This window comes from Mycolicibacterium rutilum, from assembly GCF_900108565.1.
GTDB classification, from domain to species: domain Bacteria; phylum Actinomycetota; class Actinomycetes; order Mycobacteriales; family Mycobacteriaceae; genus Mycobacterium; species Mycobacterium rutilum.
Genome location: NZ_LT629971.1, coordinates 5,167,523 through 5,223,343 on the forward strand (window position 1 = coordinate 5,167,523; position 55,821 = coordinate 5,223,343).

Annotated in this window: 57 protein-coding genes (2 of these 57 only partly in view); 19 read left to right on the forward strand and 38 right to left on the reverse strand. The window is 69.2% G+C overall.

Features of this window, described 5'->3' with window-relative positions:
- The 4 genes from gatB to gatC form a co-directional block, all read right to left on the reverse strand.
- Nucleotides 1-1,174: the 5' portion of an Asp-tRNA(Asn)/Glu-tRNA(Gln) amidotransferase subunit GatB gene (gene gatB, locus BLW81_RS25190; RefSeq protein ID WP_083409554.1), read on the reverse strand. The gene continues 329 nt to the left of window position 1, outside the view; only the first 1,174 of its 1,503 coding nucleotides appear in the window; its start codon is at nt 1,172-1,174; the stop codon falls past the left edge of the window.
- An 87-nt stretch (nt 1,175-1,261) separates the two neighbouring features.
- Nucleotides 1,262-2,293, reverse strand: a complete 1,032-nt coding sequence (locus tag BLW81_RS25195) for an ATP-dependent 6-phosphofructokinase (protein ID WP_083409555.1) — start codon at nt 2,291-2,293, stop codon at nt 1,262-1,264.
- Nucleotides 2,294-2,371: 78 nt separating this feature from the next.
- Nucleotides 2,372-3,859: an Asp-tRNA(Asn)/Glu-tRNA(Gln) amidotransferase subunit GatA gene (gene gatA, locus BLW81_RS25200; RefSeq protein ID WP_083409556.1), complete on the reverse strand. Its 1,488-nt coding sequence runs from the start codon at nt 3,857-3,859 to the stop codon at nt 2,372-2,374.
- Nucleotides 3,856-4,155 (reverse strand): Asp-tRNA(Asn)/Glu-tRNA(Gln) amidotransferase subunit GatC, encoded by a 300-nt coding sequence (gene gatC, locus BLW81_RS25205; RefSeq protein ID WP_083409557.1) that lies wholly within the window; start codon nt 4,153-4,155, stop codon nt 3,856-3,858. Before gatC ends, gatA begins: the two co-directional genes overlap by 4 nt.
- Before the next feature lie 70 nt (nt 4,156-4,225).
- On the opposite strand from gatC, the gene BLW81_RS25210 reads away from it, so the two are divergent.
- From BLW81_RS25210 to BLW81_RS25235, 6 genes are all read left to right on the forward strand, one after another.
- Nucleotides 4,226-4,891 carry an ACT domain-containing protein gene (locus BLW81_RS25210; RefSeq protein WP_197680341.1) on the forward strand — a complete coding sequence of 222 codons (666 nt, stop codon included), beginning with the start codon at nt 4,226-4,228 and terminating at the stop codon, nt 4,889-4,891.
- Nucleotides 4,892-4,972: 81 nt separating this feature from the next.
- A complete protein-coding gene (locus BLW81_RS25215) occupies nt 4,973-5,584 on the forward strand; it encodes a DUF4178 domain-containing protein (RefSeq protein WP_083409558.1) in 612 nt (203 codons plus the stop codon).
- A gap of 9 nt (nt 5,585-5,593) precedes the next feature.
- Entirely contained in the window at nt 5,594-6,094 is a 501-nt protein-coding gene (locus tag BLW81_RS25220; RefSeq protein ID WP_083409559.1) for a DUF2617 family protein, read from the forward strand.
- Nucleotides 6,091-6,525, forward strand: coding sequence for a DUF4247 domain-containing protein (locus tag BLW81_RS25225; protein ID WP_083410807.1), 435 nt, complete (start codon nt 6,091-6,093; stop codon nt 6,523-6,525). Before BLW81_RS25220 ends, BLW81_RS25225 begins: the two co-directional genes overlap by 4 nt.
- A 34-nt stretch (nt 6,526-6,559) precedes the next feature.
- Nucleotides 6,560-7,018 carry a DUF350 domain-containing protein gene (locus tag BLW81_RS25230; protein ID WP_083409560.1) on the forward strand — a complete coding sequence of 153 codons (459 nt, stop codon included), beginning with the start codon at nt 6,560-6,562 and terminating at the stop codon, nt 7,016-7,018.
- Nucleotides 7,015-8,595, forward strand: coding sequence for a polyamine aminopropyltransferase (locus BLW81_RS25235; protein ID WP_083409561.1), 1,581 nt, complete (start codon nt 7,015-7,017; stop codon nt 8,593-8,595). The genes BLW81_RS25230 and BLW81_RS25235 overlap by 4 nt, the downstream gene beginning before the upstream one ends.
- Nucleotides 8,596-8,598: 3 nt before the next feature.
- Here the strand turns inward: BLW81_RS25235 and BLW81_RS25240 are convergent, their stop codons facing one another.
- A complete protein-coding gene (locus BLW81_RS25240) occupies nt 8,599-8,853 on the reverse strand; it encodes a metallothionein (protein WP_083410808.1) in 255 nt (84 codons plus the stop codon).
- Between the two features lie 63 nt (nt 8,854-8,916).
- Nucleotides 8,917-11,025 (reverse strand): NAD-dependent DNA ligase LigA, encoded by a 2,109-nt coding sequence (ligA, locus tag BLW81_RS25245; RefSeq protein ID WP_083409562.1) that lies wholly within the window; start codon nt 11,023-11,025, stop codon nt 8,917-8,919.
- A 198-nt stretch (nt 11,026-11,223) separates the two neighbouring features.
- Between ligA and BLW81_RS25250 the strand changes: the two genes are divergently transcribed.
- Both BLW81_RS25250 and BLW81_RS25255 read left to right on the forward strand, forming a co-directional pair.
- Complete coding sequence (locus BLW81_RS25250; RefSeq protein ID WP_157897833.1) at nt 11,224-12,777, forward strand: cadherin-like domain-containing protein; 1,554 nt, start codon at nt 11,224-11,226, stop codon at nt 12,775-12,777.
- Complete coding sequence (locus tag BLW81_RS25255) at nt 12,771-14,792, forward strand: cadherin-like domain-containing protein (protein WP_083409564.1); 2,022 nt, start codon at nt 12,771-12,773, stop codon at nt 14,790-14,792. The genes BLW81_RS25250 and BLW81_RS25255 overlap by 7 nt, the downstream gene beginning before the upstream one ends.
- 244 nt (nt 14,793-15,036) lie before the next feature.
- Here BLW81_RS25255 and BLW81_RS25260 read toward each other — a convergent pair whose 3' ends face one another.
- The 3 genes from BLW81_RS25260 to BLW81_RS30190 are packed head-to-tail and all read right to left on the reverse strand — an operon-like array spanning nt 15,037 to nt 16,786.
- Complete coding sequence (locus tag BLW81_RS25260; protein WP_083409565.1) at nt 15,037-15,645, reverse strand: DedA family protein; 609 nt, start codon at nt 15,643-15,645, stop codon at nt 15,037-15,039.
- Nucleotides 15,642-16,556, reverse strand: a complete 915-nt coding sequence (locus tag BLW81_RS25265; RefSeq protein ID WP_197680342.1) for an FAD-dependent monooxygenase — start codon at nt 16,554-16,556, stop codon at nt 15,642-15,644. The genes BLW81_RS25260 and BLW81_RS25265 overlap by 4 nt, the downstream gene beginning before the upstream one ends.
- A complete protein-coding gene (locus BLW81_RS30190) occupies nt 16,523-16,786 on the reverse strand; it encodes an FAD-dependent oxidoreductase (RefSeq protein WP_197680343.1) in 264 nt (87 codons plus the stop codon). The genes BLW81_RS25265 and BLW81_RS30190 overlap by 34 nt, the downstream gene beginning before the upstream one ends.
- A 106-nt stretch (nt 16,787-16,892) precedes the next feature.
- Here BLW81_RS30190 and BLW81_RS25270 point away from each other — a divergent pair, with 106 nt between their 5' ends.
- From BLW81_RS25270 to BLW81_RS25280, 3 genes are read left to right on the forward strand one after another with little or no spacing between them, the layout of a single operon-like run.
- The gene (locus BLW81_RS25270) at nt 16,893-17,807 is read left to right on the forward strand and encodes a LysR family transcriptional regulator (RefSeq protein ID WP_083409566.1); all 915 of its coding nucleotides are present in this window, start codon (nt 16,893-16,895) and stop codon (nt 17,805-17,807) included.
- Nucleotides 17,808-17,846: 39 nt separating this feature from the next.
- Nucleotides 17,847-18,251: an MmcQ/YjbR family DNA-binding protein gene (locus BLW81_RS25275; protein ID WP_083409567.1), complete on the forward strand. Its 405-nt coding sequence runs from the start codon at nt 17,847-17,849 to the stop codon at nt 18,249-18,251.
- A gap of 34 nt (nt 18,252-18,285) precedes the next feature.
- Entirely contained in the window at nt 18,286-19,890 is a 1,605-nt protein-coding gene (locus tag BLW81_RS25280) for a 4-coumarate--CoA ligase family protein (RefSeq protein WP_083409568.1), read from the forward strand.
- On the opposite strand, the gene BLW81_RS25285 is transcribed toward BLW81_RS25280, so the two are convergent.
- The 4 genes from BLW81_RS25285 to BLW81_RS25300 form a co-directional block, all read right to left on the reverse strand.
- A complete protein-coding gene (locus tag BLW81_RS25285) occupies nt 19,891-20,715 on the reverse strand; it encodes a hypothetical protein (RefSeq protein WP_083409569.1) in 825 nt (274 codons plus the stop codon). It abuts the gene before it with no gap.
- A 152-nt stretch (nt 20,716-20,867) separates the two neighbouring features.
- The gene (locus BLW81_RS25290) at nt 20,868-21,200 is read right to left on the reverse strand and encodes an ArsR/SmtB family transcription factor (protein ID WP_083409570.1); all 333 of its coding nucleotides are present in this window, start codon (nt 21,198-21,200) and stop codon (nt 20,868-20,870) included.
- Entirely contained in the window at nt 21,197-21,691 is a 495-nt protein-coding gene (locus BLW81_RS25295; RefSeq protein ID WP_083409571.1) for an SRPBCC family protein, read from the reverse strand. The genes BLW81_RS25290 and BLW81_RS25295 overlap by 4 nt, the downstream gene beginning before the upstream one ends.
- Before the next feature lie 225 nt (nt 21,692-21,916).
- Complete coding sequence (locus tag BLW81_RS25300; protein WP_083409572.1) at nt 21,917-22,927, reverse strand: uroporphyrinogen decarboxylase/cobalamine-independent methonine synthase family protein; 1,011 nt, start codon at nt 22,925-22,927, stop codon at nt 21,917-21,919.
- Between the two features lie 59 nt (nt 22,928-22,986).
- On the opposite strand from BLW81_RS25300, the gene BLW81_RS25305 reads away from it, so the two are divergent.
- Nucleotides 22,987-23,631, forward strand: coding sequence for a sensor domain-containing protein (locus BLW81_RS25305; protein ID WP_083409573.1), 645 nt, complete (start codon nt 22,987-22,989; stop codon nt 23,629-23,631).
- On the opposite strand, the gene mnmA is transcribed toward BLW81_RS25305, so the two are convergent.
- The 8 genes from mnmA to BLW81_RS25345 form a co-directional block, all read right to left on the reverse strand.
- Nucleotides 23,628-24,695 (reverse strand): tRNA 2-thiouridine(34) synthase MnmA, encoded by a 1,068-nt coding sequence (gene mnmA, locus BLW81_RS25310; protein ID WP_083409574.1) that lies wholly within the window; start codon nt 24,693-24,695, stop codon nt 23,628-23,630. The genes BLW81_RS25305 and mnmA overlap by 4 nt on opposite strands.
- Nucleotides 24,695-25,891 (reverse strand): cysteine desulfurase family protein, encoded by a 1,197-nt coding sequence (locus BLW81_RS25315; protein WP_083409575.1) that lies wholly within the window; start codon nt 25,889-25,891, stop codon nt 24,695-24,697. Before BLW81_RS25315 ends, mnmA begins: the two co-directional genes overlap by 1 nt.
- A 44-nt stretch (nt 25,892-25,935) precedes the next feature.
- Complete coding sequence (locus BLW81_RS25320) at nt 25,936-26,757, reverse strand: lysophospholipid acyltransferase family protein (RefSeq protein WP_083410809.1); 822 nt, start codon at nt 26,755-26,757, stop codon at nt 25,936-25,938.
- Entirely contained in the window at nt 26,757-27,590 is an 834-nt protein-coding gene (locus tag BLW81_RS25325; protein ID WP_083409576.1) for a GNAT family N-acetyltransferase, read from the reverse strand. Before BLW81_RS25325 ends, BLW81_RS25320 begins: the two co-directional genes overlap by 1 nt.
- A gap of 89 nt (nt 27,591-27,679) precedes the next feature.
- Nucleotides 27,680-28,354, reverse strand: coding sequence for a nitroreductase (locus BLW81_RS25330; protein ID WP_173839677.1), 675 nt, complete (start codon nt 28,352-28,354; stop codon nt 27,680-27,682).
- Nucleotides 28,351-29,094 (reverse strand): SDR family oxidoreductase, encoded by a 744-nt coding sequence (locus BLW81_RS25335; protein ID WP_083409577.1) that lies wholly within the window; start codon nt 29,092-29,094, stop codon nt 28,351-28,353. The genes BLW81_RS25330 and BLW81_RS25335 overlap by 4 nt, the downstream gene beginning before the upstream one ends.
- 179 nt (nt 29,095-29,273) lie before the next feature.
- A complete protein-coding gene (locus BLW81_RS25340; RefSeq protein ID WP_083409578.1) occupies nt 29,274-30,230 on the reverse strand; it encodes an electron transfer flavoprotein subunit alpha/FixB family protein in 957 nt (318 codons plus the stop codon).
- Nucleotides 30,231-30,261: 31 nt separating this feature from the next.
- Nucleotides 30,262-31,053, reverse strand: a complete 792-nt coding sequence (locus tag BLW81_RS25345) for an electron transfer flavoprotein subunit beta/FixA family protein (RefSeq protein WP_083409579.1) — start codon at nt 31,051-31,053, stop codon at nt 30,262-30,264.
- A 194-nt stretch (nt 31,054-31,247) separates the two neighbouring features.
- Between BLW81_RS25345 and BLW81_RS25350 the strand changes: the two genes are divergently transcribed.
- Genes BLW81_RS25350 through BLW81_RS25360 form a run of 3 tightly spaced genes read left to right on the forward strand, consistent with a single transcriptional unit; the run spans nt 31,248 to nt 34,794 of the window.
- On the forward strand, nt 31,248-32,030 hold the full coding sequence (locus BLW81_RS25350; protein WP_083409580.1) for a class I SAM-dependent methyltransferase: 783 nt from the start codon (nt 31,248-31,250) through the stop codon (nt 32,028-32,030).
- Complete coding sequence (locus BLW81_RS25355) at nt 32,027-33,556, forward strand: 1,4-alpha-glucan branching protein domain-containing protein (protein WP_083409581.1); 1,530 nt, start codon at nt 32,027-32,029, stop codon at nt 33,554-33,556. Before BLW81_RS25350 ends, BLW81_RS25355 begins: the two co-directional genes overlap by 4 nt.
- Nucleotides 33,553-34,794: a glycosyltransferase family 4 protein gene (locus BLW81_RS25360; RefSeq protein WP_083409582.1), complete on the forward strand. Its 1,242-nt coding sequence runs from the start codon at nt 33,553-33,555 to the stop codon at nt 34,792-34,794. The genes BLW81_RS25355 and BLW81_RS25360 overlap by 4 nt, the downstream gene beginning before the upstream one ends.
- A 10-nt stretch (nt 34,795-34,804) precedes the next feature.
- Here the strand turns inward: BLW81_RS25360 and BLW81_RS25365 are convergent, their stop codons facing one another.
- Entirely contained in the window at nt 34,805-35,542 is a 738-nt protein-coding gene (locus BLW81_RS25365; protein WP_083409583.1) for an acyltransferase, read from the reverse strand.
- A gap of 81 nt (nt 35,543-35,623) precedes the next feature.
- On the opposite strand from BLW81_RS25365, the gene BLW81_RS25370 reads away from it, so the two are divergent.
- Nucleotides 35,624-36,919 carry a BamB-related PQQ repeat family beta-propellar protein gene (locus tag BLW81_RS25370; RefSeq protein ID WP_083409584.1) on the forward strand — a complete coding sequence of 432 codons (1,296 nt, stop codon included), beginning with the start codon at nt 35,624-35,626 and terminating at the stop codon, nt 36,917-36,919.
- A 144-nt stretch (nt 36,920-37,063) separates the two neighbouring features.
- The gene (locus BLW81_RS25375; protein WP_083409585.1) at nt 37,064-38,608 is read left to right on the forward strand and encodes an alanine/glycine:cation symporter family protein; all 1,545 of its coding nucleotides are present in this window, start codon (nt 37,064-37,066) and stop codon (nt 38,606-38,608) included.
- Nucleotides 38,609-38,614: 6 nt separating this feature from the next.
- Here BLW81_RS25375 and BLW81_RS25380 read toward each other — a convergent pair whose 3' ends face one another.
- The 8 genes from BLW81_RS25380 to BLW81_RS29665 form a co-directional block, all read right to left on the reverse strand.
- Nucleotides 38,615-39,307, reverse strand: a complete 693-nt coding sequence (locus BLW81_RS25380) for an esterase (protein WP_083409586.1) — start codon at nt 39,305-39,307, stop codon at nt 38,615-38,617.
- Nucleotides 39,308-39,374: 67 nt separating this feature from the next.
- A complete protein-coding gene (locus tag BLW81_RS25385; RefSeq protein WP_235632355.1) occupies nt 39,375-40,544 on the reverse strand; it encodes a THUMP-like domain-containing protein in 1,170 nt (389 codons plus the stop codon).
- Nucleotides 40,541-41,575: a class I SAM-dependent methyltransferase gene (locus BLW81_RS25390; RefSeq protein WP_083409588.1), complete on the reverse strand. Its 1,035-nt coding sequence runs from the start codon at nt 41,573-41,575 to the stop codon at nt 40,541-40,543. The genes BLW81_RS25385 and BLW81_RS25390 overlap by 4 nt, the downstream gene beginning before the upstream one ends.
- Before the next feature lie 11 nt (nt 41,576-41,586).
- Entirely contained in the window at nt 41,587-42,234 is a 648-nt protein-coding gene (locus BLW81_RS25395) for an enoyl-CoA hydratase (protein WP_083409589.1), read from the reverse strand.
- A complete protein-coding gene (locus BLW81_RS25400) occupies nt 42,231-43,022 on the reverse strand; it encodes an NUDIX hydrolase (RefSeq protein WP_083410811.1) in 792 nt (263 codons plus the stop codon). The genes BLW81_RS25395 and BLW81_RS25400 overlap by 4 nt, the downstream gene beginning before the upstream one ends.
- A gap of 38 nt (nt 43,023-43,060) precedes the next feature.
- Nucleotides 43,061-43,903, reverse strand: coding sequence for an ABC transporter ATP-binding protein (locus BLW81_RS25405; protein ID WP_083409590.1), 843 nt, complete (start codon nt 43,901-43,903; stop codon nt 43,061-43,063).
- Complete coding sequence (gene yczE, locus BLW81_RS25410) at nt 43,861-44,619, reverse strand: membrane protein YczE (RefSeq protein WP_083409591.1); 759 nt, start codon at nt 44,617-44,619, stop codon at nt 43,861-43,863. Before yczE ends, BLW81_RS25405 begins: the two co-directional genes overlap by 43 nt.
- Entirely contained in the window at nt 44,612-44,767 is a 156-nt protein-coding gene (locus BLW81_RS29665; RefSeq protein WP_173839678.1) for a hypothetical protein, read from the reverse strand. The genes yczE and BLW81_RS29665 overlap by 8 nt, the downstream gene beginning before the upstream one ends.
- A 63-nt stretch (nt 44,768-44,830) precedes the next feature.
- Between BLW81_RS29665 and yczR the strand changes: the two genes are divergently transcribed.
- Entirely contained in the window at nt 44,831-46,273 is a 1,443-nt protein-coding gene (yczR, locus tag BLW81_RS25415; protein ID WP_083409592.1) for a MocR-like transcription factor YczR, read from the forward strand.
- A gap of 105 nt (nt 46,274-46,378) precedes the next feature.
- Here the strand turns inward: yczR and serB are convergent, their stop codons facing one another.
- Both serB and ctaD read right to left on the reverse strand, forming a co-directional pair.
- Complete coding sequence (gene serB, locus BLW81_RS25420) at nt 46,379-47,620, reverse strand: phosphoserine phosphatase SerB (RefSeq protein ID WP_083409593.1); 1,242 nt, start codon at nt 47,618-47,620, stop codon at nt 46,379-46,381.
- Nucleotides 47,621-47,630: 10 nt separating this feature from the next.
- Complete coding sequence (gene ctaD, locus BLW81_RS25425; protein ID WP_083410812.1) at nt 47,631-49,376, reverse strand: aa3-type cytochrome oxidase subunit I; 1,746 nt, start codon at nt 49,374-49,376, stop codon at nt 47,631-47,633.
- A gap of 159 nt (nt 49,377-49,535) precedes the next feature.
- Here ctaD and BLW81_RS25430 point away from each other — a divergent pair, with 159 nt between their 5' ends.
- Entirely contained in the window at nt 49,536-50,651 is a 1,116-nt protein-coding gene (locus BLW81_RS25430) for an iron-siderophore ABC transporter substrate-binding protein (protein WP_083409594.1), read from the forward strand.
- Here the strand turns inward: BLW81_RS25430 and BLW81_RS25435 are convergent.
- The 6 genes in view from BLW81_RS25435 to BLW81_RS25460 are tightly spaced (each overlapping or abutting the next) and all read right to left on the reverse strand, a layout consistent with a single transcriptional unit that may run on beyond the window.
- Nucleotides 50,644-51,684 (reverse strand): isopenicillin N synthase family dioxygenase, encoded by a 1,041-nt coding sequence (locus BLW81_RS25435; RefSeq protein WP_083409595.1) that lies wholly within the window; start codon nt 51,682-51,684, stop codon nt 50,644-50,646. The two genes, BLW81_RS25430 and BLW81_RS25435, sit on opposite strands and share 8 nt — an antisense overlap.
- Entirely contained in the window at nt 51,681-52,211 is a 531-nt protein-coding gene (locus tag BLW81_RS25440; protein WP_083409596.1) for a hypothetical protein, read from the reverse strand. The genes BLW81_RS25435 and BLW81_RS25440 overlap by 4 nt, the downstream gene beginning before the upstream one ends.
- On the reverse strand, nt 52,208-53,035 hold the full coding sequence (locus BLW81_RS25445) for an N-acyl homoserine lactonase family protein (protein ID WP_083409597.1): 828 nt from the start codon (nt 53,033-53,035) through the stop codon (nt 52,208-52,210). The genes BLW81_RS25440 and BLW81_RS25445 overlap by 4 nt, the downstream gene beginning before the upstream one ends.
- Complete coding sequence (locus tag BLW81_RS25450) at nt 53,035-54,615, reverse strand: ABC transporter substrate-binding protein (RefSeq protein WP_083409598.1); 1,581 nt, start codon at nt 54,613-54,615, stop codon at nt 53,035-53,037. The genes BLW81_RS25445 and BLW81_RS25450 overlap by 1 nt, the downstream gene beginning before the upstream one ends.
- Nucleotides 54,612-55,247 carry a cysteine hydrolase family protein gene (locus BLW81_RS25455; RefSeq protein ID WP_083409599.1) on the reverse strand — a complete coding sequence of 212 codons (636 nt, stop codon included), beginning with the start codon at nt 55,245-55,247 and terminating at the stop codon, nt 54,612-54,614. The genes BLW81_RS25450 and BLW81_RS25455 overlap by 4 nt, the downstream gene beginning before the upstream one ends.
- A protein-coding gene (locus BLW81_RS25460) for an ABC transporter permease (RefSeq protein WP_083409600.1) crosses the window boundary here: on the reverse strand, nt 55,248-55,821 show its 3' portion. The gene runs 431 nt beyond the window's last position; the window shows 574 of its 1,005 coding nt (coding positions 432-1,005); its start codon lies off the right edge, out of view; it ends in the stop codon at nt 55,248-55,250.

Here is a 55,821-nt window from a genome sequence, read left to right on the forward strand (position 1 = left end):
TGATCGGCAGCGCGTCGAGTTCCACCCCGGCCTCATTCGCCTTCTGCACCAGGAAGTTTCCCCACCACGCGCGGGCCGCATCGCTGGACGCGCCCTGCTCGACGGTGGCGGCGATCAGGTCGAGCGCGCCGATGTTGACCAGGTCGCGCATCACCTCGTCGGAGATGCCCCACTCCTCCTGGATCCGATTGCGCAGCACCCACGGCAATTCCGGGATGGTGGCGCGCAGCCGCTCGACCCATTCGGCGTCGGGCGCGACCGGCTCCAGGTCCGGTTCGGGGAAATACCGGTAGTCCTCGGCGGTTTCCTTGCTGCGGCCGGGCGATGTGTACCCGTCCTCGTGAAAGTGCCGGGTTTCCTGGGTGACTCGGCCACCGGCGTCCAGAACCGCCGCCTGCCGCCGCATCTCGTAGCGGACGGCGACCTCCACGCTCTTGAGCGAGTTGACGTTCTTGGTCTCGGTGCGGGTGCCGAACTCTTTCTGCCCGACCGGTTTCAGCGACACGTTGGAGTCACAGCGCATCGAGCCCTGATCCATCCGGACGTCGGATACGCCCAACCCCCGCAACAGGTCTCGCAACGCGGTCACATACGCCCGGGCGATCTCGGGTGCGCGCGACCCGGTGCCCTCGATCGGCTTGGTGACGATCTCGATCAGCGGAACGCCGGAGCGGTTGTAGTCGATCAGCGACGTCGTGGCGCCCTCGATGCGACCGGTGTCGCTGCCGAGGTGGGTCAGCTTGCCGGTGTCCTCCTCCATGTGCGCGCGCTCGATCTCGACGCGCCAGGTGCTGCCGTCGTCGAGCGGCACCTCCAGGTAGCCGTTGATCGCGATCGGCTCGTCGTACTGGCTGATCTGGTAGTTCTTCGGCATGTCCGGATAGAAGTAGTTCTTCCGGGCGAACCGGCACCACGGCACGATCTCGCAATTGAGCGCCAACCCGATCCGGATCGCCGACTCGACCGCCTGCTGGTTGAGCACCGGCAGCGACCCGGGCAACCCCAGGCACACCGGGCACACCTGGGTGTTGGGTTCGGCGCCGAACTGGTTGGCGCACCCGCAGAACATCTTGGTCGCGGTGGACAGTTCGACGTGTACTTCCAGACCCAGCACCGGCTCGTAGCGCGCAACGACGTCGTCGTAGTCGAGCAGTTCGGCGGTCACAGCAGTCATGGTGGCGAGTCTAATGCCGTCGACTCTGCGCTTACGGCGGTGGCCACTCGCAGTTTTGCGCCCTGCACGCAGAGTGAACCACCGAAATCAGCCGAAGAACTCGGCGGCGTCGTCGTAGCGGCTCTGCGGCACCAGCTTCAGCTGGCGCACCGCGTCGGCCAGCGGCACCCGGCCGATCTCCTGGCCGCGCAGCGAGACCATCATCCCGTACTCCCCCGCGTGCGCGGCGTCGGCGGCGTTGACCCCGAAGCGGGTGGCCAGCACGCGGTCGAACGGCGTCGGCGTGCCGCCGCGCTGTACGTGGCCGAGCACGGTGACCCGCACCTCTTTGTTGATCCGCTTTTCCACCTCGAGCGCCAACTGCTGCGCGACACCGGTGAACCGCTCGTGGCCGAATTCGTCGATGCCGCCCTGGCGCAGCTGCATCGACCCCTCGGCGGGCTTGGCGCCTTCGGCGACCACGCAGATGAAGTGCGAATCACCGCGCACGAAGCGCTGTTTGATCAGCCGGCAGACCTCTTCGACGTCGAACGGTTGCTCGGGGATCAGCGTCATGTGCGCGCCCGACGCCAGCCCGGCGTTGAGCGCGATCCAGCCGGCGTGCCGTCCCATCACCTCGACGAGCATCACCCGCTGATGCGATTCGGCGGTGCTGTGCAGCCGGTCGATCGCCTCGCTGGCCACCCCCAGCGCGGTGTCGTGGCCGAACGTGACGTCGGTGCAGTCGATGTCGTTGTCGATGGTCTTGGGTACGCCGACGACCGGCACGTTCTCCTCGGACAGCCAGTGCGCGGCGGTCAGCGTGCCCTCGCCGCCGATCGGGATCAGCACGTCGATGCCGTTGTCGTCGAGGGTCTGCTTGATCTGGTCCAGCCCGGCGCGCAGCTTCTCGGGATGCACCCGCGCGGTGCCGAGCATGGTGCCGCCCTTGGCCAGCAGCCGGTCGTTGCGGTCGTCGTTGGCCAGCTGGATGCGCCGGTTCTCCAGCAGCCCGCGCCAGCCGTCGAGGAATCCGACAACCGACGAGCCGTACCGCACGTCGCAGGTGCGCACCACGGCTCTGATCACCGCGTTCAGTCCAGGACAGTCACCGCCGCCGGTCAGCACTCCGATCCGCATGTCTTCATCCTCCCCGAGCGCACGGTTGTTCGCGCCCTCTGTCGGCGTTTGCGTTCAACTACCGTGCGCTCGGCGGGTCTAGAGCGCGGTGGGCAACTCTCCGCGCGCGGCCTCGTAGGCGGCGCCGACGCGGTACAGCCGGTCGTCGGCCAGCGCGGGCGCCATGATCTGCAGCCCGACCGGCAGGTTGTCGTCCGACGACAGCCCAGACGGCACCGACATCCCGCAGTGGCCCGCGAGGTTCAGCGGCAGCGTGCACAGGTCGAACAGGTACATCGCCAGCGGGTCGTCGACCTTCTCCCCCAGCGGGAACGCCGTGGTCGGAGTCGCCGGCGAGATCAGCACGTCGACCTTCTTGTAGGCCTCGTCGAGGTCGCGCGCGATCAGCGTGCGCACCTTCTGCGCCTGGTTGTAATACGCGTCGTAATAACCCGCCGACAGCGCGTAGGTGCCGATCATGATGCGCCGCTTGACTTCCGCGCCGAACCCGGCGGCGCGGGTCATCGCCATGACCTCCTCGGCGCTGTGCGTTCCGTCATCGCCGACCCGCAGCCCGTAGCGCATCGCGTCGAAACGGGCGAGGTTCGATGACACCTCCGAGGGCAGGATCAGGTAGTAGGCGGGCAGCGAGTAGTCGAAGTGCGGGCAGTCGACCTCGCTGACCTCCGCGCCCAGCGCGGTGAGCTGTTCGACGGCGGCGCTGAACGACGCCAGCACACCGGCCTGGTAGCCGTCGCCACGCAGCTGTTTGACCACACCGATTCGGACGCCCGTCAGATCGCCCGACGCCCCCGCCCTGGCCGCGGCCACCACGTCGGGCACCGCGGCGTCGACGGAGGTGGAGTCGCGGGGGTCGTGGCCGGCGATCACCTGGTGCAGCAGCGCGGTGTCGAGCACCGTGCGCGCGCACGGCCCACCCTGGTCCAGCGACGACGCGCACGCGATCAGCCCGTACCGCGACACCGTGCCGTAGGTCGGTTTGACGCCGACCGTCGCGGTCAGCGCCGCCGGCTGACGGATCGAGCCGCCGGTGTCGGTGCCGATGGCCAGCGGCGCCTGGAACGCCGCGAGCGCGGCCGCACTGCCGCCACCCGAACCGCCCGGGACGCGGTCGACGTTCCACGGGTTGCGGGTCGGGCCGTAGGCAGAGTTCTCCGTGGACGAACCCATCGCGAACTCGTCCATATTCGTCTTGCCGAGGATCGGGATCCCGGCGGCGCGCAACCGGATCGTCACCGTCGCGTCGTACGGCGACGTCCACCCCTCCAGGATCTTGGAACCGCACGTGGTCGGCATGTCGGTGGTGGTGAACACGTCCTTGAGCGCCAGCGGCACCCCGCTCAGCGGTGACGGCAGCGTCTCGCCGGCGGCCACCGCGGCGTCGACGGTGGCGGCCGCTGCGAGCGCGTGCTCCTCTGCGACATGCAGGAACGCGTGGTACTGATCGTCGGTCGCCGCGATCTGGTCCAGGCACGCGCGGGTGACCTCGGTCGACGACACCTCCTTGGCGGCGATCCGGGTCGCCAGCGTCGCCGCGTCCAGCCGGATCAGCTCGGAGTCGCTCATTCGGCCTCCCCGAGGATCCGCGGCACCGCGAACCGGCCCTCGGCCGCTTTGGGCGCCTGGTCGAGCGCCTCCTCCTGCGACAGGCAGGGGGTGACGACGTCGGGGCGGAACACGTTGACGTCGGTGAGCGGGTTGTCGGTGGGGTCGACGCCGGCGACGTCGACGGCCTGGATCTGGCTGACATGGCCGATGATGGCGTCCAACTGCCCGGCGTAGCTGTCCAGCTCGTCCTCGGTCAGAGCGAGGCGGGCCAGCCGCGCCAGATGGGCGACCTCGTCTCGGGAGATTTGCGACACGACACGCAGCCTAGTCATCGCCGTTCGGCCGGCTGAGGCCGGAATGCTCGGCGTCTGGTGCTGTGAAACAGTGTTGCGCGTGCGTTCGTACCTACTGCGGGTCCAGCTCGAGGATCGACCAGGCAGCCTCGGCTCACTGGCCGTGGCGCTGGGATCCGTCGGCGCCGACATCTTGTCGCTGGACGTCGTCGAGCGGGCTGCCGGGTACGCCGTCGACGACATCGTCGTCGAACTGCCCGCGGGCGCGATGCCCGACATGCTGATCACCGCCGCCGAGCAGATCAAGGGCGTCTACGTCGACAGCATCCGGCCGCACACCGGGCTGCTGGAGGCGCACCGCGAACTCGAGCTGATCGACCACATCGCGGCCGCACCCCGCGACGGCAAACTGCAGGTGCTCGTCGACGAGGCACCGCGGGTGCTGCGCGTGGGGTGGACCAGCGTGATCCGGCTGACCGATGCGGGCCCCGAACGGGTCGTCGGCAGCCCGGGCGCCCCCGAGACACAGGCCGCGCAGACGCCGTGGCTGCCGCTCGACCACGCCGAGGCCCTCGACGCCGACGCCGACTGGGTGCCAAAGTGGTGGCGCGACATGGACACCACGCTGGCCGCCGCCCCGCTCGGCGACCCCGCGACCGCGGTGGTACTCGGCCGCCCCGGCGGCCCGCTGTTTCGGCCCTCCGAGGTCGCGCGGCTGGGGTATCTGGCGGGTATTGTCGCGACCATCCTGCGCTGACTTCCGGCGCCCTGAACGGCTGTTACCGTTGGCAGCGATCGCCACTGACCGCACCGCTCAACGTCGAACGGAAGGTTCCGCGTGGACACGCTGCTGATCCTGCTCGCCGCCGTGCTCCTCATCGCGGCCATCATCGTTCTGGTCAAGGCGCTGCAGCGGCCCAAGAAGCCCGCCCGCTCGTCCGGACGCGAAGACCCGCTGAAGTTCGCGGCCACGATGCCGCAGTTCGGGCCGCGCCAACTCGGGCCCGGCGCCATCGTCGCGCACGGCGGCATCGACTACGTCGTGCGCGGCAGCGTCACCCTGCGGCAGGGCCCGTTCGTCTGGTGGGAGCACCTGCTCGAGGGCGGGCCGGAGCCGGTGTGGTTCAGCGTCGAGGAGGACGAGGGCCGCCTCGAGCTGATGATGTGGACGCGTCGCAAGGATCTCGCGCTGCAGCCCGACGGTGAACTCGTCGTCGACGGCCAGCAGTGTCGGGAAACCGAGCGCGGCCACGCATCTTTCACCACCGAAGGCACCACGGGGCTGCCCGCGGGCGGCGAGATGGACTTCGTCGACTACGCCAACGCCGACGAGACGCTCCTGCTCGGATTCGAGCGGTGGGCGCCCGACATGCCCTGGGAGATCTCGACCGGCACGCCGGTGCGGCCCGGCGAGCTCACGGTCTACCCCGCGCCGCCGCCGACAAGCTAGGGCATCCGGGTGCCGCTTCATCGACTCGCCGTGAGCCCGGCCGACGTGTCCGGGTCCACGCTGCGCCTCGCGCTCAACGCCCCCGCCCCTACCCCACTGGCCACGCGGGTGCTGCACCACCCCGACGGCACCACCCTGACCCTCGGTGTGCTCGGCGCGTCGCACCTCGTCACCGTCGACGCCGCCGATCACGCGTTCTCCGAAGAGGTTTCGTGCACCGCGCAGTCCGACGCGGCACTGCCCGGCCACGCCACCGCCCCCGGGTACCGCATCCGGTCGCGCACCGAGATCCGCGGCGCCGCCGACTTCCACCGGCTGGCGCACACGCTGCGCGACAACTGTGAGCGGCACGGCGGCTGGCTCGGCGGGGTCTTCCCCGGCGACGACGCGGCGCTGACCGCCCTGTGCGCCGAACCGGGCCCCGCCGGATGGCGGTGGCAGACCTGGCATCTGTATCCGAGTGAGGCCGGCGGCACCGTCGTCCACACCACCAGCCGGTGGCAGCGGTGAGCCGCACCGCGCTGTTCCTGCTCGCCGCCGGCCTCGCGGCCGCCGGGATCGCGTGCCTGGTCCTGGGAATCTCGTTGCAGAACCGCGACATTCGCACCCACATCGAGGAGAACTACGCCGCCTACTCGCGCACCACCGAAGCCGACAGCTACGAGTGCACCGGGTCCCCCAGCGAGGTCGCCGACCGGCTCGCCGAGTACCAGAGCCCCGAGGCGCGAGCCAGCGACCGGGGCACCGAGTACCTGCGCTACGAGGACGACATCGTGATCGTCGGGCCCGCCGGCGACCGGCCGTGCACCATCCGCGTCGAAGACGTGCGCGGCGGCAGATACATGGGCGGCGGCTTCATCTTCCTCGGGCCGGGCTTCTTTCCCGGCGCACCGGCGGGCGGTTCAGGCGGCAGCCCCGGCGGACCGGGCGGGACGAAATGACAAGCGCGTCAGGCCGATCAGCTAAGGAGAACCCATGATTGTGGCCATGGTCGAGTTCGGCACCATCAGCGGCGAGAACCTCGTCCAGAACGTGGTCGCCGCGGTCTTGTACTTCATCATCGGCGTCGCGGTCCTCGCCGCGGGGTTCGCGATGGCCGACGCATTGACCCCGGGCAACCTGCGCCGGCTGGTGTTCGTCGAGCGGCGACCCAACGCGGTCGCCGTCGCGTCGGGGATGTACGCCGCCCTGGCGATCGTGGTGATCTCGGCGATCGTGGCCAGTTCCAACGACCTGGGCCAGGGACTCGTCGACGCCGCCGTGTACGGCCTCGTCGGTGTCGTGCTGCAGGGGGTCGCGCTGGTAGTGCTCGAAGCCGTCGTGCCCGGCCGGTTCCGCGACCTGATCGGCGAGGAGCGGCTGCATCCGGCTGCCATCGCCACCGCGGTGATGCTGCTGGCCGTGGGAGGGGTGAACGCCGCGGCGCTGTCATGACGGTGACCGGGGACGTCTCGACACCAACCCCGCGGCTGGGCGGGTCGGCCACGCGCTGGCGCGCGGTGCTGTTCGCGGCCGTCGCGACGTGCGCGGCGTGCGGCATCGTCTACGAGCTGGCGCTGTTGACGCTGTCGACCAGCCTGCACGGTGGCGGGGTGACCGCGATGTCGCTGATCGTCGCCGGTTACGTCGCGGCACTCGGCGTGGGCGCCCTGCTGGTCAAACCGGTGCTGCACCGCGCAGGGCCGGTCTTCATCGCCGTGGAGATCGCGCTGGCGATTGTCGGCGGACTGTCGGCGGCCGCCCTGTACGTGGCGTTCGCGTTCATCGGCGGCTCGCTGTGGGTGCTGGCGATCGGCACCGCGCTGATCGGAGGCCTGGTCGGCGCCGAGGTGCCGCTGCTGATGACGCTGCTGCAGCGCGGGCGGGTCGCGGCCGACACCGACACCGGACGGGTGCTGGCGAACCTCAACGCCGCCGATTACCTGGGTGCGCTGATCGGCGGTCTGTTGTGGCCGTTCCTGTTGCTCCCGCAGCTGGGCATGATCCGCGGCGCGGCGGCCACCGGGATCATCAACGTGGTCGCGGCGGCGGTGGTCGCGTTGTTTCTGCTGCGCCGCATCGTCAGTGGACGCGAACTGGCCGCCGCGCTCATCGCGCTGGCGGCGGCGCTGGCGCTGCTGGTGACGCTGCTGGCCGGCGCCGACGGCATCCAGACCTCGACACGCCAACGGCTCTACGGCGATCCGATCGTGGCGTACCGGCAGTCGGCCTACCAGGAGATCGTCGTCACCCGGCGCGGGGCCGACACCCGGCTCTATCTCGATGGCGGACTGCAGTTCTCGACGCGTGACGAGTACCGCTATACCGAGAGCCTGGTCTACCCCGCGCTGGCGGACGGTCCGCGTTCGGTGCTCGTACTCGGCGGCGGCGACGGCCTGGCGGCTCGAGAGCTGTTACGGCACAACGCGATCGAGAACATCGTGCAGGTCGAGCTGGATCCCGCCGTGATCGACGTGGCCCGCTCGACGCTGCGTGACGCCAACGCAGGCGCGCTGGACGACCCCCGCGTGCACGTCGTCATCCACGACGCGATGACGTGGCTGCGCGACCGTCCCGACGGTGTGCCCGTCGGGGGTTTCGACGCGGTGATCGTCGACCTGCCCGATCCGGACACCCCGGCGCTGGGGCGGCTGTACTCCGTGGAGTTCTACGCGTTGATCAGCGGCGTCCTGGCACCCGACGGCCTGGTCTCGGTGCAGGCGGGCAGCCCGTTCTCCACGCCGGACGCGTACTGGCGCACGGTGTCGTCGATTCGGGCGGCCGGTTACGCGGTGACCCCGTACCACGTGCACGTGCCGACGTTCGGGGACTGGGGTTTCGTGCTGGCGCGTCGCGGCGCGACGGCCCCGACACCGACGGTTCCGGCCGGCGCCCCGCCGCTGCGGTATCTCGACCAGCGAGCGTTGGACGCCGCCACTGTGTTCGGCGGCGACACCGCGTCGCGCGAGCTGGAGCCGTCGACGCTGGATCACCCGCGCGTCGTCGACGATGTGCGGCGCGGGTACCGCTGACCGTCAGCCGCCCGCCGGGACCGGCCAGCGGTCGTTGACGTCGGCGTTGGTGTCCTTGCGGGCGCAGTGCGCACAGCAGAAGATCGCTTCTTCGGTCTCGATTCCGTGTCCCAGGATGCGACATCCGCAGTGCGCGCACTCCGGAGCCAGCTGCACCGCCGCGCATTCCACGCTGTCGAACGTCGCGTTGCGGCCGTCGGGCCACGTCACCGTGAACGCCTTGTCGTAGTCGTTGCCGCAGGTATCGCAGATCGCCATCACCACTCCTTGTCGGTTCGCCCCTTCGGGTGCCCGGTGGATGCGGCGAACAAACGCGCGGGCTCAGCCGCTCTGCGGGCCGTTCTGCAACAGCTCGACGAAGCCGTCCTCGTCGAGAACGGGCACGCCGAGCTCGATCGCCTTGTCGTACTTCGACCCGGGTGAGTCTCCGGCGACGAGGTAGGCGGTCTTCTTCGACACCGACCCGGCGGCCTTGCCGCCGCGCGCGACGATGGCCTCCTTCGCGTCGTCGCGCGAGAAGCCGGTCAGTGAGCCGGTGACGACGATCGAGAGGCCTTCGAGGGTGCGCTCGATGCTGGCGTCGCGCTCGTCGGCCATACGCACCCCGGCGGCGCGCCACTTGTCGACGATGGCGCGGTGCCAGTCGACGGTGAACCATTCGGTCACCGCGGCGGCGATCGTCGGGCCCACCCCCTCGACGACCGAGAGCTCGGCTTCGGAGGCCGCCATGATCGCGTCCAGGCTGCCGTACTCGGTGGCCAGTGCACGCGCGGCCGTCGGACCGACATGGCGGATCGACAACGCGACCAGCACCCGCCACAACGGCTGCGCCTTGGCCTTGTACAGGTTGGCCAACAACCGCTTCCCGTTCGCCGACAGGTCGCCGTTCTTCGTGGTGAACAGCTCGGTGCGCAGCAGATCGTCTTCGGTGAGGGTGAACAGGTCGCCCTCGTCGGAGATGACGCCGGCCTGCAATAGCGCGATGCCCGCCTCGTAGCCGAGCCCTTCGATGTCGAACGCCCCGCGGCCGGCGACGTGAAACACGCGCTCCCGCAACTGCGCCGGGCAACTGCGGGTGTTGGGGCAGCGGATGTCGGCGTCGCCCTCCTTGGCGGGTGCGAGTTGGGTGCCGCACTCCGGGCAGTGCGTCGGCATCTCGAATTCGCGTTCGGAGCCGTCGCGCAGGTCCACCACCGGGCCCAGCACCTCGGGGATGACGTCACCGGCCTTGCGGATGACGACGGTGTCGCCGATGAGCACGCCTTTGCGTTTGACCTCCGAGGCGTTGTGCAGCGTGGCCTGGCTGACGGTCGACCCGGCCACCTTCACCGGCTCCATCCACGCGAACGGGGTGACCCGCCCGGTGCGCCCGACGTTGACCCGGATGTCGAGCAGCTTGGTCTGCGCCTCCTCGGGCGGGTACTTGTAGGCGATGGCCCACCGCGGCGCCCGCGACGTCGAGCCGAGCCGCCGCTGCAGCGCGACATCGTCGACTTTGACGACCACACCGTCGATTTCGTGTTCGACATCGTGGCGGTGTTCACCCCAGTAGGCGATGCGTTCGCTGACCGCGTCAAGCCCGTGCACCTGCGCGGTGTGCGCGCTGACCGGCAAACCCCACGCCTTGAGCGCGCGGTAGGCGTCGTGCAACGTCTTGGGTTTGAAGCCCTCGGTGTGGCCGAGGCCGTGGCAGATCATCCGGAGCTTGCGGCGCGCGGTGACCGCGGGGTTCTTCTGCCGCAACGAACCGGCGGCGCTGTTGCGCGGATTGGCGAACGGGGGCTTGCCCTCGGCGACGAGGCCGGCGTTGAGTTCTTCGAAGTCGGCGACCCGGAAGAACACCTCGCCGCGGACCTCGAGAACCTTCGGTATCGGGAATTCGTCGTTCTCGGAGAGCTTTTGGGGCACATCGGCGATGGTGCGGGCATTGAGCGTGACGTCCTCGCCGGTGCGGCCGTCGCCGCGGGTGGCGCCGCGTTCGAGCCGGCCGTCGCGGTACACCAGCGAGAGCGCCACCCCGTCGATCTTGAGCTCGCAGAGGAACTTCGCGTCGTCGCCGATCTCTCCTTTGAGCCGGCCCGCCCAGGCGGCGAGCTCGTCGGGAGTGAACACGTTGTCCAGGCTCAGCATCCGCTCGAGGTGGTCGGCGGGGGTGAAGTCGGTGGCGAAGCCGGCGCCGCCGACCAGCTGTGTCGGCGAGTCGGGGCTGCGCAGCTCCGGGTGCTCGTCCTCGAGTGCCTGCAGTTCGCGCAGCAGCGTGTCGAACTCGGCGTCGGTGATGATCGGAGCGTCTCGCACGTAGTACCGGAACTGGTGCTCGCGGACCTGTTCGGCGAGTTCCTGCCACTGCCGACGCAGATCGGCGTCGGGGCCGTCTTCGGCCTGCTGAGCCAGCGTCGTCTCGGGATCCGGAGTTGCCTTGGCGCTCACTCTCGAAGGCTAACCGAGCGCGCCGACAGCGACGACGAGCCCTCACACCGCGGAACCGGCGTCCGCGCAGCGACGTTCTTGATCCAGCAAATACCCCGCGGTATGCCCCTACTCGTTCACTTGCGATGACGCTGAAAATACAAAAACGTAGGGAAACACCCGATTCCTTACTGACGCTGTCGCCAATAACGTCGCGCGGTGAACCAGTTGCGTGTCACCGGGCACGCAGCGCGCACGGGGGGCTTTCACATGGGGTATGCGAACTACATCGGTCGGGTCGGGGCTCTGGCCGTAGCGCTGGGCGTGGGTGCTGCGGTTGCATCCCAGCCGGGGATAGCGTGGGCCGAGGACACGACGACCGAGTCGCTCTCCGACGCGACCGGCGCGCAACAGTCGACCCAACCGCAGGAGCCGCAATCTCCCGCGGACCCGCCTGCCGGCGATCTCGCCTCCCCTGCTGAACAATCGCCGGTTTCCGGCACCACCACGACGATCGACAACGGCTCGGCGCCAACGGTCGTCGTCAGCAGTTCCGGCGGTGCGCTCACGTCGGGCGATCCGGAGCCAGAAGAGGTAGAACCCCCGACCACCGACGTCCCGACGGCACCGACCCCCACTGCCCCGCCGCCACCGGCTCCCGTCAGCCAGCCGGACAACGGCCCGGTCACACCGTCCGGCGCGGCACCGACCACCTCTCCGGAGCCCGCGAAGGGGGGCAGCACCGCACCGCTCACGCCGGCAGATCCGCCCGGCTCGAGTCAGCGCACGGCCGGCGGGGTCGACGAGGACGGCACTGTCAGCGGAACTCGAACGGCAGCGATGAATGTCGATCTGCCTGCAGCAGAGACGTTCTCGATGGCGGCCGCCGAGGTGGCCGACGTCGCGCCGGTGACCACGCCGCCGCCGTCGCTCGTCGAAACGCTGCTTTCCGTGCCGGCGGCGCTCATCGCGGGCGCGGTCAACGTCGTCCTCAATTTCATCGAGCCGTTCGTGGCACCGGGCGGGCCGTTCGAGAACGCGATGCTGTTCGGCCTGCTGGCGTGGACGCGGCGTCAGTTCAATCAGACCTTGGTCAACAGGAGCCCCGAGATCGGCCAAGACATCAGCCTGACCGTCGACGAGGACAGCGCGGCAACAGTGATCGGGTCGCTCCCGGCGACCGACGAGGATGGCGACACGATCGTCTACTCGGTTCACCCCGACCATGGCCCGAGCAACGGCACGGTGACCATCGTCGGCAACCAGGTCAGCTACACACCGGATGCGGGCTATGCCGGTGCAGACGGGTTCGCGCTCACCGGCACGGACGCCGCCGCCGGTTTCCACGTCCACGCCGCGGGCGAGTCGCACGCCGACACGCTGACGGTAACGGTCACGATCCGCCCCGACGGTGAGAACGACGCGCCGGTTGCCAACGCGGACAGTGGAACCGTCGCCGAGGGCGGCACCGTCATCGTCGACGTGATCGACAACGACACCGACACCGACGGCACCATCGACCCCGCCACCGTCGTCATCGGAACAACGGTCAACGGCACCGCGACCGCCAACCCCGACGGCACCGTCAGCTTCACCCACAACGGCACCGAAACCACCACCGCCAGCTTCACCTACACCGTCAAAGACAACAACGGCGCCACCAGCAACAGCACCACCGTCACCCTGGCCGTCACCCCCGTCGACGACGCCCCGACCGCAGTCAACGACTCCGCCACACCACCGCGGGCGCCCCGGTCACCGTCAACGTGCTGACCAACGACACCGACGTCGACGGCGGACCCAAAACCGTCACCACCATCACCCAACCCACCGCCGGCGGCACCGCCGCGATCACCAACGCCGGCAACACCATCCAATTCACACCCACCCCCGGTTACACCGGCACCACCAACTTCACCTACACCCTCAACGGCGGCTCGACGGCCACCGTCACCGTCACCGTCAACGCCGGACCACCCAACACCGCGCCGGTTGCCAACGCGGACAACGGAACCGTCGCCGAGGGCGGCACCGTCATCGTCGACGTGATCGACAACGACACCGACACCGACGGCACCATCGACCCCGCCACCGTCGTCATCGGAACAACGGTCAACGGCACCGCGACCGCCAACCCCGACGGCACCGTCAGCTTCACCCACAACGGCACCGAAACCACCACCGCCAGCTTCACCTACACCGTCAAAGACAACAACGGCGCCACCAGCAACAGCACCACCGTCACCCTGGCCGTCACCCCCGTCGACGACGCCCCGACCGCAGTCAACGACTCCGCCACCACCACCGCGGGCGCCCCGGTCACCGTCAACGTGCTGACCAACGACACCGACGTCGACGGCGGACCCAAAACCGTCACCACCATCACCCAACCCACCGCCGGCGGCACCGCCGCGATCACCAACGCCGGCAACACCATCCAATTCACACCCACCCCCGGTTACACCGGCACCACCAACTTCACCTACACCCTCAACGGCGGCTCGACGGCCACCGTCACCGTCACCGTCAACGCCGCACCACCGACCAACACTCCGCCGACGGTGGATCCCACGTTCGGCGATCCCGCCCCGGCGACCGGTCTGGTCATCGGAAACCTGAACGCGGTAGACGATCTCAAAGATGCCGACGAGCTCACCTACTCCGTGATCAGCGGCCCCACCGGGCTCGTCGTCAACGACGACGGGAGCTTCACTTACACACCGACAACCATCGAGCGGATCCGGGCCGCGCTCTCCGACGAAACCGAAACCGTCAGCTTCACAGTGTCAGTGAGCGACGGCGTCAACGATCCGGTGTCGGTCACGGTGACCGACGTTGAGGTCGGCGGCGGCATGTACGTGAATACAAAGACCGTCAACACGCCTGGCGGTCTGCCGCCGTTCGACATGGTGTTCGCCGGTGATCGACTGTTCGCCGCGAACCCGGGTAACGCCGGCATCCTGGTCTACAACACCAAAACCGGACTGCTGGAAAATCCCATCCCCACCGGAGGCGCACCCGTCGGCATGTATGTCTCGAACAACACGTTGTACGTGACTGTGCAGGGCGGTGACTCCGCCACGGAGTTCGACCTCACGACCGGAGCGCAGGGACAGGCGTGGCCCGCCGGAGATACACCTGGCCTCGCCGCCGAAAAGGACGGCGTGCTCTACGTCGTCAACCAAGGCACGAACACCGTCACCTTGATCGACGTTCTCGCTCCGCCCGCTGCCGAGCTGAATCAGATCGAGCTTCCCGGCAGGGGTGCGGGGCTGACGCTGGTGGGCGATCAGCTCTATGTGACGAGCTTCGGAGGAGAGTCATCGGCGAACGGCTTCCTCACGATCATCGATACCACGACCGGACAGGCCGGCGACCCCATCGACGTGGGCGTTCGACCGGGCGCGGTGGTCGCGGCCAACGGCAAGGTGTACGTCGTGAACACGGGCGACTCGTCGATCAGCGTGCTCGAGGACGGAGTCGTCGTCGACACGATCGTTACCGACATCGACGCGGCCGCTGCTCCGCTCTACTCCGTGACGGCCGGCCCCGACGGGACCACGCTCGTGATCGGCACCCTCGGACTGTTGGGCTCGCCGGACGCCACCTACCCTGTGTTGATCATCGACACCGCCACCGACGAGGTCGTCCACACAGTCCTCGATGGTCCGCGCCTGTTCTGGATCGAATACGCGCCGGACGGAACGCTTTACGCCAGCGGGGTGGATGAGAACTCCGCGGCGGCATTGTTCCTCTTCGAGTTGCTGTCCCCGGACATCACCCTGTAGCGCGGTTGCTGGGCCCGCCCCGCCTCCGGAACTCCACGTGCAAGGCGGCGCAAGGTCTGGCCGTCTTGCGGCGCTCCTTCGGCGACAGTGACGCCGGGTTCGAGGAAGACGAACCGCACCGTGATGCGTCCACATCGCATAACCGCCGAAGTACAGCGCGCGGAGGTGGTCCCACAATGTGCGGACATCGTGATCGGCGAAGGAGGCGACGGGATCGCGACGAGCTCGCCGTCCGAACGGGCGGTCAACGAACCCGCGCCCGACGCCGCCGCTGGAGGTACCGTGTCCCCTCGATCGCGGCACTGGTGAACACCGCCAGCCCGATGCCGACGCCGATCGCGACGAACGTGTTGTCCTGGAACAACCGGCCACCGGCATAACCGGTGAGAACGGTGTACGTGCTCCATGCCGCACACGAAATCGCGGTGAACGCAGCGAATTTCGCCCAACGAAGCCGAGTGATCCCTGCGGTGAGCGTGACCAGATAGCGACCGACCGGGATGAAGCGCGAGGTGATGAGCACGTAGCCGGCGCGGCTGTCGAGTTCGCTACTCAACCAGTCATGGGTGCTACGCCGCCTGCTCCCTTGTGGCAGCCGCCTTCTCACGCCGTCGGCCAGCAGATAACCGAGCCCGTAGGGAATCATGTCGCCGAGGAAGGCACCGACCGACGTGGCGGTGACCACGGCCAGAAGTTGCGCCTGGCCGCCGGCCGCGGACACGCCCGCCATGACGATGACCGGCTCGCTCGGAATGGCGGGGAGCACCGAGTCGAGCAGTGAGACCCCGAGCAGAATGCAGTACAGCCAGGGCGAGGACATCATGGCCTCGGCGAGGCCTAGCCAATCGATCATGGCGCGGCGTTCTGGCGCGCCAGGCGCACAAGTGGCGCGTTGAGCATCCAATGGTGGAATGCGGCGTAGTTCCGCGCGAATTGTGCGGGGGTGGCGGCATGTTCGACCGCGGCGGACAGTTCCGCGACGTGGGCGTACCGCGGCATGCGATCCGTCTCGTAGGCGTCCAGTGCGGCGGGCACGTCGGCGGGTGAGGTGAGCAGTCGACCGAGCAGCGCGGCATCCTCCACCCCCAGCGTCGCCCCGGCGGTGATGTGTGGCGACATGGCGTGGGCCGCGTCGCCGGCCAGCGCGACGCGTGCGGACGCCCAGCGCGCCAGTGGTGGCACGATCATGATCTGGTTGTGCAATATCGCTTCCTCGGGCGTCGCAGTGATCAACTGGTGCAGGATGCTGTTTTCGCCATCGGCCCCGAGGTGTGCGGCTCGCTGCAGGGCCTGGTGTTTGAGGGTGCCGGCCAATGCTGGTGTGTTGAACTGGTTCACCAACCAGTAGACGAATCCGTCGTGTGTCCGTACGTAGCCTCCGCGGCATCCGTGGGTCCCGAGAATCAGCCGGTCTTCGGGCATCGACAGGCCAGGGTTGGGAATGACTGCCCGCCAGACGTCATGGCCGGGGTGTTCCTGCGCCGTAACGCCGGGCAGCAACTGTTCGCGCACCGTCGAGTAGACCCCGTCAGCACCGATCAGCACGTCGACCGTGTCCGCGCTGCCGTCGGCGAACCGGACGTCGACGTGGTCGGGATGCTCGACGTAGCACTCGAACCCCGCTCCCACGCGGATGTTCTCACGCCCGACCGCGTCGGCGAGCAGGTCGCTCAGCATGCGCCGATGCACCAACAGGAACCGGTGGTCCTCGACACCGAATTCCGGCGTGGTCAGCAGGCGTCCGTCTGCGTCGTGGAAGTACATCTCGCCGGGCTTACGTTGGCTCGTATCTGCTCTCCGACGCCGAGGGTGTCGAAGACCGCCATGGCGTTGACCCATAGCCCCAGAGTTGTCCCGGTGGAACGGATTTCGGGAGCGCGTTCGTAGACCGTGACTTGGACGCCGGCGCGTTGCAGCGCCAATCCGGTGGTCAGCCCGACGATTCCGGCGCCAATCACCGCCGCGCGCATCATCGGTTGTGGGTGAGTGTTCATGCAGGTTCCTCCCGGCTCGCTGTTCTGCCATCGACGCTAACGACGCGCACCGATTGACTCCAGTGCAACGTTGATATGTAGTCCTTCCATATCTGATAATCGGCGGATGGACTACGACCTGAACCTCATCGAGGCGCTGGACGCGCTGCTCGCGGAGAACAGCGTGACCAAGGCGGCCGCACGCCTGCACACCTCGACTCCGGCCATGAGCCGCACCCTCGCCCGTCTGCGTCGCGCCCTCGACGACCCCCTCTTCGTGCGCGCAGGCCGTGACCTCGTCCCCACCCCTCGCGCGCTGGAACTCCGCCCGGAGGTTCAGGCGATCGCGGCGAGAGCGCGCGCAGTGTTCCAGCCGTCGGGCGCCGCCGATCCCCGCACCGCCGTGCGCATGGTCAATCTGCAAGTCGCCGACATGTTGTCGGCGACATTCATTCCGTCGCTCATCGACGATCTGCGCGTACAGGCGCCCGGCATCTCACTGCGGGTGCGTCCGGAAGGACTCGAGGATGCTCACGCGCTGCGGGACGGAGTCGTCGATCTGGAAATCGGCATCATTCGAACGGTTGAACCTGAAATCCGTTCGGAGACTCTGCTCACCGAGACGCTGGTCGGCGTGATACGACCGGACCATCCGCTCGCCGCGGTGAAGACCGTTACGCCCCGCCGCTTCGCTGCCGCCGAACATGTCGTGGTGTCGCGGCGGGGACGTGCCCGCGGCCCCATCGACGAACAACTCGCGGAGCTGGGCTTGCACCGGCACGTGGCGGCCGTACTGCCCAACTTCGCCAGCGCGCTGCATCTGACCCGGTCGACCGATGTCGTCTGCGTCGCCCCCGCACGACTCGGGCGCACGATGTTCGACACCCTCGGTCTGCGGACGTTCCCCATCCCCTTGACCCTGCCGCACATCGCGATCGGTATGGCGTGGCATCCGCGGAATCACCACGACCGCACCCACGACTTGCTGCGCGACCGCACGCGTCGACTGATGCACTCCGCGGGGAAAACGCCGCAGCGTTGACGGGGACGGGTGTCGGTTCATGCGGCTACCCTGACCGGCATGCCGCATCCGATCATGTTCCGCGACGACGACTTCGGGCTGGCCGAGGTGCGCGAGATCGCCCTCGGCTTCCCCGAGGCGTTCGAGAAAGTCTCCTGGGGCCGGCCGGTGTTCTGCGCACCGAAGATGTTCGTGATGTACGGCGGCAGCGTGAAACCTCAAGGCAAGGGCGAGTACCTCCAGTACCCGCACTCGATCCTGGTGAAGGTCGACGAGTCCGACCGCCAGGCCCTCGAGCAGGATGACCGGTTCTTCTTCCCCGCCTACATGGGCCCGTTCGGCTGGCTGGGTCTGGATCTGACGGCCCGTAAGAAACCCGACTGGGACGAGGTCCGCGAACTGATCGACGCGTCGTTCCGGTTGACCGCACCCAAGAAACTCGTCAGGTTGCTGGACCAACGTTGACCGGCGAACGCGCCGCCATGGTTCGATCGGAGCCATGAGCTTCGCGAGCCCCTTCCCTGAGGTCGAGATCCCGTCCACCAGCGTCTACGACTATCTGTTCGGCACGATCAGCGATGGTGACCTCGACCGGGTCGCGCTCGTCGACGCGAAATCCGGCCGCGAGACCACCTACCGCGAGCTCATCGGCCGTGTCGACGCGTTCGCGGGTGCGCTGGCCGGCCGCGGCATCGGGGTCGGCGACGTCGTCGGGCTGCTGTCGCCCAACAGCTCGGGTTTCGCCGTCGCCTTCCACGGCATCCTGCGCTCCGGCGCAACCGCCACCACCATCAACGCGCTGTTCACCGCCTCCGACATCGCCAAGCAGCTGACCGATTCGAAGGCCACCATGCTCGTGACGGTCACCCCGCTGCTGGCGCAGGCCAAGGAAGCCGCTGCGGCCGCCGGCATCGCCGACGACGACCTCGTGGTGCTCGACGGCGCCGGCCGTGATGCCGACGGCCACCCCAACGCGGCGGACCTGATGGGTCCCGGACAGCCGGCGCCGGAGGTGAGCTTCGCACCGTCGTCGCACCTGGCGGTGCTGCCCTACAGCTCCGGGACCACCGGCAACCCCAAGGGCGTCATGCTCACCCATCGCAACCTGGTCGCCAACGTCGCGCAGATCCGGCCGCTGCACGGGATGACCCCCGACGACGTCGTGCTGGCGGTGCTGCCGTTCTTCCATATCTACGGAATGACGGTGTTGCTCAACGCCGCACTGCACGCCCGCGCCCGGTTGGTGATCATGCCGAGTTTCGACCTCGGCGACTTCCTGGGCAACATCCAGAACCACAAGTGCACAATCGCGTTCATCGCCCCGCCGGTGGCCGTCGCGCTGGCCAAGCACCCCTTGATCGACGACTACGACCTGTCCTCGCTCAATGTCGTCATGTCGGGCGCGGCTCCCCTGGACGCCGACCTCGGTCACGCCGTCGCCGAGCGGCTGGGCTGCCGCGTCGTGCAGGGCTACGGCATGAGCGAGCTGAGCCCGGTCAGCCACATCACCCCGTTCGACGGCGGCCGGCTCAACATGAAGGCCGAGGCGCCGCTCAGTTCCGTCGGCTGGACGGTGTCCAACGCCGCGTCCAAGATCGTCGACTCGGAGACCGGTGACGAAATCAACCCGCCGGCAGAGGGTTTGAGCGAAACCGGCGAACTGTGGTTCAAGGGCCCCAACGTGATGGCGGGCTACCTCAACAACGAGAAAGCCACCAAAGAGACCATCGACGACGACGGGTGGCTGCACACCGGTGACCTCGCCCAGGTCGACGCCGACGGCTGCGTGTACATCGTCGACCGGCTCAAGGAGCTGATCAAATATAAGGGCTACCAGGTCCCGCCAGCCGAACTCGAGGCGGTGCTGCTGAGCCACCCGAACATCGCCGACGCCGCGGTGATCGGTGTCAACGACGCCGACGGTGAGGAGATCCCAAAGGCGTTCGTGGTCAAGCAGTCTGGCGCGGAGTTGACCGAGGACGAGGTGATCGAGTTCGTCGCCGGGCAGGTGGCGCCCTACAAGAAGGTGCGCCAGGTGGCGTTCATCGACGCGGTGCCGAAGTCGGCGTCGGGCAAGATCCTGCGCAAGGATCTGCGCGGCTGATCAGACCCGGCGCAACCGCTCGGCGGCCTGTGCGGCCCGCGCCTGGCGGTAGCCGAGCGCAGCACCCGCGGCGGGAATCAGCAGCAGGCCGGCGATGCCCCACAGCGGGCCGCCGGGTTCGGCGGCGGGCGGGCCGACGAACTGCCGGGCGATCGCCGACGACGTGGCCAGCCGGTCTCCCAGTGATGGCGCAGCGGGCAGTGGCGGCGCCGGCGGGGGCGGCGCGGGCTCGGCGACCGCCGCCGGGGCGGACGGCTGCCACGGGGCTCGAGGCGCGTCGCCGCCGCCGTAGACAGGGGTGCGCCCGTTGCCGAAAGTCACCTGCGGGGCCTGAAACGCCGACGCCGGCGCACCGGGCTGATCCGACCCGGCGGTCGAGACGGCGCCCCCGTCACTCGCCGACACCGATCCGCTGCCGATCACCGACTCGCTGCCGACCGCCGAACGGTTGGCAGCGCTGTTGTCCGACGCGCTCGCCGCCGACCGACTGGCCGGCGCCGGGCTGGAGGCGGCGGCCGATCGGTTGCTCGACGGCGGTTGCGGCTCGCTGCGCCCGGAGCCGACCCGCGACGAGGGGCTGGCGCCGGACTTGCCGGTCGTGGCGCTGCGATTGTTGTTGTCGTTGTCGCGGCCCCCGCCGCGGTTGTCATTGCGCCCGGACTGGAAGTCGCGACGGTCGCTGTTGCCCTTGCCGCTGTTGGACCCACGGCCGTTGTTGCTGCCGCGATCCGAGCTGTTGCCGCGGTCGCTGCCGTGCGAATTCCCTGGATGGGCGAACGCGACTGCCGCGCCCGATCCGCTCAGCAGCAGAAATGCTGACAACACTCCGGCACCTGCCGCGAGACGCGGATTCACTCCGGGCACCATTCCTTGATCGGGGGCAAAGACAACGGACGTCCTGTGCAAGCATTCTTACACGTCCGGTGACCTCGCAGCCGCCGCTCTTCCAAACGCGCGCAAATCGGGCAGCGAACGCCTCACTCGTCCTCGACGTAGGCGCGCAACCGGTCGATGGCACGGTCCCACCGCTGCGACAGCCGGATCAGGAACTCGCTGGCGTCGGCCAGCGGAGCCGGCTCCATCCGCCAGATCCGCTCCCGGCCGCTGCGTTGGCTCTGCACCAGCCCCGCCGACTCCAGCAGCAGCAGGTGTTTGGTGGCCGCTTGCCGGCTCACCGGCACGACCTCGGTGAGGTCGGTGGTCGAGCACGGGCCGCCGTCGCACAACCGGGTGACGATGCGCAGCCGGTTGGGGTCGCCGAGCGCGTTGAAGAACGACGACAGCGGAGCCTCTGCCGCCGGGGCGCTCACACTCTCTCGCTGATCTCGAGGTATTTGCGGATCAGGTCGGTCTGCGCGGCCCAGCCCTGGCTGTTGCCCTCGAAGGCCGAGGCTCGGCGCGCCGCGGGCAGCGCGGCGAACCCGGATTCGACGATGCACAGCAGCACTCCCTCGGCGGTCTCTTCGAGGATGAACTCGACCAGCGTGGTGGGCTCGTCGGTGAGATCGAGCCCTTCTTCCGCCCCGTACGGATGCCAGCGGTAGGCGAACCGCCGTTGCGGTTCGACGGCCTCGATGTGCCAGACGTCGGCCAGCCCGGCGTACGGTTCCTGGTCCTTGGCAATCTCGGCGTCGACCGTGGTCGGCGTCATCACGCCGGTCACCGGCACGCCCGCTTCGAAGGGCCCGTCGAACCGGACCCCGAACCAGCGGCCGAACTCCTCGGCATTGCTGATCGCCCGCCAGACGCGCTCCAGCGGCGCCTTCAGCAGGACTTCCTTCTCGATACGATCGGTATTCATATGCAACCTCCTGGTTGCGTCTGAACATACAACCCCCGCACCGCATGCGCAACCCTTTGGTTGCACGTTGTGGGATTTCGTCATCGCGTCGTGGATGCGATGGGAAGATCGGGCGCACCGGGCAGCTACGCGCCTGAGCGCTGCCGCCTCCTCCGTACCCCTGCGCTCAGTATGTTCCTCGGCACCGGCCGGTGTGCGCGTTTTTCGGCGACTTGATTCGATCCACTAAACCGCGTCGGGATCGTCGGCGAAGGCGTCAGCCGCCTTCTGTGCCAACCCGATCGCGCGCCGTGCCCAGCCGGCGCCGGCGCCGGCGAGACCGCAGGCCGGGGTGATGCCGATGCGGTCGGTGAGCACCGCGCGGGCGAACCCGAGGCGGTCGGTGACCGCGGCTGCGGCCTTGGCGATCTCCTCGGCCGACGGCAGGGAGTCGGGAGCGGTCGCCGGGACGACGCCGAGCAGCACGGTGCGCCCGGCCTCGACGAACTCGCCGATGCCATCGAGATCCGCCGCGACGAGCGTGGACGCGTCGACCGACAGCGCTTGAACAGCGCTGCCCTGCAACGCTTTCCACGGCAATCCGGACGCACAGCTGTGCACCGCGACCTCACCACCGGCAGCGGCGACGCAATCGTCGAGCAGGCTCATCGCCACCGGTTCGTCCACCGGATGCACCGGCGTCAGGCTGGTCACCCCGGTGAGCCTGCCGGCCAGCGCCGCGGGCAACAGCGGTTCGTCGAACTGCACGACGACCGAGGCGTCGAGCCGGCGGGCCAGCTGGGCGCGGTGCGCCGCGACGCCTTCGGCCAGCGAGGCCGCCAGGTCGCGCAGCGCGCCGGAGTCGGTGATCGCGCGGTGGCCGCCGGGCAGCTCCAGTTGGGCGGCCAGCGTGACGGGGCCGGGTGCCTGCACCTTGACGGTGCGACCGCCGCCACGCAGCCCGGCCTTCTCCCACGCTTCCTCGAACGCGTCGAGGTCCTCGTCGAGCAGGCTGGCCGCTCGCCTGGCCACCGCCGTGCGCCCCGCCACGATGCGGTAGCCCCGCGGCACGGTGTCGATGTTGATGTCGACCAGCAGCGCACCGCCGCGCCCGATGATGTCGGCGCCGACGCCGCGGTCGGGCAGTTCGACCAGGTGCGGCAGCGTGTGCAGTTCGCCGACGATCACCTCGGCGGCCTCGCGCGCCGACGTTCCCGGCCACGAACCGATACCGGTCGCTGCGGCGAATGCACTCACTCGTTTGACGATATTCGATCGGGCTAGTCTCGGTCGGGAAGGGTTGGGAAGGACGCACCATGCCCGTGGAGCCGCGACAGCTGACCCTGTGGTGTGCGGTCGCGGCGCTGACGGCGAGCTGTTCCCTGGCCGTCGAGGGGCACGCGCTGCGTGCCGTTCCCGGTATCGACGACGACTCGCTGTCGCCGGTCGATGTGGAGACGATCATGCTCGACCAGGCCCAGATGCGCGCGATCACCGGGGCGGGCGAGCACCTGACGATCATCCCGAGCATGGACGGCAAGTTTCCCGTCGACATCGACGCGCTCGCCGAAACCACTCCCCCGCAATGTCAGTGGGTGTTCGCCGAGACCCAGACCTTCGGTTCCGAGGTGGAGGAATTCCACAAGACGACGTTCCAGAACCCGCCGAAGGGCGGGCTGATCTCCGAGGGTGCGGCCGCCTATCGCGACGCCCCGACGGCGCGGCGCGCGTTCGACGACCTCGTTGCGCGCGTCGACGGTTGTGCGGCAACAGCTCTGGGACCGATGTTCGTCGGCGACTGGGTGGTCGGCGACGAGGAGCTGCAAACGCGCCAGGCCAACGGGTGCGGCCGCGACTACCGGGTGAAATCGGTTGTGCTCGTTGAGGTCACCGCGTGCCAGTTTCCCGACTCGGTGCCCGGGATGATCATGGTGAACATCCTCGCGAAGGTCCCGGGCTAGCGCGCGATCGTCGCGCTGCCGAGCACCTCGTCGCCCGCGGGGTCCGGGCGGTAGAGCACCAGGGTCTGGCCCGGCGCCACCCCGCGCAGCGGGGTCCGCAACTCGACCACCACCCGGCCGTCGCGCAATTCGGCCACACCGTCGCCGATCCCGCCGTGTGCACGCACCTGGACCTGGCATTCGATCGGTCCGGTCGGCGCCGCACCGGAGGTGAAGACCGGGCGTTCGCCGACCAGTGTCCAGACGTCGAGATCGTCGGCGGCGCCCACCCGCACCGTCGCGGTGTCGGGGTCGATTCCGGTCACGTACCGGGGCCGACCGTCGGGGCCGGGCCCGGCGATGCCGAGGCCCTTGCGCTGTCCGATGGTGAACCCGTGCACGCCGTCGTGGTCGGCGAGTTTGGTTCCGGCCGCGTCGACGACGGCGCCGCGCCGGACTCCGATCCGGGCGCCGAGGAACGCGCGGGTGTCGCCCGACGGGATGAAGCAGATGTCGTGGCTGTCGGGTTTGTCGGCCACCGCCAGGCCGCGCCGGGCGGCCTCGTCGCGGATCTGCGGCTTGGGGGTGTCGCCGATCGGGAACACCGCGTGCCGCAGCTGTTCTGCGGTCAGCACGGCCAGCACGTAGGACTGGTCCTTGTCAGCGTCGACCGCGCGGCGCAGCCTGCCGTCGGAGAGTCGGGCGTAGTGACCGGTCGCCACCGCGTCGAATCCGAGTGCCATGGCGCGGGCGGCCAACGCGGAGAACTTGATTCGCTCGTTGCAGCGCACGCACGGGTTCGGCGTCTCACCGCGGGCGTAGGACGTCACGAAGTCGTCGATGACGTCCTCTTTGAACCGGTCGGCGAAATCCCAGACGTAGAACGGGATGCCGAGCACGTCGGCGACCCGGCGCGCGTCGCCGGCGTCTTCCTTCGAGCAGCATCCGCGCGACCCCGTCCGCAGGGTGCCCGGCGCGCTGGACAGCGCGAGGTGCACACCGACCACGTCGTGGCCGGCGTCGACCATCCGGGCGGCGGCCACCGAGGAGTCGACACCGCCGCTCATCGCGACCAGGACCCGCATTACTCGACGACCCCCGAACTGGCCAGCGCGGCCTGCCGGGCGCGTTCCACCGCGGCGGGCAGCACCTCGAGCGCGGCGTCGACGTCGGCTTCGGTGCTGGTGTGCCCCAGCGACAGCCGCAGCGAACCGCGGGCGTTCGCCGGGTCGGCGCCCATCGCGATGAGCACGTGCGAGGGCCGCGCGACTCCGGCCGTGCACGCCGACCCCGTGGAGCATTCGATGCCCTTGGCGTCCAGCAGCATCAACAGCGAATCACCCTCGCAACCTCGGAAGGTGAAGTGCGAGTTTCCGGGAAGCCGTGCGGCGCCGGACGCGCCGTTGAGGTCGACATCGTCGATGGCCGCCAGCACGCCGTCGATGAGACGGTCACGCAGCGCCGCCACGCGGGTGCTGTGGACGTCGAGGTTCTCGACGGCAACCTCGGCGGCCGCGGCCATGGCCACCGCTCCCGCGACATTCGGTGTGCCCGAACGCACGTCGCGTTCCTGTCCGCCACCGTGCAACAGCGACACGCACGCGGTGTCGCGCCGCAGCAGCAGCGCGCCGATTCCGGTGGGGCCGCCGAACTTGTGGGCGGTGACGCTCATCGCCGACAGTCCGCTCGCGGCGAAGTCGACGGCGACCTGGCCGACGGCCTGAACGGCGTCACTGTGCATCGGCACGTCGAATTCCGCTGCGACCGCGGCCATCTCGGCGATCGGCATGATCGTGCCGACCTCGTTGTTGGCCCACATGACCGTGACGAGCGCGACGTCGTCGTGCGCGCGCAGCGCGTCGCGCAGCGCGGCGGCCGATACCGACCCGTCCGCTGCGACCGGCAGCCAGGTGACCTCGGCGCCCTCGTGTTCGACGAGCCACTCGACCGCGTCGAGCACCGCGTGATGCTCGACGGGCGTAGTGATGATGCGGGTACGGCGCGCGTCGGCGTCACGGCGCGCCCAGTAGATGCCCTTGACCGCGAGGTTGTCGCTCTCGGTGCCGCCCGCGGTGAAGATCACTTCCGACGGGCGCGCACCCAGCAGGCGGGCCAGCGTCTCGCGCGACTCCTCCATCCGCCGGCGCGCGGTGCGGCCGGTGCCGTGCAGCGACGAGGCGTTGCCGACGGTCGCCAGCGCAGCCGTCATCGCCTCGATCGCAGCGGGATGCATCGGGGTGGTGGCGGCATGGTCCAGGTAGACCGGCCTGTGCGAGGTCATAACCAGTCCAGAATAGCCGCCGGACCGGTGGGGCCCCGATCCGCTCAGGCCGCGAGCAGGTGGCCGCTCGGCGCCGGTGCGCTCTGGCCCTGCACAGCGTTCTCGCAGCGGGCGGCGAGCTCGCGGCGGTCGGTCCCGGGCAGCTGCAGCGATTCGACCTGCACCCGGACCTGCGTCCGCCGCGTGCACACCAGCCGCCGGATGGACGCCGCCAGCGTGTCGTCGCCGACGTAGGCCGCCACCGTCGACGGCCTGCCGTCGCGGCGGTGATAGCTCAGCCGCAGCGGCTGGACCGGCCTGCCCGCCTCGACGGCCGCCTGGAACATCGCCGGCCGGAACCGACCGTAGGCCAGCCCGCAGTACGTGGTGCCCTCGGGGAACGCGACGATCGTCTGCCCGGCCCGCAGACCGCGCGCGACGTCGGCCACCACGGCGGGGAGTCGGCGCAGGTTGTTCCGTTCGATCGGGATCACCTTCATCAACCGGGCGAGCAGGCCGAATCCGGGCCAGCTGATCAGGTCGGACTTGGCGACAAACCGGCCGGGCAGCACCGCGCCGATGACGAAGATGTCCACCCATGAGACGTGCCTGCTGACCACCAGGACTCCGCTCAGGTTGCGGACCGGGCCGCCGCTGACCGTCATGCGAATCCCCAGGCAGCGCAGCATGAGCCGGCAGTAGCCGCGTTGCAGGCGGCCGCGGCCCGGCGCGGGGACGGCCAGCACGGGCGCCATCGCCAGCAGCACCAGCGCGGCGCTCACGCGGACCGCGGCGCGCAGCGTGACGGCCAGCCGTCGGCCGACGTCCTCGGCGGCGGCTGTGACGCAACTCTCGTCGCACCCGGCCTGCGGCACCCAGGGGGTGATCACGAGGCCGCCATCGTGGTGGCCGCGCCGACCGACCGCAGCCGGCGCAGGTACCGGATGTCGGCGCGGCGCTTGTCCAGCAGCGCCGGGAAGTCACCGACGCCGAAGTCCGGGTCGTGCGCCGGGTCGCCGCACACCTGGGCGCCCAGCCGCAGATACCCCCGCATCAGCGGCGGCACGGTGATGCGGGTCGGCGGGTCGATGTCGTCGAGGCTCTTGCCGTCCACGGTCACGGGGCGATACGGGTGCACGGTGTACTGCGCGGGCGCGGGGTGGCGGCGGCGGACGAAGTCGCGCACGCCGCGTATCTGGGTTCCGGCGGCGGGGTCGCCGGGGGCCTGCACCGGCACCGAGACGCAGCCGGTCACGTAGTCGTAGCCGCAGCGGTCGAGGTAGGCCAGGATGCCGGCCCACATCAGCAGCACGACGGCGCCGTTGCGGTGGTCAGCACGCACCACGGCTCTGCCCATCTCGACCAGCCCGGGCCGCAGCGGATCGAGTCCGCGGACATCGAATTCGGTTGCGGTGTAAAGCCCGCCGGCCGCGATGGCGCCGGGCGGGGGCAGCATCCGGTAGCAGCCGACGAGTTCGCCGGAGGTGTCCTCGCGCACCAGCAGGTGGTCGCAGTGCTCGTCGAACCGGTCGGCGTCGAGTCCGTCGGCGGTGCCCGGCAGGGCGTAGCCCGGTTCGGAGGTGAACGCGTCGTGGCGGAGCCGTTGGGCGGACTCGATGAGGGCGGCGTCGCTGGACAGCAGCAGCGTGTAGCGCGGCGTCGTGTCCGGACGTCGCGGGTCGATCTCGTCGGGGGCGATGAGGACAGAAGCTCTGCTCATGGCGCCACCGTCGCCCAGTCGCCTCTCCGGACGGCATCGGGTGCGTGACGTGTCCGTGAGCGCCAGGTGACGAGTTGCCCCCGGCGTGCTCAGTCGTCGAGGAAAACGACGTTGGCGGAGACCGGGTTGCGCGGAATCCGCAACTGGTTGGCCGGGAAGTTCGGATCGGCGTATCCGATGCCGAGGCCGCAGAGGACCCGCAGTTCGTCGGGGATGTCGAGGTGCTCGCGCAGCACATCCGGGAAGTGCGCTACCGAGACCTGCACGCAGGTCGCCAGGCCGCGTTCGGTCAGGGCGAGCAACAGCGTCTGCAGGAACATCCCCACCGCGACGCCGTCGGCGTGGCCGAGGTCGCGGTGCATACAGACCGCCCCGGCCATCGGAGCACCGAAGAAGTCGAAGTTGCGCAACTGCGCGATCCGTCTGCCCTCGGCGTCGTCGCGGGCCACGCCCATCGCGCCGTACACCACCGCACCGAGCTGTTGTCGCAGCACGGCGAAGCTTTCCGGGATGCCGGCCGTCGCCGGGAAGCCCGACGTGGCACGGCGCAACAGCGCCTCGCCCAATCTCATGCGGCGGGCGCCGGTGGCCAGGAACAGCCGCCACGGCTGGATGTTGGAGTTCGACGGGGCGCGCATGGCCAGCTCCAGCGACTCGTCGAGTAGTTCCCGCGGGACGGGTTTGTCCGGCAGGAACCTTCGCGTGGTCCGGCGTTCCCGGATGACGGTGTCCAAATTGGCTGCGGCCGCGGCGGTCCCGCTCACTGCCGGGCCATCCAGTCGGTGATGCGGGTGGCGGCGATCACCGCGCCGTCACCGGTGACGAGGCTGTGCGCGTCGACGGGTGTGCCGAAATAGGTTGCCTCAGAGGTGACCACGACGGGGCGGTCTTCGCCGTTCGCTTGCATCACCGCGCGGGCCAGGTCGGCGAACGACATCGTGTCCGGCCCTCCGACTTCGAGGTGGCCGTTGCGCGCCGGCCCGACCGCGGCTCGGGCGACCTCGGCGGCGACGTCGTTGGCCGCGATCGGCTGGATGTTCGCGTCGGGCGCGTGCACCTCGTCGCCGACCCGCAGCGAGGCGACGATGGCCTCGGCGAATTCATGGAACTGCGTCGCGCGGACCACGGTGTAGGGCAGCCCGGATTCGCGCACGATCGTCTCCTGCTTCACCTTGGCGCGCATATAGCCGCTCTCGGGCAGGCCGTCGGCCCCGACGATCGACAGCGCGACATAGTGACGCACCCCCGCCTCGCCGGCCGCGCGCACGAGGTTCGTCGTCGAGGTGGTGAAGAACTCCATCACCGGGCCGTCCTCGAACGACGGCGAATTCGTGACGTCGATGAGGACCTCGGCGCCGGCGAGCGCGTCGGCCAACCCGGCGCCGGTCACCACGTCCGCGCCGGTGCGACGTGACGCGGCGACGACGGTATGGCCGCCGTCGGTGAGCAGCGGCACCACCTTCGAGCCGATGAGACCGGTTGCGCCGATCACTGTGACGTTCATTGCGACCACCTTCCGACCGACCGCCGAGCGCACGCTTCCGCGCGCTACTACTCGACGTTCACGTACACAAGCGTGCGCTCGGCGCCTACACCGTCGCGCCCTTGAGAGTCCGTGGTCGGGGCCGGAATGCACGAAACCCCGGTGCGCGCGGCACCGGGGTTTCGCGAAAAGCTCGACGATCAGCCCTTGCGAGCCTTGACCGCCTCGGTCAGCTGCGGGGTGACCTTGAACAGGTCGCCGACGATGCCGAGGTCGGCGATCTCGAAGATCGGCGCCTCTTCGTCCTTGTTCACCGCGATGATCGTCTTCGACGTCTGCATACCAGCGCGGTGCTGGATGGCGCCGGAGATGCCGAGCGCGATGTACAGCTGCGGCGACACCGTCTTACCGGTCTGGCCGACCTGGAACTGGCCCGGGTAGTAACCCGAGTCGACCGCGGCGCGCGACGCACCGACGGCGCCACCGAGCGAGTCGGCCAGCTCCTCGACGACCTTGAAGTTCTCGGCGCTGCCGACACCGCGGCCACCCGAGACGACCACGGTGGCCTCGGTCAGCTCCGGTCGGTCACCGGCGACGGCGGGCTCCCGCTTGGTGATCTTCGTCGCGGTCTCGGCCTGCGCGGGCACCTCGACGGTGACGACCTCGCCGGCGCCGTCGGTCGGCTCGGCGTCGACCGAACCGGCGCGCAGTGTGATGACCGGCACCTCACCGGTGGACTCGGCCTCGACGGTGAACGCGCCACCGAAGATGCTGTGCACGCCCACGCCGCCGTCCTTGACGTCGACGACGTCGGTGAGCACACCGGCACCGATGCGCGCCGCCAGCCGGCCGGCGATCTCCTTGCCGTCGGCGTTGGAGGACAACAGAACTCCGGCAGGCGAGGCGGACTCCACCAGCGAAGCCAACACGTCGACCTGCGGGGTGATCAGGTAGTTCTCCGCGTCGTCCGACTCGGCGACGTAAACCTTGGCCGCGCCGGCGGCCTTCAGTCCGTCGATGAGCGGCTCGGCGGTGCCCGGCGCGCCGACGACGACGGCCGAGGGCTCGCCGAGTTTGCGAGCCGCGGTGATCAGTTCGGAGGTGACCTTCTTCAGTGCACCTTCGGCGTGCTCCACGAGCACGAGTACTTCAGCCATGCTTCTTCCTCGTCCTTAGTCTTCGGCAGTCTTAGATGATCTTCTGAGCGACCAGGTACTCGGCGATCTTCGTGCCGCCCTCGCCCTCGTCGGTGACCTTCTCGCCCGCGGTCTTCGGCGGCTTCGGGGTCGACGACAGCACCTTCGACCCGGCGTTGGGGCCGCCGACCTCGTCGGCCTCGACACCGATCTCGGCGAGCGTGAGCTTGGTGACTTCCTTCTTCTTGGCGGCCATGATGCCCTTGAAGGACGGGAAGCGCGGCTCGTTGATCTTCTCGTTCACGCTGATCACGGCGGGCAGCGACGCCTCGACGGTGAACACACCGTCGTCGGTCTCGCGCTCGCCGGTGACCTTGCCGCCCTCGACGGTCACCTTGCGCAGGTGCGTCAGCTGCGGCAGGCCCAGGTACTCGGCGATGATCGCGGGAACCGCGCCGCCGGTGCCGTCGGTGGCCTCGTTGCCGGCGATGACCAGTTCGGTGCCCTCGATGGTGCCGAGAGCGCGGGCCAGCGCCCAGCCGGTCTGGATCATGTCGGAGCCGTGCATGCCGTCGTCGACGAGGTGCACCGCCTTGTCGGCGCCCATCGACAGGGCTTTGCGGATGGCCTCGGTGGCGCGCTCGGGGCCGGCTGTGAGCACAGTCACAGTGCTGTCGCCGCCCTCCCGCTCCTTGATCAGCAGCGCTTCCTCGACGGCGCGCTCATTGATCTCGTCGAGCACGGCGTCGGCGGCCTCCCGGTCCAGGGTGTAGTCGCCGTCGGACAGCTTGCGCTCCGACCAGGTGTCTGGGACCTGTTTGATCAGGACCACGATGTTCGTCATGAGTCTGGTTCGTCCTCCTCGGAAGGCCGGGCGGCCGGCCTGCTTACCACGTTTCAAGCAACAACCACCATGTTACTCGCCGGTAACTTTTGGTGGATCGCAGGAACACCATAGCTGGTCGATGTTTGCGTTCTAGCAGCACGTAGGCGGTGAACCGTTCGCCTGTGGGCCGATTCACGTTAGCCTGCCTTGCAATGAGCGCATTTGTGACCGGCGCGGCGGACAGCCGCCCGGAGTTGCCGTTGACCGGGGAACGCACCGTTCCCGGGCTGACGGAGGAGAACTACTGGTTCCGCCGCCACGAGGTGGTCTACGAGCGGCTGGCCGCCCGCTGCGCGGGTCGCGACGTCCTCGAGGCCGGGTGCGGCGAGGGGTACGGCGCCGACCTGATCGCCGACGTGGCGCGCCGCGTGGTCGGCCTCGACTACGACGAGTCGGCGGTCGCGCACGTGCGCGCCCGCTACCCGCGGGTGGAGATGCGCTACGGCAACCTCGCCGAGTTGCCGCTCGCCGACGGCGAGGTCGATGTCGTGGTCAACTTCCAGGTCATCGAGCACCTGTGGGATCAGGGGCAATTCGTGCGCGAGTGCCTGCGGGTGCTGCGGCCCGGCGGGACGTTGCTGATGTCCACGCCCAACCGCATCACCTTCTCCCCCGGCCGCGACACCCCGATCAACCCGTTCCACACCCGCGAGCTCAACGCCGCGGAGCTGACCGAACTGCTCACCGATGCCGGCTTCTCGGTCGAGGCCGTACTCGGGGTGTTCCACGGGTCGCGGCTCGCGGAACTGGACGCCCGCCACGGCGGTTCGATCATCGACGCGCAGATCGAGCGGGCGCTGGCCGATGCGCCGTGGAGCGAGGAACTGCTCGCCGACGTGGCCTCGGTGCGCACCGACGACTTCGATCTGGTCGACGCTGCCGACCGCGACATCGACGACAGCCTGGACCTCGTGGCGATCGCGGTGCGCCCGTGAGCCCGCCCGACCCCGAGCCCGTACCTGGAGTTTTCACGTTCGTCCTCCACACCCACCTGCCCTGGCTGGCTCATCACGGCCGCTGGCCGGTCGGCGAGGAATGGCTCTACCAGTCGTGGTCGGCGGCCTATCTGCCGCTGATGCGGGTACTGCGGACGCTGGCCGCCGAGGGACGCCAGCACCTGCTCACCCTCGGCATGACCCCGGTGGTCACCGCTCAGCTCGACGACCCCTACTGCCTCACCGGCATGCATCACTGGCTGGCGAACTGGCAGCTGCGAGCGCTCGAGGCGACGACGCTCGGTGATCCGTTGCGCCAGTTCGGTATTCGCGAGCACGCCGCGGCCGAGGAGGCGATCGAGGACTTCCGGGCGCGGTGGGCGCACGGCGGCAGCCCGGTGCTGCGCGAGCTGATCGACGCCGACGCCATCGAACTGCTCGGCGGCCCCCTCGCCCATCCGTTTCAGCCGCTGCTGCACCCGCGGCTGCGCGAGTTCGCGCTCCGTGAGGGCCTGGCCGATGCCCGGCAGCGGCTCGCGCACCCGCCCGCCGGAATCTGGGCCCCCGAGTGCGCGTATGCGCCGGGAATGGAAACCGGTTACGCCGCAGCGGGTGTCGGACACTTCATGGTCGACGGGCCCTCGCTGCACGGCGACACCGCGCTGGGTCGGCCGGTCGGCTCCACCGACGTCATCGCGTTCGGCCGCGATCTGCAGGTCAGCTACCGGGTGTGGTCGCCGAAGTCGGGCTACCCCGGCCACCCCGCCTACCGCGACTTCCACACCTACGACCACACCACCGGGCTCAAACCGGCCAGGGTGACCGGACGTAACGTGCCGTCGGAAGACAAGGCGCCCTACGACCCCGACCGCGCCAGTCGGGCGATCGACGCGCACGTCGCGGATTTCGTCGGCGTGGTGCGCCAGCGCCTACTCGACGAGAGCGAGCGGATCGGCAGGCCCGCACACGTCATCGCGGCGTTCGACACCGAACTGTTCGGACACTGGTGGTACGAGGGACCGGTCTGGCTCGAACGCGTGCTGCGCGCGCTGCCCGAAGCCGGTGTGCGGGTCGGCACCCTGGCCGACGCCAAGGCCGACGGCTACGTCGGCTCCCCCGTCGAATTGCCGCCCAGCTCATGGGGTTCGGGCAAGGACTGGCAGGTCTGGGCCGGCGAGCAGGTCGCCGATCTGGTTCAGCTCAACAGCGAGGTCGTCGACACCGCGCTCACCGCGGTCGACAAGGCGCTCGGCGAGACCGACGCGCCGCCTGCGCGCAACTTCGTCGCCGACCAGATCCTGCGCGAGACGCTGTTGACGGTGTCCAGCGACTGGCCGTTCATGGTGAGCAAGGACTCCGCCGCGGACTACGCGCGCTACCGCGCCCATCTGCATGCGCACGCGACCCGCGAGATCGCCGACGCGCTGGCGTCGGGGCGCGGCGAGCACGCGCAACGCCTCGCGGCGGGCTGGAATCGCGCCGATGGGTTGTTCGGCGCCCTGGACGCGAGGCGACTGCCGCGATGAAAATCCTGATGGTGTCGTGGGAGTACCCGCCGGTCGTCATCGGCGGACTCGGCAGGCACGTCCACCACCTGGCCACCGCGCTCGCCGAGGCCGGTCACGAGGTCGTCGTGCTGAGCCGTCGGCCCAGCGGCACCGACCCGAGCACCCATCCGTCCACCGATGAGATGGCCGAGGGCGTTCGCGTCGTCGCCGCGGCACAGGATCCGCACGAATTCGACTTCGGCACCGACATGATGGCCTGGACGCTGGCGATGGGCCACGCGATGGTTCGCGCCGGGCTCGCGCTGAAAGACCAACGCGGGCAGCCCTGGCGGCCCGACGTGGTTCACGCACACGACTGGCTGGTCGCCCACCCCGCGATCGCTCTGGCCGAATTCTTCGATGTGCCACTGGTTTCCACCATCCACGCGACCGAGGCCGGCAGGCATTCGGGGTGGGTGTCGGGCCGCATCAGCCGCCAGGTACACGCCGTCGAGTCCTGGCTGGTGCACGAATCCGATTCGCTGATCACGTGTTCGACGGCGATGAGCGACGAAATCACCGAGCTGTTCGGCCCCGGACTGGTCGAGACGCGTGTCATCCGCAACGGTATCGACTGTGCGCGTTGGCCCTTCGCTGAGCGAAAGCCCCGGACCGGACCCGCCAAGTTGCTGTACCTGGGGCGGCTCGAGTACGAGAAGGGCGTGCACGACGCGATCGCGGCGCTGCCCCGGATCAGGCGCACGCATCCGGGTACCACGCTGATCGTCGCCGGCGAAGGCACGCAATTGCCCTGGCTGATCGAGCAGGCGCGGAAGCACAAGGTGCTCAAGGCCACGGCCTTCGTCGGGCACCTCGACCACGCTGCGCTGGTCGACATGCTGCACAGCGCCGATGCGGCCGTGCTGCCCAGTCACTACGAGCCGTTCGGCATCGTCGCGCTCGAAGCCGCAGCGACCGGAACTCCGCTGGTGACCTCGAACGTCGGCGGACTCGGTGAAGCGGTGATCCACGGCCAGACCGGGATCTCGCATCCGCCCCGCGACGTGGCGGCGTTGGCCTCGGCGGTCCGCACGCTTCTCGACGATCCGCAGGCCGCGCAGCGGCGGGCCGTCGCCGCCCGCGAGCGCCTCACCTCAGACTTCGAGTGGCATTCGATTGCCGACGAGACCTCGCAGGTGTACCTCGCCGCGAAACGGCGTGAGCGCGAACCACATCGACGCCGGCCGATCGTCGAACACGCGCTGCCGGACCGCTGATGCCAAAAAGCTAGCGGGAGGCCTTTTTACGTTCGATGTCGGCCAGCGCGGCGGCGAGTTCGGCGCGCTGCGCGGCCGACGTCTCCCACGCCAGTTGGCGGTTCTTGACGACCTTCGCCGGCGCACCGACCGCGATCGAGAAGTCCGGGATCTCCCCGCGCACCACGGCGTGTGAGCCCAGCACGCAGCCGCGGCCGATCGCGGTGTTACGCAGCACCGTGACCTTCACCCCCACCCAGGTGTCCGGACCGATGCGCACCGGCCCCTTGACGATGCCCTGGTCCTTGATCGGCACGTTGATGTCGTCCATGCGGTGGTCGAAATCGCAGATGTAGCACCAGTCGGCCATCAGCACCGAGTCGCCCAGCTCGATGTCGAGGTAGGTGTTGATCACGTTGTCGCGGCCCAGCACCACCTTGTCGCCGATGCGCAGCGACCCTTCGTGGCAGCGGATCGTGTTCTTGTCGCCGATGTGCACCCAGCGACCGATCTCCATCGTCGACAACTCGGGCGTCGCCTCGATCTCGACGCCCTTGCCGAGGAACACCATGCCGCGGGTGATGATGTGCGGGTTGCGCAGTTTGAACTTCAGCAACCGCCAGTAGCGCACCAGGTACCACGGGGTGTAGGCGCGGTTCGCGATCACCCATTTCAGCGAGGCCGTCGTCAGGAATTTCGCCTGCCGCGGGTCGCGCAACCGCGACCCCCGCCACCGCTTGTGCAGCGGTGCGCCCCACATCGTCGTCATGCCCGCAAAGCCTACGCGAGCTTCACAGCCCCGAGCGGTTACCCTCACCTGGACTGAAAACGAGGAACGAGAAGGGTTCGAGTGTCCCGGCGATTGACCGTGCTGGCTGTTTCGGTACTGACAGCGCTGATCACGCCCACCCTGGCGGCCTGCCAGAACACCGACTCGTGGGTCGAGGCCAAAGCCGCCGACGGCTGGGCCGCCCAGTACGGCGACGCCGCCAACACCAGCTACGAGCCCACCGCCGGCGCCGACACGCTGCGCCTGGAATGGGTCCGCTCGGTCAAGGGCGACCTGGGCGCCGCCGTCGCACTGGGTTCCGGCGACTACCTGGCGGTCAACGCCCAGACCTCCGCCGGGTGCTCGCTGATGGTGTGGGAGACCAACAACAAGGCCCGGCAGCGCTGGTGCACCCGGCTCGTGCAGGGCGGCGGCATGTCCAGTCCCCTGTTCGACGGGATCGACAACGTCTACATCGGCCAGCCCGGCGCGATGCTGTCGTTCCCGACGACGCAGTGGATCCGGTGGCGCCAGCCGGTCATCGGGATGCCGACCACCCCGCGCATCCTCGACTCCGGTCACCTACTGGTGGTCACGCATCTCGGCCAGGTGCTGGTGTTCGACGCCCACCGCGGCGTCGTGGTGGGCACGCCGCTCGACCTGGTGTCCGGCGTCGACCCGAAGGACTCCGAGCGCGGCCTCGCCGACTGCCAGCCGGCCCGGCCCCGCTGCCCGGTCGCGGCCGCGCCCGCCTTCTCGGCGGCGACGAACGTCATCGTCCTATCCCTGTGGGAGCCCGGCGCCGACGCACCCGTACTCGTCGGGCTGCGGTACCGGCCCGGGCAGTCCCCGCTGCTGACCCGCGAGTGGACCAGCGACGCCGTCGGCGGCGGACCGCTCGCCAGCCCGGTGCTGTCCGCCGACGGGACGACGGTGTACGTCAACGGCCGCGACGACCGGCTGTGGGCGCTCGACACCGCCGACGGAACCGCCAAGTGGTCGGTGCCGCTGGACTTCCTGGCGCAGACCCCGCCGTCGGTGTCGGCCGACGGGCTGATCGTCGCAGGCGGTGGTCCCGGCGCCAAACTGACCGCCATCAGGGACGACGGTGACCGCGGCGAGGTCCAGTGGACCCGCGACGACGTCAGCCCGCTGTCGACGTCGAGCCAAGCCGGCGCCGAGGTCGCCTACACCGTCACCCGCGACGGCGAGGACGGCCAGGCCCTGCTGGTGTTCGACCCGTCCGACGGCCGCACGGTGAACACCTACCCGCTGCCGAAGGCGTCGGGCTGGCCGGTGGGCGTGTCGATCGGGCACGACCGCCGCGTCGTCACTGCCACCAGCGACGGGTTGGTCTACGGGTTCGCGCCCGCCTGACTCACCGTTCGTCGCAGAAAACCGACCGTCCGTCGGCGGCTTACTTCAATGTGATGAGAACGAAACACCGCGCCTCGACCGGCGTGCCACCATGCCACGGGCCCTCATCCGTCGAGCGGAGCCCCACAGCGCCAAGGAGGTCACTTGTCCGCATTCCTCGATGCAGTCAACAGTTACGTATGGAGCAACGCGCTGGTCTATCTCTGTCTGGCCGCGGGCATCTACTTCTCGGTGCGCTCACGCTTCGTGCAGGTCCGGCAGGTGCCGGAAATGATCCGGCTGATGCTCAAGGGCGAAAAGTCGCCGTCCGGCGTGTCGTCGTTCCAGGCGCTGACGATGTCACTGGCCGGCCGGGTCGGCACCGGCAACATCGCCGGCGTCGCGACCGCGATCGCGTTCGGCGGCCCGGGCGCGCTGTTCTGGATGTGGGCAGTCGCGTTCCTGGGGGCGTCCACGTCGTTCGTCGAGTGCACGCTCGGCCAGATCTACAAGACCCGCGACCCCCTCACCGGTGAGTACCGCGGCGGTCCCGCCTACTACCTGAGCCGCGCAATGGCCCACACCCGCGCCGCCGGTGCGTTCAAGGTCTACGGCCTGGTCTTCGCGGCGGTGACCGTGCTGGCGTGCGGTCTGCTGCTGCCCAGCGTCCAGTCGAACTCGATGGCCTCGGCGATGGAGTCGGCGTGGGGTTTCTCGAAGTGGTGGGTCGCCGTCGGCACCGTGATCGTGCTGGCGTTCGTGATCATCGGCGGCGTCAAGCGCATCGCGGCGTTCGCGTCGATCGTCGTGCCGTTCATGGCGATCGTCTACATCGTGCTCGCACTGATCGTGGTCCTGGTCAACGCCGGCCAGGTGCCACAGGTGCTGGAGATGATCTTCGCGAGCGCGTTCGGACTGGACTCCGCGTTCGGCGCGATCATCGGTTCGGCGGTGATGTGGGGCGTCAAGCGCGGCATCTACTCCAACGAGGCCGGGCAGGGCACGGGCCCGCACGCCGCGGCCGCCGCGGAGGTGTCGCACCCGGCCAAACAGGGTCTGGTGCAGGCGTTTGCGGTCTACGTCGACACCCTGTTCATCTGCTCCGCCACCGGCTTCCTGATCCTGTCCACGGGCGCCTACCGGGTGTTCGAGGGCGAAAGCGAAACCGGCGCGGTGCTCGCCGAAGGCGGCCGGCTTCCCGAGGGAGTCGAAGTGGGCCCGGCCTACGCCCAGATCGGGTTCGACACGCTGTGGAGCGGCGCCGGATCGAGCTTCATCGCGGTGTCGCTGGCGTTCTTCTGCTTCACGACGATCATCGCCTACTACTACATGGCCGAGACCAACCTGCGGTTCCTGCTGGGCCGGGCGTCCACGGTGTCGATGCCGCTGATCCGCGGCACCGTCGGCTCGAACCTGACCATGCTGCTGCAGGCGCTGATCCTGGTGTCCGTGGTCCTCGGCGCCGTGTCCACCGCGACCGAGGCGTGGGTGCTCGGCGACATCGGCGTCGGCCTGATGGCCTGGCTCAACATCGTCGGCATCCTGATCCTGCAGCAGCCGGCCTACCGGGCGCTGTGGGATTACGAGAAGCAGAAGAAGGCCGGATTGGACCCGGTGTTCGACCCGCGCGCGCTCGACATCACCGGAGCGACGTTCTGGGAGAACTACGACCCGCTGAAGACCGGCGAGCGCGAATCGACGCGGGCGTAGGGACTCTCAGAGCGCCAGCAGCGACGCCACCGCGGCGCGCGGCAGGGTGGCCTGGACGGGCCCGGCGGATTCGGCGAACATCTCGCCCTGGCTGAAGAAGAACATCAGCGAGTCGTCGGTCAACGCGAAGTTCTGGTACTTCGCCGGGTCCATGCCGTCCTCGGGCGGCATCGGGTCGATCATCCCCTGGTTCTGCAGGAACCGGTTCACCTCGGGATAGATCACGTCGAGCGGCCGGCTGCCCGGCTTGAACAGTGTGTCGAAGGTGATCGGGGCGCGTTTGACGACGTCCCAGTTGAACGCCTCGTAGAACGTCTGTGGATGCGCGCCGCCGACGTTCTGCCACACCGTGAACACCACGCTGCGGGTGCCGCCGATCGGCGGGCCCGAGCGGTAGCCGACGCCGTCGGCGTCGAGTTCGTACGGCAGGTTGTAGGCGTCGGGATCCTCGGCGACGTTGACGAAACCGTCGCGCGCCTGGGTCAGGTAGGACACCAGCGGCCCCTGGTCGGGATAGTCGTTGGGGAAGCTCAGGTCCAGGGTGTAGCTCGGCTTCTCGACGTGGACACGACAGATCTGGTCCGGCCCGACGGTGCCCTGCAGGTCCGCGCACCCGGACTGCGCGCCCGCGACCGCCGTCACGAGCGAGCCCGCAACGGCAACAGCCGCCAGCGGTACACCAAATCTCCGAATGCGCATCGTCGGTCGTCCTTGCAGCCGGCACCGGTTCCGATACCGGCGCATCACTGCCAGGGTACGTGGCCGGTCATCGCGACGGACGACAAATGAATGCCGTTGCCCGGCTTGCCACCCCGGCCCCGATCCGCGCGATCACGACCGACGCTTGCTGGCTGCCGCGCAGGCGAAGCCGGGGCCGCAGCGCGTCGGGATCCACGTCGACGCCTCGGACGAGGATCTCGACGGCGCCGGTGTCGCGGGCCGAAAGCGCCTGGCGCAGGCGTCGTTCGCTGAACGGCAGCTCTTCGAGCACCTCGAATCCGCGCACGCCGTCGGGCAGCCGGTCACCCGACAGGTAGGCGATGTCGGGGTCGAGCTGCCACAGGCCGTGCCGCGCCGCCCAGTGGCGGACCAGGCCGGCCCGCACCACCGCGCCGTCCGGGTCGACGATCCATCGGCCGGCCGGTCCCACCCCACAGTCGTCGGCGTCGGCGTCGGTGACCTCCTCCCCCGTGTCGAGCACGGTGGCCCGTCGCCGGACCCCTGACTGCGCGAGGCCGGCCGACCACAGGCACGCCTCGCGCACGCTGCCCGCAAGCGAGGTCACCTCGATCTCACCGACGAAGCCCAGACCGGCGATCGCGGCGAAATCGATTCCCGGCGCGCACTTCACGACGGTGTCGCGGCCGCGGTACGTGTCGAGCAGCGCGTCGAGCGCAGGCGTGTAGTCCCGCGGGTCGAACCGGCGCCTGCCCGCGCTGCGGCGCGCGGGGTCCAGCACGACGACGGTGTCGCGGGTGACCGGTCTCAGCGCGTCGGCGCGGCACACGTCGACGCCGGCGACGTTGTGTCGCGCCATCGCCAGCCGGACCGGGTCGACGTCGCTGCCGAGCAGAACCGCGGCCGTATCCCGAAGCGCGGCAAGCTCGGTGCCGACCGAACACGTCGCGTCGTGCACCCGCGCGCCGGCCAGCCGGCGTGCCCGGTGGCGGGCCACGGGTTCCGCGGTCGCCTGCTGCAGCGCCTCGTCGGTGAACAACCACCGGTCGCCGTCGGAGAGTTTGGTCGCCGCCTTGCGCCGCAGCAGCGTCGTCTCCACCAGCACGGCCGCGCGGTCACCGAAACGGGCACGCGCCGAGGCGATATCGGCGACCAGCGTGGCTTTCGTCAGCGGTAGCCCGGCGACGTCGCGCAGCGCGCTCGTCCCGGCTTCGCCGCTCAGGTAGGCGACGGCCCCGAGGTCGAAGAGCACGCTCAGTCCGCGGTCGGCTTGACCCCCGTGATCATCACGTTGTAGTACCAGGACTTCGGCACCACGCGGCTCCAGAGGTTCTCGTCGATCCAGCTCAGCGTGATCCAGCTGTTGAACGCGAACTTCGCATAACCCCAGCCCAACCGGCCCGGCGGCACCGCGGCCTCCAGGGTGCGCAGCGGCCAGCCCAGCATCGCGGCGGTGAACTCTGTTGTCGCGGTTAACACCTCGACCGCACCGGCGTTGCGCGCCATGCGCTCGAGGTCGCCGGGCGAGAACGTGTGCAGGTCGACGACGGCTTCCAGCGCGGCCGCCCGCGACGACTCGTCGAGCTCGGTCTGCGGACGCCGCCACCCCGACAGCCCGGGCAGCCGGGTCACATTGGTGACCGCCTTCCACGTCAGCGTGGACAGCGGCCTGGCGTAGTTCTCACCGGCGTTGGTCGGTTCGCCGGCGAACACGAAGCGCCCGCCCGGTTTGAGCACGCGCACGACCTCGCGCAGCGACAATTCGACGTCGGGGATGTGGTGCAGCACCGCGTGGCCGACCACCAGGTCGAAGGTGTCGTCGTCGTAGGGGATGCCCTCGGCGTCGGCGACACGGCCGTCGACCTCCAGGCCGAGGTTCTCGCCGTTGCGCACGGCGACCTTGACCATGCCCGGCGACAGGTCGGTGACCGAACCGCGCCGCGCCACCCCCGCCTGCATCAGGTTCAGCAGGAAGAACCCGCTGCCGCAGCCCAGCTCCAACGCCCGGTCGTAGGGCAGCTTGTGCTGTTCCTCGTAGGGCACGGTCACGTCGAACAGGTCGCGGGCGTAGTCCACGCAACGCTTGTCGTAGGAGATCGACCACTTCTCGTCGTAGGTCTCGGCTTCCCAGTCGTGGTAGAGCACCTGCGCGAGCTTGGTGTCGTGGCGGGCGGCCTCGACCTGCTCGGCGGTGGCGTGCGGGTTGGGGGCCGGAGCCGCCCCGGCGGCGACATCAGACGCCGGAGCCGCCCCGGCGGCGCCATCGGAGCGGGAGTCGGTACTCGTCATAACAGGGCAGCCTAATTGGCGAAGGTGGCCTTGGCCGCAGCCAGTGCCTGCGGTGGGTGGTCGACGAACCGCTCGGCCCAGGCCAGCGCGGCGTCGTAGACGCCGTCGGGCGCCACCATCTGGTCGATCAGGCCGAGCGCCGACGCCTCCTTCGCGTCGATGAACCGGCCGGTGAACACCAGGTCCTTGGCCTTGCTCTGTCCGACCGTGCGCGCCAGCCGCTCGGTGCCGCCCGCGGGTGCCCGGCCGGCCAGGATCTCGGTCACGCCGAACTTGACGTTGTCGCCGGAGACCCGCCAGTCGGCGGCCAGTGCCAGGGTCAGCCCCCCGCCCAGCGCGTAGCCGGTGATCGCGGCGACCACCGGCTTGGGGATGGCGGCAACCGCGTCGGCGGCCTGGCGGCAGACCGCGGCAGCGGCGGCCGTCTCGTCGGCGTCGAGTGTGGCCAGTTCGGCGGCGTCGTCGCCGGCGGAGAAGATCTCGTGGCCGCCGAAGACGATCACCGCGTGCACGTCGGCCCGGTCGGTAAGCCCGCCCGCGGCCTGCGCGATCTCGCGGTACACCTGCCGGGTGAGCGTGTTGGTCGGCGGGCGCGCGATCAGCAGCGTCGCGATCCCGGGATGCTCGTCGCTGGTGTGGACGGAGACGAACTCACTCATGAGGTGCGCGCGTCGGTCCCGTAACCCTGCGGCGCCCGGCGGTTGCGGGCGGCGTTGTAGCGGTCGCTGTTGAAGAACTCGATCTCCCAGTTGCCGGTGTCCTTGTTGGCCGCCAGGTGCGGTTCGACCGCGACGATCTGACGTTCCAGCGCAAGCACTTCGGCGACGGTCCGACCGTTGAGCGAGTCCAGCTGGGTCCAGGTCGGCGGCAGCAGGAAGGTGCGGCCGTCGGCGAAGTCGTCGAGGCCCTGCTGCGGGGTGATCCAGTCGGCCCGGTCGGTCTCGGTGTTCTCGCCGTCGGCGCGCTGGCCGTCCGGCAGGGCGCCGACGAAGAAGTAGGTGTCGTAGCGGCGGGTGCGCTCCTCCTTCGGCGTCACCCAGTTCGCCCACGGCCGAAGCAGATCGGCGCGCAGCACCAGGTTCTCCCGACGCAGGAAGTCGGCGAACGACAGGGACCGGTCGACGAGTGCGGCCCGCGCCTCGCGGTAGACCGAGGCGTCGTCGACCAGCACGTCGCTGTCGTCGGCCGCGCCGGCGAACAGCACACCCGACTCCTCGAACGTCTCGCGCGCCGCGGCGCACACCAGTGCCTGAGCCAGATCCGGTTCGACGCCGAATCGTTCTGCCCACCAGGCTGGTTCGGGCCCGAACCACGCGATGTCGGCGTTGCGGTCGCGGTCGTCGACGCCGCCGCCCGGAAACACCATCACCCCGGCGACGAAGTCCATCGCCGAGTGCCGCCGCATCAGGAAGACCTTGATGCCCTCGTCGGTGTCCTTGATCAGCATCACCGTCGCGGCGGGCCGCGGCGTCAATGGCTCGTCAGTCACGCTCTCCTCCTGTGTGCGGCCCGGCTCCTGGCCCGCCGCGCGAAATAGCGTCCGTCGGACACCTCGAGGGTGATCGCCTGACCGAACGCCTTGGACAAGTTCTCGGCCGTCAGCACATCGGGCAGCAGACCGGAATCGACGACCTTGCCCTCGGACAGGATCAGGCCGTGCGAGAAGCCCCGCGGGATCTCCTCGACGTGGTGGGTGACGAGCACCATCGCCGGCGAGTCCGGGTCCAGGGCCAGATCTTCGAGCCGGGCGAGCAGTTCCTCCCGGCCACCGAGGTCCAGACCGGCAGCGGGTTCGTCGAGCAGCAGCAGTTCGGGGTCGGTCATCATCGACCGCGCGATCAGCACGCGCTTGCGCTCGCCCTCCGACAGCGTGCCGTAGGTCCGTTCGGCCAGGTGCTCGGCGCCGACGCTCTCGAGCATGTCGATGGCCTGGTGGTAGTCCATCTCGTCGTACTGCTCACGCCAGCGACCCATGACCGCGTAGCCGGCCGAGACCACCAGATCGCGCACCACTTCGGTGTCGGGGATGCGCTGCGACAACGCCGAGCTGCTCAGCCCCACCCGCGAGCGCAGCTCCGACATGTCCGTGCGGCCGAGCCGCTCGCCGAGCACGTACGCCGTGCCCGACGACGGATGCTCGAGCGCGGCGGCGATACGCAGCAGCGAGGTCTTGCCCGCGCCGTTGGGGCCGATGACCACCCAGCGCTCGTCGAGTTCGACCGCCCAGGTCAGCGGGCCGACGAGGACCTGGCCGCCCCGCCGCAGCGACACCTTGGCGAAGTCGATCAGCAGGTCCGGGTCGGCTGAGTCTCCTTCGGGGGTGGGCACCCGCTCATCGTAGACAGGCGACTTGTGCGTGATTCCGTTCGCCCAGCGATCGTTTTCACGCACAAATCGCCGCGGGCGGCCCCGTCCAGATCGCCCCGAGCGGCAGCCACTCCGCGCCAGCCGCTGACCGCCAGCACCCGCGTCGGGGTCATCCGCACGAACAGCTGCACCAGCGGGCCGATCCCGAGCGCATAGGCGACGGTGCCGATCCCGACGGTGCCGCCGAGCAGCCATCCCGCGGCCAGCACGGTGACCTCGATCGAGGTGCGGATCAGGCGCACCGACAGCCCGGTGCGCTCGACCAGTCCGGTCATCAGCCCGTCGCGCGGACCCGGCCCGAGCCCGGCGCCGACGTAGAGCACGGTGCTCAGCGCGTTGAGCACCACTGCGCCGAGCATCATCGCGACGCGCGCGGGCAGCGAGGAGGGCGCCGCCAGTAGCCACAGCCCGGCGTCCACCGTGACCGCGATGACGATGACGTTGGCGACGGTCCCGATGCCGGGCCGGTTCCGCAGCGGGATCCAGGCCAGCAGCACCGCCGCGCCGACCACCGCCGACGCCATCCCGATCGTCATCCCGGTGTGCAGCGACAAGCCCTGGTGGAAGACGTCCCACGGGTCCAGGCCCAATCCGGCGCGCACCATCATCGCCATCGACAGGCCGTAGCCGGTCAGGCCGACCAGCAACGCCGTGCCGCGCAGCAGCCCCTCACGCATGGTGGGGAAAGCGCATCCTGATCGCCTCCAATTCCCGGGCCATGCGTTCGGCGTCGCGGTCGACGTAGTCGCTGTAGGCGATCGGTGGCTGCCAGGTGAAGAGCCGGGCGAGCCGCCCGCCCAGCCGAGAGATCCAGTTTTCGCTCATGCCCCGATGATTCTGGCCAACTGGCTTGCCCTTCAATAGCCAGTTGGCGAATACTGGCCTGTAATGACGATCGATATGCCCGCACGGGCACTGAATGTGGACCGGTTGGCCCGGGAACTGGGCAACTGGCGGACGTCCAGTCGGACCGGTCCGGCCTACCAAGGTCTGGCCGACGCGATCCGGCTGCTGATCATCGACGGCCGCCTCCCGGTCGGCGCGCGACTGCCCAGCGAGCGCGCGCTCGCCGATGCGCTGCGGGTGTCGCGGACCACCGTCACCGCCGCCTACACCCAGCTGCGCGACGACGGCTACCTCAACGCCCGGCGCGGCGCGCGCAGCACCACGGCGCTGCCGGTCGCCCCGGCCGCGCGCGTCGAGTCCGCGCCGCCGACGGTCAGCCTGGCCGCCGCGGCGCTCTCGGCTCCCGCGGCCGCGGTGATGGAGGCGTTCTCCGAGGCCACCCAGGATGTGACGCCGTATCTGCACGCCCCGGGCCACGAACTCGTCGGCGTCCCCGCCCTGCGGCAGGCCATTGCCGAAAGGTATTGCGAGCGAGGCCTTCCCACCGATCCAGAAGAGATCATGGTGACGACGGGCGCGCTGCACGCCATCGGGTTGATCCTGACGACCTACGTCCAGCCCGGCGACCGCGTGCTCGTCGAGCAACCGACCTACCACGGTGCGCTGTCCTCGATCGCGACGTCCGGGGCCCGCGCGGTGCCGGTCGCGCTGACCGACGACGGTTGGGACCTCGACGCACTGCAGGCCGTCGTGCACCAGGTGTCGCCGAGCTTGGCGTACCTGATCCCCGACAACCAGAACCCGACCGGCATGACGATGCCGACTGCGGACCGAAAACAGTTGGCGCGCATCATCGCCGAGACCCGCACCCGCACCATCATCGACGAGACGATCCTCGACATGTGGCTCGACGATCCGATGCCGGGACCGATGGCGGCCGAGATGACCACACGACGCGATCTGGTGCTGACGATCGGCTCAATGTCCAAGTCGTTCTGGGGCGGGCTGCGGGTCGGCTGGATCCGCGCCGAACGCGCCACCATCGCCACCATCGCGGCGCTGCGGCCGTCGATCGACATGGGCACGGCGGTGCTCGAACAGTACGCCGCCGCAAGGCTTCTCGCGCGCCATACCGAACTGCTGCCGGAGCGGCGGGAGATCCTGCGCAGCCGCCGCGCACACCTGCAGACGCTACTGAGCCGTCACCTGCCCGACTGGGAACCCGGCCCGGGCGTCGGCGGCATGTCCCTGTGGGTACGCCTGCCCGCGCCGATGAGCACGGCGTTGTCGGCGGCGGCGTCCCGGCTGGGTCTGGATCTGCCCGCCGGCCCGCGGTTCGGCGTCGACGGCACCCTCGAGCGGTTCGTCCGGGTGCCCTACGCGCTGCCCGAACCGCAGCTCGACGAGGCGGTGGAGTTGCTCGCGCGGGCATGGCACAGCGTCACGGGGCTGTCGGCGCCCGAACCCACCGCGGTGGTCGTCTAAACCACTGCCGAGCAGACGCAAAGTCCCCCGGAAAGCCGCGAAAAAGGGGGCTTTCGCGTTCCCCTGCCTTCGACGTGGGCCCAGCTCGCGCAAGAGAACGGGCGGTCAGTCGGGGATCTCGACGCGGCGCACGACGCCGTCGATCGCGTCCGCGGCCTCGATCTCGCCGCGGGTGATGCCCAGGATGAACAGCACGGAGTCCAGATACGGGTTACTCAGCGACGCGTCGGCGACCTCGCGCAGAGCGGGTTTGGCGTTGAACGCCACGCCGAGTCCCGCGGCGGACAGCATGTCGATGTCGTTGGCGCCGTCGCCGACCGCCACCGTCTGCTCCATCGGCACGCCGGCCTGATGAGCGAAGTCGCGCAGCGCCTTGGCTTTTCCGGGGCGGTCGATGACCTGCCCGATGACCCGCCCGGTCAGCTTGCCGTCGACGATCTCGAGTTCGTTGGCGGCGACGAAGTCCATCATCAGTTCGTGCGCCAGCGGTTCGATGACCTGACGGAAACCGCCCGACACGATGCCGCAGTGGAAGCCGAGTCGCCGCAGCGTGCGCAGGGTGGTCCTGGCGCCCGGCGTCAGCTCGATCTGCTCGGCGACGTCGTCGAGCACCGACGCGGGCAGTCCCGCCAGCGTCGCGACCCGCCGGTGCAGCGATTCGGCGAAGTCCAGTTCACCGCGCATCGCGGCCTCGGTGACCTCCGCGACCGCAGCCTCGGCGCCGACCCGGGCGGCCAGCATCTCGATGACCTCACCCTGGATCAGCGTGGAGTCGACGTCGAAGACGATGAGCCGCTTGGCCCGCCGCGACAGGCTGTAGTCCTCGATCGCGACGTCGATCTCCTGGTCGGCGGCGACCCGCGCCAGCGTCTTCTGCAGTTCTTCATAGACCTGCTGCGACGGCACCGAGACCCGCAGCTCCAATCCCGTTACCGGGTAATCGGATACGCCGCGGATGGTGTCGATGTTGACCTGCAGCCGGGCCAGTTCGCGGGCCACCACGCCGAACTCGTCGGCGGTGATCGGCCTGCCGAGCACGATGATCGTGTGCGTCGACGGCTCGCGCATCACCGGCTGCCCGTCGCTGCGTTCGATCGTGACGTCCAGGCCGACACCGCGGATCGCGGCGGTCACCTCGTCGCGCAAGGGAGCGCCCCCGGTCACCTCGGCCGACCCGGCCACCAGCACCCCGAGCGTCAACCGGCCGCGGATGACGACCTGCTCGACGTTGAGCAACTCGACGTTGTGGCGCGAGAGCACCTCGAACAACGCCGACGTCACGCCCGGCTGATCGGCGCCGGTGACCGTGATCAACAGCGACGAGCGCTCGCGTGGTTGACCGGTCATGCCGCGATCGTCAGGTGCGGACGTTCGCGTCGTCCAACCGTGTCACGTCGCCGTCCTCGGGGCCGTGGCTGCGGCCGACGTGTGCCTCGGCGCGCATCCGGTCCACCATGTGCGGATAGTGCAGCTCGAACGCGGGCCGCTCCGAACGGATCCGGGGCAGTTCGGTGAAGTTGTGCCGCGGCGGCGGGCACGACGTCGCCCACTCCAGCGAGTTTCCGTAACCCCACGGATCGTCGACGGTGACCGGCTCGCCGTAGCGCCAGCTCTTGAACACGTTCCAGACGAACGGGATCGTCGAGATGCCCAGGATGAACGCGCCGATCGTCGAGACGACGTTGAGCGTGGTGAAGCCGTCCGACGGCAGGTAGTCGGCGTAGCGGCGGGGCATGCCCTCGTCACCGACCCAGTGCTGCACCAGGAACGTGGTGTGGAACCCGATGAACGTCAGCCAGAAGTGCAGCTTGCCCAGCCGCTCATCGAGCAGCCGGCCGGTCATCTTCGGGAACCAGAAGTAGATGCCGGCGTACGTGGCGAACACGATCGTGCCGAACAGCACGTAGTGGAAGTGCGCGATGACGAAGTAGCTGTCGGTGACGTGGAAGTCCAGCGGCGGGCTGGCCAGCAGCACGCCCGACAGGCCGCCGAGCAGGAAGGTCAGCAGGAAGCCGATCGAGAACAGCATCGGTGTCTCGAACGTCAACTGCCCCTTCCACATCGTGCCTATCCAGTTGAAGAACTTGATCCCGGTCGGCACCGCGATCAGGAACGTCATGAACGAGAAGAAGGGCAGCAGCACCGCGCCGGTGGCGTACATGTGGTGCGCCCACACCGCCACCGACAGCGCCGCGATCGCCAGCGTCGCGTAGATCAGCGTCGTGTAACCGAAGATGGGCTTGCGGCTGAACACCGGGAAGATCTCCGACACGATGCCGAAGAACGGCAGCGCGATGATGTACACCTCGGGGTGACCGAAGAACCAGAACAGGTGCTGCCACAGCAGCACACCGCCGTTGGCCGGGTCGTAGACGTGCGCGCCGAGGTGACGGTCGGCGGCCAGGCCGAACAGCGCCGCGGTCAGGATCGGGAACGCCAGCAACACCAGGATCGACGTCACCAGGATGTTCCAGGTGAAGATCGGCATCCGGAACATGGTCATGCCGGGCGCGCGCATGCACACCACGGTCGTGATCATGTTCACGCCACCGAGGATGGTGCCCAGACCACCGACGGCCAGGCCCATGATCCACAGGTCACCGCCGGCGCCCGGCGAGTGGATCGCGTCGGTCAGCGGGGTGTAGGCGGTCCAGCCGAAGTCGGCGGCGCCGCCGGGGGTGATGAAGCCGGCCAGCGCGATCAGCGCGCCGAACAGGAACAGCCAGAACGAGAACGCGTTCAGCCGCGGGAACGCCACATCGGGCGCGCCGATCTGCAGCGGCAGCACCAGGTTCGCGAAGCCGAACACGATCGGGGTGGCGTAGAACAGCAGCATCACCGTGCCGTGCATGGTGAACAGCTGGTTGAACTGCTCGTTGCTCAGGAACTGCAGCCCGGGCATGGCCAGCTCGGTGCGCATGAACAGCGCCATCAGCCCGCCGATGAAGAAGAAGATGAAGCAGGCGACGCAGTACATGATGCCGATCAGCTTGTGATCGGTCGTCGTGATCAGCTTGTAGATCAGGTTGCCCTTGGGACCGAGCCGGGCCGGGAACGGACGTCGTGCCTCGAGTTCTCCGATGGGGGGCGCTTCGGCTACCAACAGGTCCTCCAAAATCCGATCAGGGCTTGCCCGCAGTATTGCTGATGGAATCCTAGCTGGCTCTGTACCCACAAGTCGTCCAGGTCCTACAAACCGTCGTATTCGGCGGTTCGCACCGGTCCACGGGCCGGGAGCTGCCCGGATGTTACCGTCGGCAACGTGCTGATCAGCGGACCGCGGTGGGTGTCGGCGGCCAGGGCGCTGGGCTTGGCGGCGGTAGCCGCGGCGGTCGGTGTCAGCGTGCTCAGCGGGTGCGGCGGCTCCCTCGGCGGACAGGCGCCCGACGGCGCCGCGACGCAGTCGATCATCACCAGCACGACCCGGATCGCGGGCGCCGGGGTGCTGGGCAACCAGCGCAGGCCCGACGAGTCGTGCGCCCCGGAGCCCACCCCGGTCGATCCGGGTCCGCCGGACCGCGCCGTGCGGCACGCCGCGGGTGAGACCGTGGTCCGCGCCGACCCGCAGCGCATCGTGGTGCTCGCCGGTGACCAGCTCGACGCGCTGTGCGCGCTCGGCCTGCAGTCGCGGGTGGTAGGCGCCGCCCTGCCCGACGGCTCGTCCGCGCAGCCGTCGTATCTGGGCCAGGTGATCCACGACGTTCCCGGCGTCGGCACCCGCAGCGCGCCCGACCTGGACGCGATCCGGGCGGCAACGCCCGACCTCATCCTCGGCTCCGAGGCGCTGACGCCGGAGGCGTTCGGTGAACTGTCGGACATCGCGCCGACGGTGTTCACCGGTGCGCCAGGACCTGCCTGGCAGGACAACCTGCGCACCGTCGGAGCGGCGACCGGCCGGCAGGACGCGGCCACCGGCCTGATCGAGGGCTTCGACCGCGCCGCCGACCGGATCGGCGCCGACAACGACGCCACCCACTTCCAGGCATCGGTCGTTGAGTTCACCGATACGACGATGCGGGTCTACGGCGCCGACACGTTCCCCGGCCGGGTGCTGGCCGACGTCGGGGTCGATCGGCCTGCCGCGCAACGGTTCACCGACAAGCCCTATATCGAGGTCGGCGTCACCGACATTGACCTGGCCGACTCCCCCGACCTGTCGGCCGCCGACGGTGACATCGTCTACGTGTCGTTCGCCTCGCCGGAGGCCAGAGACCGCGCACCGGCGGTGATGGAGAGCGATGCGTGGAAGAAGCTGAGCGCCACCCGCGACAACCGGGTCTTCGCGGTGAACAACGAGGTGTGGCAGACCGGCGAAGGGATCGTCGCCGCCCGCGGAATCCTGGCCGACCTGCAGTGGATCAACGCACCGATCAACTGACGCCGTCGACGCCGTAGCGGGCCTGCTGACCGAACTGGCCCGTCACCAGTGAACCGTCGGGCAGCACCAACTCACCGCGGTCGATGCGGTCGCGGAGATAGGCGAAGGTCTGCGCGGTCTGGGCGAACAGGTGCTCACCGGCCCGCAACGCCGGCCGGGGCCCCCGAGAGGCGAACTGCGGCAACGGTTTCACCTCGGTGGCGTAGTCGACGTTGAAGAACAGCGGAAACGAGTAGCGTTCCTCGGCGACCTTGCGCACCCGGTGGCTGGTGGCGACGAACTCCCCGTTGGTCCACAACTCGAGCATGTCGCCGATGTTGACCACGAAGCTGCCTTCGATCGGCGGGACGTCGATCCATTTGCCGTCGCCGTTGAGGACCTCCAGGCCGGGGGCGGTGGGCTTGAGCAGCGTGAAGCATTCGTAGTCGGTGTGCGCGCCGATTCCGGGCCGGTCGGTGACGTCCGGGTTGTACGGGTAGTGCACCAGCCGCAGCTGGCTGGGCGTCTTGGTGGCGTACCGGGAGAAGGTGTCCGGATCCTCGTCGAGCGCGACCGCGAACGCCCACAGCAGCCGACGCCCCTCGGCGAGCACGGCGGTGTAGTAGTCGGTGACGGCTTCGGCGAAGCCCGGCAGGTCGGGCCAGGTGTTCGGACCCAGCATCGGGTTGCCCGCCAGGTAGTCCGGGTCGTCGGCGGGCAGGTCCAGCGCGGTGTCGAACGCCTCCTTGAAGTCGGCGGTTCCGGTCTCCACACCCTCCTCCCCGACCGGGACGTATCCGCGGTGGCAGCGCGACAGCCCGATGTAGGAGCGCATCTTCTCGTCGACCGGCAGGGCGAAGAAGGCTTTGGCCGCGGCCAGCAGCCGCTCGAACAGCGCCTCGCCGACACCGGATCCGGTGATGTAGAAGAAGCCGACTTCGCGCGCGGCCGCGCCGATCTGCTGCGCGACGCGCTCGCGGTCGAGGCGGTCTGCTGAGCGCAGACCGGCGACATCGATGACCGGTATCGAGGTGAACGACGTTGCGCCACTCATGTATTCACGACCCCTTCGGTTTCCTTCACTGTCCATCGCAGCCCGTCGGCGACGAGTTCGCCATCGTCCATCCGCACGCCCAGCGCCGTCCATTCCGCGCCGCCGACCGTGCCGACGATGACCTGCGACGGGTTCGCCCAGCCGAACAGAGTGCCGACCCGCAGCAGCAGAGCGTCTTCGCCGGCGGGGCCGCGCGCAGTGACCGCCCAGCACGGCGCGCGGTCGATGTCCTCGCGAACCCAGTGCTCGATGTAGTCGGCATGCACACCGGTCTCCACCAATATGTCTGCTTCCCAATGCATCCGACCGACATCGGGAGTGCCCGACGGCGGCAGCAGGTCGATCGCCCGGTGCCACTCGAAGATGTCGTCGTGTCGGCTCAACCGGCCCGCGAAGCCCCGCGAGTCGACGTAGCACGTGATCCCCTGCAGCCACACGATGTCGGTGCTGGTGTCGCGGCTGCCGTCGGCCTCGACCAGCAGGATCCGGCGCCACAGCCCGCTGCACCCGTGACGCCCGCGGCTCATGTCGTCACCGGGCCGAACCGGTCCCGGAACTGGCGGGTCATCTCCGGCCATACGTGCGGATCGTGACCCGGGATGAGCGGATACCCCTTGTCGCGGGCCAGGCTTTTGAGTCGCCGGATCGGCTCAATGGTGTCTTCGGGTTCGACGTCGATGAACCCGCCGATCGCCAATTCGTGCTCGATGTTCTCGGTGAGATCGGCGGCGTCGAACGCGAACACGAAGCCGCCGCCGCCGACACACGGGTCGAGGTCGACGACGAAGCTCTGATGCCCCGGGGTGTGCCCGTAGGTGGGCACCGCCGTGATGCCCGGTGCGATCTCGGCCTCGCCGTCGGCCAGCCGCCAGTCGATGGCCGGGTCGTCGAAGTCGATCCGGAAGATCGCGTGCCGTTCCGACTCGGGGTGATTCGACAGGCCGTACTCGACCTCGCGGCGCTGCGCGTGCACGGGCATCTTGCCCGCGAACAGCTTCAGACCGCCAGCGTGGTCGACATGCAGGTGTGACAGCGCGACGAGGTGGATGTCGTCGACGTCGACGCCGATGTCGGCCAGCGCCTCCTCGATCGGCTCGCCGGGACCCGGAAGTATCGGCTGGTACTCGACGCTGGGATAGAACCGCCTGCGCAGCGCCGGGTCGCGGATCAGCGCGGTGTTGAAGCCGGTGTCGAGCAGCACCCACCCGCCGTCGGTCTGCAGCAGCACCCCGGGTACGGGTTCGCGCAGTCGCTCCGCCGGGGAGCTGCCGTGCACGGACACCGATTTCGGCAGCTCCTCCCACCCGAGGGTGAGCAGGACGATCCTGCGGACCCCGCTGGTCGGTGCCATCAGCCGACCGAAAGTGCCGCCAGCCGCAGCGAGTTCGGGTTCGTCACCACATGCGCCTGTTCGACACCCTTGAGCCACGGCTGGGCGACCATGAAGTCGTTGACATCGGCGACGTTGAGCCAGCAGCCGGTCTTGAGCGCCTCGAGTCCGGCCCGGGAGAACTCCTGCGGCGATCCGGTGGGCAGTCCGCGCTGCAGCGCCTCGGTGACGGGCGGCGCCGAGCACCCGAGGTAGTTCAGCCCGCCGTCGGCGTCCCAGGAGATGTGTCCCCAGGTGTAGGGCGACGGCGCGTCCGGCCACGCCAGCAGCGTCAGCAGTTCGGGTGCGGCCTGTCCGTCCCCGCCGATCCAGGCGTAGATCTCCGAGGTCGGGTAACTCTGCACCTTCGCGGTCAAACCCGCTGCCGCCAATTGAGTTTGGATCAGGTTGCTGATCAGCTGGTTGTCGGGGTTGCTGGAGTCGTAGCCGACGGTCACCGTCTTCTGATCGGCGGACAGCCCGGCCGCGATGCCGCTGAGCACCGACGGGTCGTGGCCGGTGTCCTGCTTGGCGTACTCGGTGCCGATCATGTTGGGCGGGTAGATCTGCCCCGCCACGTCGCCGCGACCGAAATAGGTCTGCTTGACCAGTTCGTCGACGTTGACCGCCTTGAGCACCGCGGAGCGGTTCTTCGGATCGGTCAGCATCCCCTTGTGCGGGTTGATGTAGAGGTAGTTCGACATCATGGTCGGCAGCGAGTAATGCGCATATTTGCTGTCGTTGAGATACTGGCCCACCGCCGAGGACGGCAGGTCGTGCAGGATCGCGGCGATCTGGCCGTTGTTGAACTGCAACTGCTGCGCCGAGACGTCGGTGATGACGGGGATCTCGACCTTCTCGAAATACGGCTTCTGCCCCCAGTAGTCCCCGAACGCTTCGAGCGCGTAGCGCGATCCGACCTCGGCGGCGGTCAGCACGTAGGGGCCGGTGCCGAGGTCGTGGTTGGTCAGGTAGCTCTGAGCGTGGTCGTCGCCGGCGTTCTTGGCCAGCCCCTCGGGGCTCATCATGCGCGGCCCGTACGGGCAGGCGAGGTAGTCCAAAAACGCCGAGTTCGGTGCCTTCAAGGTGATGGTCACGTCGTAATCGCCCTGGGTGGTGATCGATTCGACGTCGGCGACCATGTACGCGGGGCCCTGGTTGACCGCGAGCCTGCGGTCGAACGAGGCCTTGACCGCGGCGGCGGTGAACGGGGTGCCGTCGTGGAACTTGACCCCCTGCCGCAGTTTGAAGGTGAAGATCTTGTTGTCGGGCGACGCGGTCCACTCGGTGGCCAGCAGCGGTTCGAGTTCGGGTTTCTCGGTGCCGCTCTTGTACTGCAGCAGACCCTCGTAGGTGTTGGTCGTCAGCAGCAGACCCTGGCCGGCGTAGAACACGTCGGGGTCCGGTGGCTGTCCGATGTCCTGCAGGAACGACAGGTGCAGGACCTTGTCGGTCGGTGCGGCGTTGGGCGTCCCGCCGCCGGAATCCGAACCGCCGCAACCACTCAGCAGCAGCATTGCGGCGGCGCCGACGGCGGCCAGTGCGCGTATGCGGTGCCTCATCGGTTGGCTCCTTCCAGAACTGGTGCGCCGGCGGCGATTCGCGCGAACGCGTCGATGATCTCGTCGCTGGTGCGTAGGGCGCCGGTCTGCAGGTACTCCATTGCGTCGAGCGCGGCGTCGTGGCGGTACTGCGACGAGCCGCCCACACAGTCGGTGACCACGCGGACGTAGTAGTCGCGCTGGTGGGCGTCGGCGAAGGTGTAGTGCACGCACACGTCGGTCAGCCCGCCGATCAGGATCAGCGTCGAGGCCTGCAGGCCGCGCAGCACGATCTCGAAATCGGTTCCGATGAAACCGGAGTAGCGCCGTTTGACGATGTGGAACTCGGTCGGCAGCGGCCGCAGGGTCGGCTCCAGGTCGGTGCCGGGTTGTCCTTCGACGCAGTGCACGCCCTCGACGCCGTCGAGTTCGCGGCCGAAGTCGACGCCGCTGGGCCGGTGCACCTCCTGGAAGAACACCACCGGAACGCCGGCGCCGCGGGCGGCCGCGAGCAGGCGCTCGGCGACCGCGACACGGTCGGCGTGGCCGGGCATCACCGGGATGCCCGCGTCGTCGGCGGACATGCCGCCGCCCTCCTGGATGTCGACGACGACGAGAACCGGGTTCCCGACGATGAGCGGTTGTGTGGGCACTCAGCCTCCTGTCACGGCGATACGGGGATCGGCGGCGGCCTGCAGCAGGTCGACCGCCGTGTTGATGAAGACGTAGAGCGCGCCGAGCATCAGCGTCACGCCGGCGATCGCGGGAAAGTCGGCGACCGGGATGCTCTGGGCGATGTACTGCCCGATGCCCGGCCAGCCGAACACCTGCTCGATCACCAGCACACCGGAGAACATCAGGCCCACTTGCAGACCCGTCATCGACAACGCCGCACCGACCGAGTTGCGCAGCACGTGCCCGGCCATCACCCGGGTCTCGGACAGGCCTTTGGCGCGTGCGGTTCTCGCGTAGTCGCTGTCGATGTCGCCGAGCAGGCTGCTGCGCAGCACCCGGCCGATCGCCACCGCGGGGCCGATCGCGATCACCACCGCGGGCAGGATCAGGTGGCGCAGTGCGTCGGCGACGACGTCGAGCCGCCCGCTGAGCAGTCCGTCGACGGTGAGCAGCCCGGTCGGGCCGTCCGGCGGGTCGGCGATCCCGATGCGCCCGTTGGCTGGCACCCAGCCCAGCTTCTGGTAGAACACGATCAAGCCGACGATGCCGAGC

What these genes read in the sequence shown, in the direction of transcription:
- BLW81_RS25195 (WP_083409555.1), bottom strand. Translation starts at nt 2,293, where the DNA reads ATGCGGATCGGAGTGCTGACCGGCGGCGGTGACTGTCCTGGACTGAAC.
- gatA (WP_083409556.1), bottom strand. Translation starts at nt 3,859, where the DNA reads ATGAGCGACTCCGAGCTGATCCGGCTGGACGCGGCGACGCTGGCGACC.
- BLW81_RS25230 (WP_083409560.1), top strand. Translation starts at nt 6,560, where the DNA reads ATGATTGTGGCCATGGTCGAGTTCGGCACCATCAGCGGCGAGAACCTC.
- BLW81_RS25235 (WP_083409561.1), top strand. Translation starts at nt 7,015, where the DNA reads ATGACGGTGACCGGGGACGTCTCGACACCAACCCCGCGGCTGGGCGGG.
- BLW81_RS25240 (WP_083410808.1), bottom strand. Translation starts at nt 8,853, where the DNA reads ATGGCGATCTGCGATACCTGCGGCAACGACTACGACAAGGCGTTCACG.
- BLW81_RS25260 (WP_083409565.1), bottom strand. Translation starts at nt 15,645, where the DNA reads ATGATCGATTGGCTAGGCCTCGCCGAGGCCATGATGTCCTCGCCCTGG.
- BLW81_RS25265 (WP_197680342.1), bottom strand. Translation starts at nt 16,556, where the DNA reads ATGTACTTCCACGACGCAGACGGACGCCTGCTGACCACGCCGGAATTC.
- BLW81_RS30190 (WP_197680343.1), bottom strand. Translation starts at nt 16,786, where the DNA reads ATGAACACTCACCCACAACCGATGATGCGCGCGGCGGTGATTGGCGCC.
- BLW81_RS25270 (WP_083409566.1), top strand. Translation starts at nt 16,893, where the DNA reads ATGGACTACGACCTGAACCTCATCGAGGCGCTGGACGCGCTGCTCGCG.
- BLW81_RS25275 (WP_083409567.1), top strand. Translation starts at nt 17,847, where the DNA reads ATGCCGCATCCGATCATGTTCCGCGACGACGACTTCGGGCTGGCCGAG.
- BLW81_RS25280 (WP_083409568.1), top strand. Translation starts at nt 18,286, where the DNA reads ATGAGCTTCGCGAGCCCCTTCCCTGAGGTCGAGATCCCGTCCACCAGC.
- BLW81_RS25295 (WP_083409571.1), bottom strand. Translation starts at nt 21,691, where the DNA reads ATGAATACCGATCGTATCGAGAAGGAAGTCCTGCTGAAGGCGCCGCTG.
- BLW81_RS25305 (WP_083409573.1), top strand. Translation starts at nt 22,987, where the DNA reads ATGCCCGTGGAGCCGCGACAGCTGACCCTGTGGTGTGCGGTCGCGGCG.
- mnmA (WP_083409574.1), bottom strand. Translation starts at nt 24,695, where the DNA reads ATGCGGGTCCTGGTCGCGATGAGCGGCGGTGTCGACTCCTCGGTGGCC.
- BLW81_RS25315 (WP_083409575.1), bottom strand. Translation starts at nt 25,891, where the DNA reads ATGACCTCGCACAGGCCGGTCTACCTGGACCATGCCGCCACCACCCCG.
- BLW81_RS25325 (WP_083409576.1), bottom strand. Translation starts at nt 27,590, where the DNA reads ATGAGCAGAGCTTCTGTCCTCATCGCCCCCGACGAGATCGACCCGCGA.
- BLW81_RS25335 (WP_083409577.1), bottom strand. Translation starts at nt 29,094, where the DNA reads ATGAACGTCACAGTGATCGGCGCAACCGGTCTCATCGGCTCGAAGGTG.
- BLW81_RS25340 (WP_083409578.1), bottom strand. Translation starts at nt 30,230, where the DNA reads ATGGCTGAAGTACTCGTGCTCGTGGAGCACGCCGAAGGTGCACTGAAG.
- BLW81_RS25345 (WP_083409579.1), bottom strand. Translation starts at nt 31,053, where the DNA reads ATGACGAACATCGTGGTCCTGATCAAACAGGTCCCAGACACCTGGTCG.
- BLW81_RS25350 (WP_083409580.1), top strand. Translation starts at nt 31,248, where the DNA reads ATGAGCGCATTTGTGACCGGCGCGGCGGACAGCCGCCCGGAGTTGCCG.
- BLW81_RS25360 (WP_083409582.1), top strand. Translation starts at nt 33,553, where the DNA reads ATGAAAATCCTGATGGTGTCGTGGGAGTACCCGCCGGTCGTCATCGGC.
- BLW81_RS25365 (WP_083409583.1), bottom strand. Translation starts at nt 35,542, where the DNA reads ATGACGACGATGTGGGGCGCACCGCTGCACAAGCGGTGGCGGGGGTCG.
- BLW81_RS25380 (WP_083409586.1), bottom strand. Translation starts at nt 39,307, where the DNA reads ATGCGCATTCGGAGATTTGGTGTACCGCTGGCGGCTGTTGCCGTTGCG.
- BLW81_RS25390 (WP_083409588.1), bottom strand. Translation starts at nt 41,575, where the DNA reads ATGACGAGTACCGACTCCCGCTCCGATGGCGCCGCCGGGGCGGCTCCG.
- BLW81_RS25395 (WP_083409589.1), bottom strand. Translation starts at nt 42,234, where the DNA reads ATGAGTGAGTTCGTCTCCGTCCACACCAGCGACGAGCATCCCGGGATC.
- BLW81_RS25400 (WP_083410811.1), bottom strand. Translation starts at nt 43,022, where the DNA reads ATGCTGATCAAGGACACCGACGAGGGCATCAAGGTCTTCCTGATGCGG.
- yczE (WP_083409591.1), bottom strand. Translation starts at nt 44,619, where the DNA reads ATGCGTGAGGGGCTGCTGCGCGGCACGGCGTTGCTGGTCGGCCTGACC.
- BLW81_RS29665 (WP_173839678.1), bottom strand. Translation starts at nt 44,767, where the DNA reads ATGAGCGAAAACTGGATCTCTCGGCTGGGCGGGCGGCTCGCCCGGCTC.
- yczR (WP_083409592.1), top strand. Translation starts at nt 44,831, where the DNA reads ATGACGATCGATATGCCCGCACGGGCACTGAATGTGGACCGGTTGGCC.
- serB (WP_083409593.1), bottom strand. Translation starts at nt 47,620, where the DNA reads ATGACCGGTCAACCACGCGAGCGCTCGTCGCTGTTGATCACGGTCACC.
- BLW81_RS25435 (WP_083409595.1), bottom strand. Translation starts at nt 51,684, where the DNA reads ATGAGTGGCGCAACGTCGTTCACCTCGATACCGGTCATCGATGTCGCC.
- BLW81_RS25440 (WP_083409596.1), bottom strand. Translation starts at nt 52,211, where the DNA reads ATGAGCCGCGGGCGTCACGGGTGCAGCGGGCTGTGGCGCCGGATCCTG.
- BLW81_RS25445 (WP_083409597.1), bottom strand. Translation starts at nt 53,035, where the DNA reads ATGGCACCGACCAGCGGGGTCCGCAGGATCGTCCTGCTCACCCTCGGG.
- BLW81_RS25450 (WP_083409598.1), bottom strand. Translation starts at nt 54,615, where the DNA reads ATGAGGCACCGCATACGCGCACTGGCCGCCGTCGGCGCCGCCGCAATG.